This window comes from Candidatus Obscuribacterales bacterium (assembly GCA_019744775.1).
GTDB lineage: Bacteria > Cyanobacteriota > Vampirovibrionia > Obscuribacterales > Obscuribacteraceae > SBAT01.
On the sequence record JAIETZ010000007.1, the window covers coordinates 1 to 52903 of the forward strand.

Sequence of the window (52903 nt, forward strand, 5' to 3'; positions counted from 1 at the left end):
TTCATTCAACGTCAAGCCCCTATTTGACTTGACGTTATTTATTACCGTACAAGATGACAAAAGCAAATTGTATACACGTCACGACGTACCGAACGTCGCAAATACCCACATGGAGAACCACGCCCATGTCTACACTCAAAGAACTCATACGCCGCGCACTGCGCGCCCAAATAGATTACTTGTCTCTCTACCGCGCTGGTCACAAGACAGTCGGCTGTCGCATCACACACATGATCGGCATTCCCATGATTATGGCGTCGCTCATCGCCTTTACTCTCTATCTAATTCCGATATTGAAAGTATCAGCATTTATTGTAAAGTGCGCCTTCAGCCCAACAGGCATGCAACATTTCCACTTCTTCTTGCATGTCGCTCTGCCCAATATCCTCCAGAGTGTTGCCACCACGCCGAGCGCAGTAACGAATTTGATGGCAGGAATTGCCCTCTTCACTGTCGGTTGGTTTCTGCAATTCCTCGGGCACGTCGCCTTCGAGAAGAACAGCCCGCTGTTTCTCAACAATCCATTCAATCCCCTGAGCTACACCACAGCCGTGATATTCACCGCCCAAGAGTACGGACAACTTATCACGCGCCCATTCAAACGCAAAAAATAAGGAGAACATCCATGGACCAACAAAAACCCAGCCGTCCCAAGCGTCGTGTCATATCCCAGGAAGAACGTAACGAGTTCTTCCGCAAACTCAACGAAAGTGTTGAGCGGCTAAAAGCAGATCCCGAAGCCTGGGCTGCATATCAAGCCGAATGCAAACTCTTCGATAACGCCGTAGGTGACGGACTCGAAGCTATGTAGGGGCGCATTGCATGCGCCCTTTGAGAGCAAGGGTTTACTCCCTTGCTCTCTTGTTTCACAACCCATAAAATAAAGGAACACTATGATCAAAAACCACAAAAAGAAAAAGACCTTCACTCAACTGACCGCTCGCCGTCGCAAAACCAAGCGCTTCTTCCTCAAGCGCAACATCGACAAAGCAGCCCCAGCCCTCGGTGGTCTCTTTTTCACAAACGACTATCTCGACGGAAAAAATGGTCTCGTTGATCTCTTCTTCCTCGGCAGAGGCAACAAGACCTTCTACAACGTAACTCTCCAGACTACTCGCTGTGATTACAAAGACAAAGTCCACCACATTGCCCGCGACAACGCCGACAAACTCGTGCCTGTCGACTACGATGCAGTCTGGGACAGACTCGCCGGCAAGAAAGTGAAAGGCGTTGATCCCTATGGACCCCACGAAGCCTTCGGTGGTCTCCGTCGTCTCGACTGGATCGATGCCGAAAGCCGCGTCGTCGCTGACGCCGGTACTGTGCAAGTCTTCGAAGAAGTCTCTCTTCACTACGACTATCGCTACGGTATCGGCTTGCACGCAACCATCGATGTCCCTTACCTCACTGTCGATACCATCAATACTTTCATCCGTGCCTTCCTCGCCAACGGCGAGAAAGCCTACCGCATCGAAAAACCAATCAGCTACAAAGCTGCTGAACTCAACTGGGACTACGACGACAGCGTCGCCTCCCTTGTTGATCCACTGGAAAATCCGCCGGTAAATCAGACCAGCGACTGATCGAACAAAACCCAATCAAAAGGAGCGAGGGCGCAAACTTCCCCGCTCTTTTTGATCTGATCCACTCACTCGTAATTCCGGACTCACCTGAGGAATCAACATGGATGCAAATGACAAACCGCCATTAACAGTTGCGAAAGTAGCAGACGAACTCAACGTCAGCGAAAAGTACGTCGTTGGATTGCTCGACGACGGCAAACTTCCTTTTAGCGAGACGACTGACGGTCGTATTGTTGCTTATGCAGATCTTGTGGCGTACAAACAGCAACGAGAGCTCCGCCGACAAGCGGCAATGGACGAGTTAGTTGCACAGGCTCAGGAGCTAGGCTTGGGCTATTAACCAGCGATAGCCACTCTGAGTGAAGCGAAGAGTCTCACATGTTAAAGACGTGAGATTCTTCGCGCTGCTCAGAATGACGTTCCTCGGCGTTTGACGTGAGCCTCTTCGAAAGGGCGCATGCAATGCGCCCCTACAGATCGACTGCCACCAGATTTTCGGATTTTTTGATGCGCTCTACTAGCTAGTATCGTAGTCTACTACTAAAAAAAACTAGAAACTAGGCCGTCCGCGCTTCTAGTTTTTCATTACGTTGACTCAGTAGAGTCACTAGGTTGATCAACCTGCTCCTTGAGAGCGGCAAGTACTTTCAGGGCAGGGAAGATCACTTCCTTCATTTCGTCTAGTTCGTAGTTGCCGATCTCACGACGGTCGAAGCGGCGGCAAACATCTTCCCAGAGTTCAAATAGCTTCTTAGGGTCAGTAAGCTGACGAGCTCTCTGTTGGAACTCAAGCAAATCGAATCGTTCCATAGTGTTATACCTCCAATAAAAAATGGCGGTGCATACGGGACTCGAACCCGCGACCTCTCCGCTGACAACGGAGTGCTCTACACAATTGAGCTAATGCACCGTGAAAAAGCGGACTATTGGATTAGTAGATTTCCAATTAGTCCGCCAAAGAGGGTTGGTCCGGAAAACCAGACTAACCCTCGGTCGCCAGGAAGCGGGTCTGTTCCAACCTGCACTTAGGCGATTGTTGTTATGTCCAGAGATACTTGCGGATTCGAATGAGGCGGTGGAGCATCTTTTGATCCTCCTTCTCCCATTCGTCGTCTTGCTTACAAGACTCTTCGCAGTATCTGTCCCAGGCAGCAGCAATTTTGCCATCGGGGTCATTGATGGGTTTGTCTTGCGCGCATATCGGCGGGAATACGTCGTATTCGTAATTCGCTTCTACACGAGCGGGGCGGATGCGCACCCACCAGCAGTAGAGTTTGGCGATTTCTCGACGAGCTTTGCGATTCTGGCGGTTCCAGGTCCAGTCGATATGAGTGAAGGGCTTTTCGCCTTCGACGAAATCAACCAAGACTTGGAATGGTGCGTGCAATAGTGTGTTGCATCTGTCTACCCATTGACCGTCTGGTAGTGTTTTGATGTGGAGTCGGTTCCAGTTCTTTTTACCGCGCATGCGTTTCTCCGAAAGTGGAACAAATAAAAATTAGCCGGCAGTGAGATTCGAACTCACGTAACCCGAAGGTGCCACATTTGCAGTGTGGTGACTTTGACCACTTATCTATGCCGGCATGGCGACGCGTAGGGGATTTGAACCCCTGTTCTCTCCGGTGACAGCGGAGTGCTTTAGACCGCTAAACTAACGCGCCGTGGAGTGACTGAGGGGACTCGTACCTTCAACCTTCTCTGTGTAAAAGAGCTGCTCTACCAATTGAGCTAAAGGAGTATGGTGCCACCAGTCCGTATCGATCGGACGACCTCCGGGGTTTCAAGCCGGCGCTCTTACCAACTGAGCTATGGTGGCAAAATAAAATACGCGCCCCGTAGGAGTCGAACCTACACCGGCCGGATTTGGAGTCCGGAATGCTGACCAATTACAACAGGGACGCATATAGAAAGATGGAAGCAAGATCCACAAAGTCGAATCTTGCCTCACGGTGTTACATAGCCCTTAGCGCGAACCTTACACAACAACGCTTAGAGCTGTTCACAACATTCATCGAGTAACTAAAGATCTATTTCTCTCTTCTCCCTCTAACATTGCTCGCACTGCAAGCTAGATATGTTCTGAGGTGAGGTGTTGGATTTGTTTCTTTAGTTGTGTTCTCCGATGTTGTTGTGGGGGGTGGAAAAATGTGTACCCAAAACTAGCCAACTGGCAGATCCGAATGCAAGGCCTTGACAAAGAAAACCGAAAAAATCCTGAACATCAATACTGGTAAGGCTTTTGGGTGTTTTCAGTAGGTTAGCGCTAGTTAAGACAGCAAAAATTGGCAATAAGTGGTTCCCCCACTGAAGTCGTCAGTAGGCACACTTCGTAGCCCTAGTGCAGCTCATTACAACGTGGTGGCACCCGTGGTGGCGTGAATTTGTTAGACTCATAGACGCACCTTTGCGACTCACACTTGAAAAGTTTCGCGTCAGCAATGCCACCATGGGAATACACGACATGCGCAATTGGCTCGCCATCGACATTGGCAATACATATATAAAGAGTGCGATTATCGGCAACGATTCCTTGGGCACCGTCTCCCGCTATGCCACTGCTAGCGTAGAAGAAGCAGCGAAACAGATACTCGCCGACGGCGCTAGCGAACCTATCGCACTTGCGTCCGTCGTACCAGCAGCAACCGAGTGCATCAAGTCGTTAGCACTAGCGAAGCAGCGCGAAATATTTGAAGTCAAACCAAACACACAGAAACTACTTTCCAACATGCATCCGGAGATGGGAGCAGATCGTATAGCTAGCGCAGCAGCGGCGTGGAAAATCTACGGCAAAGGGCAACCAACAATTGTAATGACCTTTGGAACCGCGACAACTCTGCTGGCAATTTCCGCCGAAGGAAAAATCGAGGGCGGCTATATCGCCCCCGGACTAACAATGATGCTCGATGTCCTGCATCAGCGCACGGCACTCTTGCCACAACTTTCCATCACCGAAGTAACAACCGAACTCGGGCAAGACACGCAGACTCACATAACCAACGGCGTGCTACTTGGACACATCGGCATGATCCGTTCATGGCTGGATGAGGCCAAGAGATCACTTGGCGCACCGGCAGTAACAGTAGCAACTGGTGGTTGGGACAAAGAATTGCAAAACCGACTTCACCTGTTCGATCACGTCGACGACGATCTCACATTGAAAGGCATTCACGTCATCGCGGAAAACGCATAACCGCAAATGCGGACAACCCCACTTCGTTGTTTCATCACTTAAACATTAGACACTGCGCTAAGTGCGCGAGTCTCGTTCTTCGTGTAATTCCCATATAGATCTATTTTTCAACGAATTAATGACATAAGGTGGATCTAATATTCATTTCAAATCGAATTGAACAAAAAGGTTTCTATATAAGCGCAAAAGCATAACAGGCAACACAGGCAGCATTTCTCTTAGTGGCAACAAGCCCTGCGGAATGAGCCCGTGTTGCCTTTGTGCGCGCAGATACAGCCACAGCAATATCTAGAAAGGAGTTCACCACATGCACATACTCATGATTTGCGATCCACCCGTTTCTGCACCAGGACAAAATACCGGCGGCACGCACCAAGTCGTTGCACATCACAAATATGAACTCGAACAGATGGGTCACAAAGTCACAGTTCTCGACGGTCGCCTGTTAGGCTCCATTCCCGAAGGATCAATAGCTTACGACCACGTAAAGCAAACACTCGAAGGACTCCAACTCGGCGCTGACACTCGCATCCACATCGTCACACAAGGTCAACTCGGCTTTCTGAGTCGCCGGTATTGTGTCGAACACAGTCTTGCATTCACGACCGCATATCACACCCAGTACCCTGAATATCTACGTGATCGCCACGGCTTCCAATCAGAACCCATCTACGACTACATCCGCTGGTTCAACCGCGCATCCAGCGCCGTCGTCGTTCCCACTCCAAGTATGGCTCAGCGTCTCGTCGACGCAGGAATACCACAAGCTGTTCCTTGCCTCCACGGTGTTGATACCGAAAGATTCAAGCCCAGGGAAAATCGATTTCTTCAAGTCAAATCGCCGAAATTCCTATACGTCGGTCGAGTCATGATCGAGAAGAATGTCGAAGCTTTCCTTAAACTGGATCTGCCCGGAACCAAAATCGTGGTCGGAGACGGTGTCCTGCGCAAAGAACTCGAAGAGCGCTACCCGGAAGTCCATTTTGTCGGCGTCAAAAGCGGCGAAGAATTGGCGAAGTTTTACGCCGCGGCAGATGTCTTTGTATTTCCAAGCCTAACTGACACGTTTGGGTTGGTAATGCTCGAGGCATTGGCTGCCGGTGTTCCGGTCGCAGCTTTTCCTGTAACAGGACCAGTAGATGTAATCACAAGTGAAAAAGTAGGGTGCCTCGACGAAGATCTAGAAAAAGCCGTAATGACAGCAATGCATCTATCCCCCAAGGACTGCCGCGACTACGCCCTAGAAAATACCTGGGCAAAATCAGCGGAAAGATTCCTCAACTTCCAAGTACCCTGCGGCGAAAAGATGTTGCCCGATCCATCCGTCAAAGAAGAAATGCCATTGGGCTTTACCTATGACGTGCTGGAAGCGATGGTGGCAAAGATAGAAGCTCTCTTGTTCTTCTAAACACCTGTCCAAAACTCGTTCTCATAAGTTCACAGCCACAATCTCGCGTGAGGTTGTGGTTTTTCGTCTTTGTTTAAAAGGAGATTGTTCAATGACTAACGAAATCAGCAACACCGCCGTAAACGTCAGCATCAACGATAATCAAACACCAGAAGAACGCGCAGTAGCAGAAGCCGTTTTGAAAGCAGCACACGAAGCGGAGAAAAAAGTCCGCAAAGAACAATTGGCACACTGGGCTGAACAATTCGTCGCCCAGGTTGAGAAAAGCGTGTTCGATCCATGTGACGCCCCAAATCTGCAAGTAAATCTCCTGAGGGCTCGCGAAACGAGAGCACAGCTGGCAGCAGAAGGTGGATCAGAGCTGACCACAAAATTCGACCAAAAGGTGCTTTCACTGATCTATGAGATGATCAAAACCAACAATCACACACTCATCTACCCGGTGATTGATATCGTCAGATCAGCCTTGCCTGCACGGTTTAACGGCAATCAAAATGAGCTTACCGTTTACATCAAGCTTGCCCTCGTCGAATACGCATTGGCTCATGCCGTCCACGATGATGCAGCAAGAGAAGCCGCAGGCGAAAACAAAAACGCAGGCAACCAAAACTACGCCGTCGAACGCAAAATCGAAGACGCAGTGTATGGCCAAGCGTCTCCTGAAGAAGCAATCGATGCGGCACAACTCGAGGCAAACAGACAAGTCTGGTGTGCCATCCTCGGCAAATCAGAACATGCACTCTACCTAAAGACCGCCTGCGAAAATCTCGCTATGGCATTGCTCGCCAGCGACAGTCCTGCCAACCCACAGTTGCTCAAACTCCGCACACTGCTCGACAAAATCCGCCGCGGCGGCTAACGCCTCGACTTTTATCACAGATCGGCGGGATTCCTGCCGATCTGTGTGTTGGATGAAACATGGGCGTACTAACAACAAACTCACAAGGAGATAAATCTATGCACGACATTCCATCCACCGCTCTCGGCGTGGCACTGCTGGCACTGATCGTTTTCGGAAGAAGTTATAAGCACCATCTTGAACTCTTCCGAGGAGATTGGCTCCTAGGTACTTTCAGACTTTGGCCCCTTGTCGGACTTCTTCTGGCAGCCGGCAGTCAGTACTTTCTGTGCCAAGGGATCTCGGATCAGTCGCTGATTGCTGCTATCGATGGTATTGCGCTCTACGCCGCGTACCTTCAAATCTGCCGCAACTACTAAAAATAACTACACCCCCAAAAGGAGACTTAAAGATGGATAAGCGTTTGATGATCGTAACCGGCTCAGCCAATCCCGAACTCGCCAAAGAAATTGTCGGCCCTGCCGGTGTCTACCTGACCGAATGCATTTCAAAAACATTCGCCGACGGTGAACGATACGTTCAAATCAGCAAAACTGTGCGCGGGGCAGACGTATTCGTCATTCAGCCGACGTGCAATCCAGTCAACGAAAACCTCATGGAATTGCTCATCATGGTTGATGCACTCAAGCGGGCTTCCGCTGAGCGCATCACTTTGGTAATTCCCTACTTCGGGTACGCAAGACAGGACCGCAAAGCTGCCGGTCGCGAACCCATTACCTCGAAGCTTGTCGCCGACATGATTCACACTGCTGGTGCCGATCGAGTAGTGCTCGTCGATTTGCATGCCGAGCAAATTGTGGGATTCTTCCACAAAGACGTCAGAGTCGATCACCTGTATGCTAATTCCGTCCACCTCAAATTCATCAAGTCATTAGGGCTAGAAAATTTGGTCGTAGTTAGCCCTGATGTCGGCGGTGTCAAACGCGCGCGTGCTTTCGCCAAGAAATTAGACGATGCACCTCTCGCCATTATCGACAAGCGACGCAATCCGAACGAGCACAACAAAGCAGAGAGCCTTGCCGTCGTCGGCGACGTAAGCGGCAAGAACTGCCTCATCGTAGACGACATCATCGACACCGGCAACACGATTATCAAAGGAGCCGATCTCCTCAAGAAAAACGGCGCCAACAAGATATACGTCTGCTGCACACACCCTGTGTTGTCCAACAACGCAGCCGCTCGCATTCAGGAATCTTGCATTGAGATGTTAATCACAACCAACTCGATTCCTGAAGACCCGGCCAATACCTGCAACAAAATAGAACGACTCTCGTTAGCAGGTTTGCTGACTGATGCCATCAAGCGAATTCACAACGACAAGTCGGTGAGCGAATTATTCGAATAGTAGGGACGCAACTGTTTCAAGGAGACCAATATGACAAAAGAAATTCTCATTCCATTTCCAGTCCCTACATCAACTGTTATCGCTTATCACGAGCGCGATCCGTACAAAGTCTGGGTCATCGAGCAAGCAAAGAAACACCGAGGTCGACTGACATTGGTCGGTGGTCGTTGCGAGCTGCCGGGACAATCTCATGAGACGTGCATCACGGATGAATGGCAACAAGAAGCCGGCGGGAATGGACCAGATGGCATCGCCGCCGAACTTACATGCTTGCAGTACTTCCTCACAAAAAACGATCGCTTCGCCGATCCGCGAGAAACCACTCTCGGAAAATTGACGAGCGGCAAATGCCCCAAGAAGCTGTTCAACCAGCCCATACTTGGACTCTACGGTAGCCCGGATGCAATTTACTTGGGGCGCGTCATCGGTATTCCGTACCCTAATGACGGTGAGGCAAAGCAGTGTCTCTTGTTCGACGTCAGAGACCTTGTGATTACAGAGACTGCCGACCAAAGCAAATTCGGTGCCCAACACGATCTCTTGTTGGGACTCTATCGTCGCTTCGTGGATCGCAAGTTTCACGGAACGAACGAAATGTTGACTGACATGAACGAATTGCGCAGTTCACTTCTCAGCATTCAAGCATCTGGCTGGAAGTAAACGTCAACACCAAGAGAGAGACAATTGCAATTGTCTCTCTCTTTTTTTTAGCTTTTTGGCACTTTTTGAGCTTTAAAATCGGGTTGTTTATCCCGTCTGCTCAAGTTTATCTACCCTATGTTCAAGCCGGGTAATGCGTTCATCGGTTTGATCTGTGCGCTTGTTTAACGACCCAAAACCCTCGGCAAGAATAACTCTGACTGAGTCCACACGCTGGTTTGCCTGCTCCACTTGCCTTTCTAAACTGCCGAGGCGTCTGTTCGATTCCACCAGTTGCCCTTCTACATTAACTAGGCGTTGGTCAACGCTGTCCAGTTTGGTATTTGTTACATCAATCCTTGCCCCCAGTCCGGCTTCCACCATGCCCAGTTTGGCATTGGTCTCGTCAATTCGTCCGCCAAGCTTGTCCCCAAGCAGGTCGATACCATCTCTAATGGATTCCAGTAGTTTTATCTGTTCGGCGCTCATATTAAAAACTCTCCCGCTGAAGTTGTCCTACTGTATAGACGTTTGAACACCCCAAAAAGTTCAATGGATTTACTACGATTCTAGCAAATTAACCACTTGGCACCTTTCTTTTTACTCTCTACTACTACCGCCTATCGTAACTTCACACAATCATACTTTGCATGCGTGATCGGTTAGAATTTATCTTTGACACGAGACAGCGCCAGCGACTATACGCCGGCGGCAAATTTAGCGACATCGCCAGGAGAAGACATGGACCAGCAGCTTGACGAATCCAAAGTGGATCTTAAAGAGGCAAGTACAAAGAGACGCATGTGGAAGCCACACGAGCGCCAAAAGAATGTCTTCAAAGGCAATAGTCACTGGGAGCAAGCGAAGATAGGCGAAGTTGATGTTGCACGCTTGTCGGTTTTGCCGCAGGGCGCTGCGCTTATTCCTGATTCATTTGGTGTTATCGCTACTCCTAGTTGGAAAGAAGTCAAACAACCAACGTTGCCATTTGGTTTTGATTGGCAGCAGACACTAGCCGGTCGATTTGATTTTTACTTTGAACTCAAAAAAGGTCTGCGCTGTCTAGCACTAGGTGAAAGATTCTCCGGACTAAATGTACGCGGTGAAAAGCACACGCTAATTAGTACTGACAATCCACATCACGATGAGTCTATGGATTCGATGTATAAACCCATACCATTCCTGGTTGTGGGCAGTCAGAATAAGTTTTTTGCCATCTTCATTGATAGTTCTGCCCCCTCGCGTTTTGACCTTGATACAGAGCTAACAGAAGAGGGACGCATCGAGTTATTTACTCGCCGCGGCTTTCGAGTCTACATTCTCGGCGGCGGGACATTGCCACAGCTTGTGGAAGCATTCACAACTCTAACCGGACGGGCAAAGTTGCCACCGCTATGGTCACTGGGTCATCAGCAATGTCGCTGGAGTTATCCAAATGAAGAGACGGTGCGCGAATTGGCTCATGAATTCCGCCAGCGGAAAATCCCTTGCGATACTCTCGTGCTGGACATCGATTACATGGATGAGTATCGCGTATTCACGACGAGCAAGAAGGCTTTTCCAAATTTTGAAAAGATGATTGCCGACTTGAAGAAAGAGAATTTCAATGTCGTAACTATTGTTGATCCAGGTGTAAAAGTCGACGACAACTACAAGCACTTCGTCGACGGCAAGAAGAACAATTACTTCTGCAAGAACAAAGAAGGCGAGGTATTTCAAGGCAAAGTCTGGCCGGGGGATTCGGCATTTCCAGACTTTCTCAAAGATGAAACAAGAAAGTGGTGGGCGGACTCGCATAAGTTTTACACCGATGCAGGCATTGCCGGCATTTGGAATGACATGAATGAGCCGGCATTTTTCGGCATAACAAAAGTCTTGCCAGCGGACTTCTCCGAGATGCCAGAGCAACACGCTGACTTTTGCTTGCATGACGCACAAGACGGAAAAATTCAGCATCTTGAAGTACGCAATCTCTACGGCTTTTTGATGTCTCGTTCCACCCAAGAAGGACTGCTGGCGATTCGTCCTAACGAGCGACCATTTGTACTAACACGCTCCGGCAGCACAGGCATTCAGAGATACGCCGCTGTTTGGTTAGGCGATAACAAGTCATGGTACGAACATCTCGGAAAGAGCATTCCCATGCTTCTTAACGTGGGACTCTCCGGAATTCCATTTGCCGGAGTAGATATCGGCGGATTCTGGGATGACGCCTTGCCGGAGATAGTAATTCGCTGGTACGAACTCGGCATCTTCTATCCATTCTTCCGCAACCACTGCAGTCTATCGGGACGCGGACAAGAAGCTTACGCGTATGCCCCGAACGTCGAAGGCATCGCGCGCAAGTTAATCGAGACGCGTTACAGCTTGCTGCCATATATCCGCGGGCTCTTCTGGGAGCATATGCGTACAGGCGCGCCATTAATGCGTCCGCTCATGTGGCATTTCCCAACTGATGCTATTGCTTGTGATATCGACGACCAATTCATGTTCGGCAGCGACATCCTTGTCGCCCCCATCGTCGAACGCGCGCATGAATATCGCACCGTGTACTTCCCAGCGGGCACCTGGTATCACTTCGAGACCAACGAAAAATACGAAGGCGGACGCCCCTACGTCATCAACATGCCGCTTGGAACAGTCCCCGCTTTCGTCCGCGAAGGCGCCATATTGCCGATAGCCGACGTCATGCAACACACTGGCGAGTATTCGGCAACGCCTATCACCTTCAAAGTATTCGGCAAGAAAGCCGCCGGACGCTTCTTCGAAGACGACGGCATAACCTTCGACTACGAGACAGGCAAGTACAACGAATACGAGTTGACCTTTACCGACGGCAAATTCACCGCCAAATCGGTGCACAAGGAATACAAGCCTGGTAACAAGTATACGTATCAACTTGCCGGCGACAACAAGTCAACGCCAGTGACGCTCTAACCGCAACTTCATCGTCATTCTGAGCGAAGCGAAGAATCTCGTAGCTTAAGTAGCGAGATCCTTCGTCGCAGCTCCGGCAGCTCTGTAGGGGCGCATTGCATGCGCCCTCTTCCCCTTTTCCCACCAACATTAGACACTACGCGAGCCTCGCTAAATTAATGTCTACGTGTATTTCCCACTAATTTACTGTCTATTTGATCTTCTCTTTTAATAGTGTAGAAGCATATTTACAGAACTTCAGTTCTACCCAGGTCGTTTTAAAACCAGCAAAACGCAAGCATAGTTTCCATTCACGGCATTTTTAGTTGGCAGCAAGCCTTCTAGGAGTGTCGTTGGTTTTTGCGCGCGTTGTTTTGCTTTGGAAACGAGCCTTTATTTGAGTTTAGACGGAGGCATTGCTTACATGACCAACAAATTTCAGGCGCATCCGCTTCCGACTGACTGGAAGCCGACCACTCTCATGACAGCGCTTGCCGGTTCACAGGCGCACGGCACACAGCTTCAATCATCTGATGTTGATACAAGGACATTGTTTATCCAGCCAACCAGAGCAATCTTGTCTTTTGGTTATAAGTACAAACCAGACAAGTTAGAAAACACCGATGAAAATGCATGGGAGCTTCATCGGTATATCGAGCTGGCGTTGAAAAACGAACCATCGGTGATCGAGACATTTAAGACGCCGTTCCTGTCCATCACCGATGACGGACTTGCCATAAGAGAACTTTTTCCTCACTTCCTGAGCAAAAGGCGAATACTGCACTGCTATCGCGGGAATGCGCACAAGCAGAAGCATTTGGCTGTGCAAGCACAGAACCAAGACAGAAGAAGCAAGTGTGCAGCTCATTATCTGAGAATTCTTTTCAATGGTATTGAGTTGCTTCAATCCGGCGACTTTACCGTAAGGATTGTCGATAGCGAAATTGGCGATGCTGTTATGCGCGCCAAGAAAGGGCTGCTGAGTCTGGACGAGGTAACGACTCTAGGGCAAGACTTGGAGGCACGGCTAGAGACAGCATACCTAAATTCAACAATCGATGAGCAGTGGAATCTTGATCCAATCAACGAGCTACTTTTGTCCCTGAGACAAAAGTACTGGTAAGCGTTATTACATGTCTGCGGAGGGTAACTAGTGTCCATATTTTTGGTTTTCCATCAGGATAGTGAAGATTACTCCCCTCAATTGAAGGGAGTTTGTGAGAGTTGGGAGAAGACCCAGAAATTTCTTGAATGTGATGGGGAAGTTCTGGGTTGTTTTATGGAGAAATATCTCGGCGATCGCATCTATGCGGTCGTGAATGATAAGTTTGAGGGAAAAGTTGAATGGCCCAGCTTCCCCTGGATGGGCGTGAAGGAAATCCTGGTCAATGTAATGCACGAACCCAGACATCCCGGAGACGTGCGGGGGGAGAGGACTTACAAGGTTGTCCTCAGTGAGTTTTGGCAGCCGCCAGAATATGGCGTGCAGGATTTGTTGAAAAAATATGGGTCCAAGCATTCGCGCTAGGACTAACAAGAAACGCTTCGGACTTAAGCTCTGAAGCGTTTCTTTAAGACACCACAGGAGAAAAACATGAAAAGTATTTGTGTAAACATCAACAATTATGACAACGCCGAGGTGACTAAGGCCAAACTCGAACAAATTAAAGCACTACCCGGCGTTCAAAATGCCGATTGGTTCAAGCCCGAAGATCGCATAGGAGACAAAGCCTATCGCAATCGATTCAGAAATGTTGCTTGGGTTGACGTAGCCGACAACGCGGACCTGAGCAAAGTCGTTGAACTCATCAAAACCTCTGCCAAGGTTCAGTCAGCAGTAATAATTCAACCAAAAGAGTCATACAACTTCGAACGCAATGAGAAATCCAAAGAAGACTTGGTCTCACGCCTGAACAGGATAATTATTCAAGATCTCTACTCCTGCAAGCGAATGATGGACGCCAACTATCCAACTCCTCATATGTGGTCAGCGCGATCCTACCGAAAGCTGGACAAGACTCTCACCAAGCAAGTTGGCTGGTTCAACGTCAACCTCGTCATCATCGAGACTCGTCTCACGCGCAAAGACCCCGAATACACGCATCGCACCGCCAACTTCTCCAAAGTCGTCAAAGCACAGGCAGAAGAAATCGCCGGCGACTTGAGAAAAATAGTCAACTCCAGCTTCATTGGCTGTAGCACATACACCATTGAAGAAATCATGGAACTTCCTCAGGAATGGGATGTAGGACGTATGGGACGCAGCGATACTGAAGGCGTCCGCGAATTCAAGATCGAAACAAGAGTCATACTCATCCCGCACCGGTACGATTCGATTATCTAAAACACAATAAGCGGCTTTGAAATATCCCAAAGCTGCTGCACGAAAAGAAAAACCCAAAAGAGCAGGACGTCTGTCCTGCTCTTTTTTTCGTCCTCACAAAACTTCGGAGGTTACCTATGACACAAGTATTCGTTGGGCAACAAATTCAAGTCAAATTCGTGAAACACAGAGGTTCAATTCGCGCGGAGAATGTCAAATTCACAAAAATAGCTTTCATTTCAAAACGCTGGACCAGCACTTCCCACCCGAAGTCCGAACAGCCTCGCGCTAGAGAAGAATGGATTTGCCAGATTATTCACGATACGCTGCCCGACAACCCAAGAAAAGGCGTTCTTATCCTAGCCCCTCTCCGCAAATTGACAGAACAAATAGACTGGCAGGTAAGTGAGCAACCCAAGAACAAAGAGCAGCTCCTCGTTACTAAAACTGCTCATCTCGGTGAAAGAATTCTCTGCACACAAACATTCTCGCTCAGCGAAGAATCAGCTATTCCCCCTGGTTGCCCCCAGGCTACCGTCAATGTAATTCAAAGGAAGCTGGACGAGATTCGTTACACCAAGCTACGGTGTTCGTCTTCCATATCATCCGTAGACGGAAAACACTGTGTTGTGGTCTCACTCTTGCACCAAGGCGTCGGCATGCAATCCTTCAATTTGAAGTCCGAGAGTGAAGTGAATCCAACGTGGCCCAACAAACTGAAAGAGCAAGCCAAACGCTGTTTGTTCCTCATCAATTACCAAGAAGAACAAGCGAAGAAAAGGCTTGAGCAAGTTCAAGCTCGAAAGCAAAAGGCAGAACTAGCAGGCCATCGCGCTATAGAAGCGGAAGCAGAACAGAGACGCAAGCTTGAACTGAACTTTAAGGGAGGCAAGCCTGTGTCAGTAGTGAGTATGACTTCATTCAAGGTGACCTCAAGCATCGAACAACGAATACTCATTCTGTCAAACGGCAAAACGGTGCAAGTCGCGAATATAGCAGGAATTTTTCGACATGGGTACTTCGTGGATTACGTCAGAATTGATTTACCCTGTGTGCCGATCCTTTCCTGGGAACATGCCTTCCTGCTTACTGAAGGCTCGGTCGTCAGTTACGAATATCCGTTTCAGTGGGTCAATGGCAGCCTAACCAACGGACTGGTCGGCTTTCCCAAACTTCGCCCGGAAGGCGCTGAATGGAGAAACTATCCAATCAACGCAATTCCACAAGATTGTTGGGAGCTTTTTCTGGCAGGACTTGAAGGCAAGTTCGCTGCAGACATTTTGCCCTGGCACACGCAAGTAACAGCCGAAGCTAAGGAAAAGAAAAAGCGCGTGATTAAACTAACGCCTAGACAAAAGGCGTTACAGGCAATCGTGCGAAAACAGATGTGGAAAGGCAAAGAAGACGACTACGTCGTCATCGGCACCAACCTCATCTTCAGCTACGAGACAGCACACGGCTCGATGCTCTATCTCGTAGATAATCCCGGCGTTGGTGCAATTTATGTCTTCACTGATATACAGAAGGCAAGACAATTGGCAAGCAACGCCATCACAAGAACGAAAGCAATTGAGCGCGGCGACCACCGAATTCTTCACAACGAAGGCTGGGAAGAGAAGGTGGAAGCTTTGCTAAGCGGCACAGTCTCACTCGCCAATCGGCAGCGCTCAACGACTAAACGAGTCGCATCAGGTAGATAGTTCGACAGGGAAGAGACAAAGGGCGCATGCAATGCGCCCCTACGATACAGGAGACCTAAATGAATTACTCAGATCAGTTTTGGAAGTACACACAAGAGCCATGCGGCTCCTGTCCCCTGCAAGCAGAAGGCACGCTTATATCAGGCGAAAAATTCTATTTTCGCCTGGAATATTGCCACGCCGGCATTTTCATTGCCGACATGAAGGCACGCCATGGCTTGGACAATCCCATTTGGACATCCTCAGCGTCGGTGCCTACGGTCACAAGGAAAGTCCCATCCTCCTGGCACGACGAAAACTACGCAAAGGAAGACATCACGGAAGCCATCGAATCACTCTTGATGGACTACGTTCTGTCAGTCGAAGGAAAGGACTTTGACGAAAACGAAGTTGTCGATTTGGCGAAATGGCGCCGTCGGCAGCACATCAAAAAACAACTTGAACAAAACAGCCACCAATAGGAGGGTGCAAATGAACACAATTCTGCACATCGCAGCCAGCATGCTGGTGGCGTATGTACTTGTGTCGTTAATTGAGTACTTGGTGCATCGGTATCCCATGCACAGCCCTCGATTAGCGAAGCATTTCAAAAATAAGTACTTGGAAGGGGCGTACAAAAATCACGCGTCTCTTCACCACAATCACTACTACTCTGTCTTTGATCACGAGGAAGACGAATTCGGCAGGGAGGTCGGTATTCCTGTCGGCGTCCGCAACAGTGTGTTTGTCGTTGGTCCATTCATTCTGTTGAGCTGGTCCATCGATCCAATTACTGGGGCAGCCGTCTTATTTTTCACCGCGCTTCACAATGTGGCATGGACGACTATTCACCGGGCAATGCACGATAGGTCCGCTCAGCATTGGTGGACTCGCACCGCGCTATTCGGGTTCTACACGCGATACCATTTCTTACATCATCGCCAGCAAGGCAAAAACTACAATGCCTTTTATCCCATGTGGGATTGGCTTTTAGGCACCCTTGCACAAGAACGCGAAAGTGATCGACTAGAAATGGAAAAGTCGCAATGGAGAGTGCGATCTCCTAGAGAACAGAGCAGGTTCTAACTTGCTTTGACAGCAAAAGAGTGCGCGTTTTAATGCCCACTCTTTTGCTGTGTCGTAATAATCCTGTTGGCTGTGTTGTCTTTTTAAGTCAGATAATTAACTATAGAGCACAGTTGTTACAACCACGCAGGGTGACAATTCTAAGATGCGGTCTGTTACAGACTTTGCTGAACTCATACCCACAGAAGATCGATTACATTGACAAGCACGACATTTTGATGCCACTATCGTTATAACGAAACTATGGCGGAGATAGCAATTTATGGACAGAGCAAAGCAACCTCCCAACAATAAGCAAAAAGTGCTTCCATTTGGTTGCATGAGTGACTCAGTTGAAATTCGAGGAGACATAGTCGGGTCACTGGAAGAACAATGGGATGCGGAGTCATAGCATTAGCCTAAGGAAACGAATACCCAGGGCTATCTTGGCGGCAGCGGACAAACAAATCCTCACCTATTCGAAAACAGGTGCTGTCAGCGCGCTGGCTTGCTAAATTTACATGCACGTGACAGGGCGCATGCAATGCGCCCCTACAAATACCAGGACAGGGAGGCGACGCATTGGTTCGTCACGAAGCGAGACTAGATATACCCCACCTTCTTGTCACTTGTAGCAGGTGGCAAGATGCGGAGGCGACGCATTGGTTCGTCGCCTATCGAGCGGCTTGTTAAGTTGTACTGCTCCACGAGTTGGTGTTGCAGACGACGAATGTACGACCGGCGCGGGGCAAGTTCAATCGGCTCGAGTCTGTCAATGACTCGCATGATTGCTTGTCGCGCTTCCTCGAGTGCAACTTCGGATTCTTCCTGGATATCTGATTCCCAGTCGACCGAACCGTACTGCTCCGTGTCTAAGTGCAAAGCTTCGCGCAGCGCTTTTTGAATTTGCGGCGTGTTATTGCTCTTCACTATATAGACAGGGATGCTCCGCGCTTCGGCAAGTGAGTGAATCTTCGCACCGGCTCGCGCGTAACTGCGCAAGGCAAGTATCGCGTCAGCTTCGTCTATAGACTTCACCACGTTAACAGGCAACTGCAACGTCTTAACCACTCGCTCCAGCTGACCCTTACTTACAGCATAGGGATATATATTAAGATGCGTCTCTTCCGGCTGCGGTTCAAACTCCGGCTGGAAGACATGGTCCATCTGATGTTGACCTGTTGCCACAGGCGACACTTCGCGTTGAAGAACAGCAACTTGACCCGTGGACTCGTCGCGGCGACGAATTTCCGGATGAATCTTCCAGCCACGCAATAGCTGGTCGACGGATTCGGCCACGTTGCGATGAACAGCAAGCGTCTGTCTATCAAGTATCTCCACGCAGATTTCAAAAGTCGGTTGTTGCGCACGTTCCAAAACAGTCTTTTGCGTACCGCGGCGGCGAGCTTCATCGTCACCGAGAGTTACTGTTTGAATGCCACCAATTAGGTCAACCAAAGTTGGGTTCTTGAGCAAGTTTTCCAAAGCATTACCGTGAGCGGTGCCGATAAGCATGACGCCACGCTCGGCAATTGTGCGAGCTGCTGCCGCTTCTTGCTCAGTACCAATTTCGTCAATAATGATGGCTTCCGGCGTATGGTTTTCCACTGCCTCGATCATCACCGCGTGCTGGTGGTCCGGATGACTTACCTGCATACGACGAGCGCGCCCGATAGCCGGGTGCGGCACGTCACCGTCGCCGGCGATTTCGTTAGACGTATCGATAACGACAACACGCTTATTCAACTCATCGGCAAGCACACGCGCCATTTCGCGCAGTTTAGTTGTTTTGCCGACCCCTGGCGGTCCCAGGAAAAGAATAGACTTGCCGCCTTCGACTAAGTCACGAATGATGCTTATCGTCCCAGAAATTGCTCGACCAACCCGGCAAGTAAGACCAATTACTTTGCCTGAGCGGTTGCGCATGCAAGATATGCGGTGCAGAGTACGTTCGATACCTGCGCGGTTGTCTCCGGAAAATTGTCCAATGCGTTTTATCGCAAATTCAAGATCTAATTCACTTACTGGTTCATCCGACAAGATGACCGCGTGCCTATCGTGATAACGGGCTTCTGGTTTTCGCCCTAAATCCAATACGATTTCGACAAGTCCGTCGGTGTCTTTCTCAAGCTTCGCTTTAACTTTGTCCGGAAGCATGGACAGAAAAGAGGATAGGTCGTCTGCAGGTGGGATGTATTCCATGAAATCATCTCCGTGATTCGATCATAACTCTAAGGTTGATTTGGCGCGATAGCCGGTCAAAACTGAAGTCCTGGGCTTTTACTTAGCCGGACTTGGCACCTCTTTCTATTAATCTGTCGGTCAACTGGTAAATTTAAATTTGAAATTCAGACGGGCTCTGCCTTTACGGATGCAAGTATAACATGAGATTTTAGAAATCAAGCCCCGCCAACTAGGGTCAACACATACTCAAACCATATGCATCAACAATACTATCGCCGACAAAACAGGGATATTTTAAAGAGCTGGACGTATAACTAATTCGATTCCCTTAATAATTTCAACGACCCGCCTCGGAGAAATGGTGCCAATCTTTTCCTTGAGATGCGATCGATCGACAGTAAATATCTGCGAGACATTCACTACGCTTTCCTGCTTGAGTCCAGCCTCGCCCTTGTTCAACCGCACATTACCCGGAGCTTCGCCTAGACTCATATTTGTCGTTAGCGCACAAACGACTGCAGTCCTAATTTTGCTTCTGTTAAACATACCGTTTTGAACAACAACCACAGGACGACGAAACCCCGGCTCCGATCCAGTCGGTTTTGCCAGGTTCAGCCAAAACAGGTCGCCCTGTTCTATCACTCAAAAGTCTCCATGATGTCGATTTGATACTCAAACATTGCCTCTACAAAGTCATCTTTGCCCTTCTTGTCTCCGTAGACTTTATTGAGTTTTGCAGTAACCAACTCTTCCCGGTAACGCTTCACGAATTGACGAGCAGCCAGTTCAAAGGCTCGACTGCGTGAAATCGACAAGCGACCGGCGACATCATCCATTGCTTCAAAAACGGATTCATCAATTGAAATTGCTGTTTTAAATTGCGGCATATTCGAATAAGTCCTTTGTTATACCCTTAGTATAACATATCGTTATACCCCCGACAATATTAGATTAGCTGGTGCGCTAGCTCCGCCTATGGGGATAGCATCAAGCAAATCCGCCAACTACCTGAAATTGAACTTCTCTATTTATTAGGGTGAGATGACTCTCGCACTCACACAAATCATCTCTAACTTAACGCCAAGACAAGCACCGCACTAGAAACGCATTTTCCCTAAAGCTCTTTTTCGAGCTTTAGCCGAATGTCGCGTGCGTACAACCATCAACAAGGAGACAACACTATGTCAAATCAATTTCCACCAACCGCCGGCGAATGGTACCAAGGACTTCCCAGCTGGAAGAAAGGTCTGTTCAATTTCCTCGCGAGAACCGTCGGTGACATGCGCGCCATGGAGTGGTGCGGTTATCACAAATACAAACAGCAAAGAGGTTAGAAAGTGCCACACCCTTTAACCAAGCTGACGATATTCGCCGGCTTCTCCGTCCTGGCAATTCTTGCCGCGCATGGATTAATCTGCGGTGAATATAGCATCGCTCTTGGATGTGCGTTAGTCGCAACGTGGCTAGTAACCACCAGCCTTATTGTTTCAAACAAATGGCTGAGCGCCACCTATCAAAGGCGGCTTACCAGCGTCACATTCATTGTCGCTAGTTTTTTAGCCCTCATCACATGCGGTAGCATGCAATACGAGGAAATAAGTCGCACACACAAGACGTGCGCGGTCCAACTTCAGCTGACCGAGTCTGGACAGTTGAAATCTTTCATCGACAACAAATAGGAGAAAAAATATGCCAAAAGCAAGAAGACTATCCAAACAACGCAAAGAAGAATTATTGAAAGACTACGGCAACGTCGACAATTCCGCCCAATTGATCGAAGTTGCAATTCAGTCATATTACGGAGACCACGCCACGGCAAGACTTGCCAAAGATAACCACGCCGTAATCGTCACCGGACTGAAAGCAAAAGAACTCCAATACATCCGCAGTATCTTTTCCGGCATCGTCGTGCAGGCAGGAAAGCCCAAGGACACACCAGAGCCGCCAACGTTGCGCGCCAAAGGAAAGCTCGAAGAATTGCGCAAAAACGTCGAGCTTTGCATTCTCGAAAGCATCGCCTGCTTCAACGAAGACTGGGTAGTGATGTCCTGGCGACAACCACGCTGCGAAAAAGCCTATGTCCACATCACAGTCAGCCGAGATGAAGGTGATGCCGAAGACGAAGGCAGCCCCGCCTACGTTCAAGAATGGATCGACACGATAAACGCCCTGTTCAGATCGAACAAAGTGAAGAGGCAATAACACCTCACGATGTTGTAGGGGCGCATTGCATGCGCCCTTGTTCTACCAACACAAGGAAAAGAACGATGAAACAACAAGTGATAATCTGTCACGAAAACTACTATGTAGTGAGCAATTCAATTACCGACTACGCGCCTGCCAAAGACGCGATTCTTGTAATTGATCGAACAACCTATCGGGTAACTGGCGAACCGGCTGTTTTCCTAAGAAGCAAGCCCGATGAAGACCTATTGAAAGATGCCGCTGTATTTGTTGCACAACTATGCAAGGATGACCCCGACTACCTCCGATTGCTAACTGCAGACAAGTTGCGAACCACCGACTGGCAAGATCAATTGACGTGCACCCCGGATCGCGTCGTAGTTGTTGCTGTGAAGCAAGCCGTCCCACAAAATTTATTCTATGAAGTGGAGGCTAAACTCCAGGAAAAATTGAAAAAGAAACAATAGGCAGAGGAACGCTGAGGGCGATCAATCGATAGATTAATTGCCCTCAGTTGTCCGAAGCACAACCAGTCTCACGGAGAAACCGGACTGCTTTTTCCGTCCCCCAATCTACTATTTTACATAGCGGGTTAAACTCAAATCTAAACAAAGGGATTATTCAACGCAACTCCCATAGGAGCAAAGTCGCTCACGTTGCGAGTAACAACAGTCATGCGATGCGTTAGCGCAGTGGCTGCTATCAACGCATCGCGATCTCCGCGTGGTTGCGGCACGTGCAATTTCGCAAATTGCTGCGCAACGGCTATGTCGATCGGCAAAATGCGATTGGAAAAGACCGGCAGCACATAGTCATTTAGCCAATCACGAAACATTTGCCCTTGTGCATGATCACGACGCTCGACCAACAACGTACCAACTTCGAGTTCGAGGATAGTGATGACGGAAAGATAGAGACTATTTGCTGAGACAGTAGAAGCCCATGCCAGCACTCCGCTGTTAGCCTTACCGGACTTCGCCTTTCTGAGCTCGGACACGACATTGGTATCAAGGAGATACATTAGGTTAAGTCAGCAGGACGAAAGAAAGGCCCGTCCATACGTGGCGGTTCAAACTCTACATTCTCTATGCCGGGCATTGCCAGCAACTCAACAATGTTGCCTTTCTTACCGGTGAGTTTTTCATAGTCTTCGATGCTCAATAAAACATGTGCAGGACGTCCGCGATCAGTAATGAACACCGGACCCTTTTGGGCCAGCTTTTTTGCTCCACTGGAGTCTTGATTAAACTCGCGACTAGACATGCTTGTAATAGACATCGAGACCTTCCAATGTAGATATGTTACTACATTTTTATACTGGTTGTCAATTAGCCCAGATTAGCAGTCAGCTCTTTCGCATCAGCAAGTGCCCGATCGACGATGTGGCTATGCCGCAATTGCTTGTCCAATTTTTTCCACTCTTCCGGGACATCGAAGATTCCCCAGTTGGAATTGATCGGCTGGAAATTTTTTGGATTGGCGTTTGTGATGTATCGAAGTAATGCACCGATCATCATGTTGGGAGAAATTGTAATCGGCTCTTCGCCATTAAAAAGGCGGGCGGCATTTCTTGCGGCAATTAATCCGGTGGCGATCGATTCGGTATAACCTTCCGTGCCGGTTAGTTGTCCGGCGAAGAATATGGTCGGCTTGTTTTTCAATTGAAGAGTCGGCTGCAAAACGACGGGACTATTTAAGTAAGTGTTGCGGTGCATCACTCCGAGTCGGACAAACTCCGCTTTTTCCAATCCGGGAATTAGGCGGAAGACTCTTTGCTGTTCGCCCCATTTAAGGTTGGTCTGAAAGCCTACGATATTAAACAAGTCGGCGGCGGCATTGTCTTGTCGAAGTTGGACAACCGCAAAATGTTTCTCGCCGGTTCGCGGGTCTTGTAGTCCGACCGGTTTCATCGGACCAAATCGCAGGGTCTTGTGTCCGCGGGAAGCAATTACTTCGACTGGCAAACACGACTCGAAATACTTCGTGTCCTTTTCGAAGTCCTTTAATTCAACCTTCTCGGCAGTGGTTAATGCTTCCCAGAAAATCTGGTACTCGTCTTTACTCATCGGGCAATTAAGGTATTCGCCGTCGCCTTTGTTATATCGACTTTGAGCGAAGACTTTGTCGAAGTTAATGGAATCGCGAGTAAGAATTGGGGACGCCGCGTCGAAGAAATGGAGTTGTTCGTGACCTGTCACTTGCGAGATGGATTTGGCGAGAGACTCTGTAGTTAATGGACCGGTGGCGACAATGGTAATACCTTGCTCCGGCAACTCGGGCAACTCTTCTCTGTGGGCGGTCACATTTGGGTGTTCCATGACTGCTTTAGTCACCGCGTCGCCGAAACCTTCGCGGTCGATCGCTAAAGCTTGTCCGGCAGGAACTCGATGTGTCCAGGCGAGTTCGATAAGTTTTGAACCGAGAATCTTCAGCTCTTCTTTGAGTAAAGCCGAGGCGCTTTTGGGATCGAATGAGCCAAGGCTATTTGAGCATACGAGTTCAGCCAACTTGTCCGTGTGATGTGCCGGCGTCATACGCTTCGGGCGCATCTCATAGAAGTGGACTTTTATACCGAGATTGGCCAACTGCCAGGCAGCTTCACTACCGGCTAGCCCGCCCCCGATAACGGTAACGTGCGGTGTCTTTTCCATGCGCATAGCTTAGCATGCGACGTTTTTTACCCCGGTGTGAACACACGTGTTCACATTTTCGCGGGTTCAGTCTCGGGGACTCGGATGACGTCGGGGAATAGGAGAAAGTGCTTGTTGAAGCTCAAGACTTTGGCTATCTGGTAGCGGCGCATTAGGGCAACCGACATTGCCGTGGTTAAGGAAAGCAATTGGTCCGAGTACTTCCTATGAATAACAAAGGCATTTTGCCGGTCTTCGTTTTGGATGTCCAGGACGGTACAAGCCGACTGATCGACCAGGCTTTGAATAGCTCGGGTGGCGAGAGCCTGGGATTTTCCATGGTAGACCAGCCACTTATGCGTCTCGGCTATAACCAGGTCCGAAGTCACTAACGGCTCCTCAATGGAAGCCACGAATTCCCGGGCTGCCTCCGAGTAGGGCGAAGCGGCATCGGCATCGAACAGGGCAATCCAGGCGATAGTGTCCACAAAAATCATGGCTTCTTATACTGCTGGTCTTCTATATTAGAAAGCTGGCGATCCAATACATCCGGTTTGTAAGTCGACTTATAGCCAACTGTACCCATAAGGGCCGACAAGGCAGATTTCTGCTTTTGGGTAAGGTCATCAACTGACTGGTCAGTTATCTCAAATAGATCATCCAACGAACAATGAAGGGCTCGGCTCAACTTAGCTAGGGTATCCAACTCAATCCGCTTCAACTTTCCCGACTCCAAATTCGAGATAGTTGCCGGCGTAAGTCCAGCAACCTTCGCTAGCTGCGATTGGCTCATTTTGCCACTTCGCGCCCTTAGCTCAGGTGTTCTCAAGCGTATGCGAAAACTTGTCATGAGAGAATCATTCGTTCTTTACAGCCCGTTTTTAGCATAAGTCTAGAAGCTATATTCGTCAAGTTAGTAGTTATATTTTTATAGTTAGCTATATCACTCTTGTCATGAATATATTCGGACACCGCGAGCGGCGCATAACTTTTTCGCGACGTTTATGCGACACAAATTGCTTAGAGGCTCGCGCAGCTAGCGGAGCAATTTGGTCGCCACCCTTGCTTTCTCTAGGCTCTTCTTTCTAGGGTTAGTTACTCATTGATCTTCTATTCAACAAAAGGCTTTCTCTAAACCAAACCGCAATCACTCATTGCACTTTCAGCATTTTCAGTCGGCAGCAAGCCTTCCGGGAAATGCTGTTGTCTTACGTACTTACTAAAAGGAGTCCCATCATGAACGACGAAAACAATCCATACCAGACAAGTCTCGGAAGCAAAATAACCCAGCGCTTGATCAACGGACTAAGCCGAGTTCTTCTACAGGAAAATTCCGTAGGCAGAGCTGTTTCAATCACCCGCGCAGATCTCATAACAGGCAAGACGTCACTTCGAGTCTCTCTGTATCTGCCGAAGATAATTGAAATCACCTACGTGCAAGAAAAAACCAATTGGTTAAATACTCTACCTCCTGAAACTCTCAGAGCCCAGGTTCTGGAATACATCCGGGATGGAATTGCCGATGTTCTCAGCCAGGCTAAGATTCAATCCGAAGTCGTGTACGTTCGCTACAAGGACCAAGAGTCCGTAGCGCAGTTCGAAGTAGTTTTGGATGATCTGGCAATCGTGGAAAAGGAATTCCTGCCACGAGTTATCGAAATCGAATACGCCTAATTCCATTAAACCGTTCTGCCCCCAGGACGGTTTTCTTTTCGGAAGTTATACTATCGTTTATAGTTATTCACAATCAAAAGAGAGAGCGCAGAGAATCACATTAGCAATTCTCCGGGCTCACTCTTCGGGTCGGTTACTGCGCAAGCTTGTTTCCGATTTCGGCTGCCACTTCAATCAAGCTGAGCGCGTAGAGTGTTGACTCAATTGGTCGGGTCTGTTCGGCTACTTCCTTAGAAACAGCAGTCCAGACGGAAGTCACATCGACATCGCCACAAGTGTAGACGCGCTCAGTTACGTCCTTAACACCTTCCATTTCCGCCCACTTACTGAGAGGCTTGGCGTTTTCCCCTGGCGACAGCGCAAGCGGGGGCTCGACGATAGCTTTTGCCGATATGAGCAAATGGTCGACGAAACTCATGAGATAGAGGTTGTCCACCGTAGCGCAAAGAGCATGGTATTTCTCCTGCAACCCGGTCACGGAAGGCTCAGCCTTTTGATGATTTCCTTGAAGCAGTTTTGCACTGATTAAGGTCTCTTTGTTGAGCGCCGCATGGAACATCGCAATGGCTTCATCAAGAGTGGAGAACGACTTCTCATAGAGGTATAACCCTAGAGGCGATGCTACTACCTCAGTCTTCTTTCTCTTCAACTCCTTAAACTCGCGTTTAACGTTCATGAGCGCCTGGCGCTCTGTCGTGTCCGAGAGTTTGGCTCTATCAGAGATAGGTGCTCGCGGTGAAAACTGCTCCAATCCTCCAAGTAATCTCAAAAGCATGTTCAGCTGCTGTCCTAGCAATACACACTGGGCCGCGTGAATGATTTCGGACCAGTTTTTTGTTTTATCTCGCCCGGCAAGAAGCTTGACCTGCAAATCGGCTGCATAGCCAATGCGAATGCTTAGCTCCCACAATTTCCTTGCGTTTTCTTGCAAGGGACTATTTTCTGTCATTATGTTTGTCCTCAAAAAAGAGGAGAGACGAAGCCGTCTCTCCTCGGTGTAAAACTTATTTCCAGCTATTTGACCAGGCAGGGAATGACCAAGTCCAGGTCGCCCTTAGGTCCGACAATCGTGAGCTTGACGCTACCTTCGCCGGAATGGAAAGCAGTGGCACCTCGCGTGAGAACGCCGTTGTCCGCACGGGATGTTCTCTCGTTAACGCCTTTTCCGGAAAAACTAAAGAGTCCATCAGGCAGCGTGATGCGTTTCACTTTGCGCTCGTCGTAGACCAGCTCAAGATCGTCCATCTTATTCAATACAATCTTTTCGGGAGCATCTTCCTCGGAGAGGTTAATGCTGAGGGTTCGTGACGATCCGCCAGTTGTTGATTCATATTTCATTGGGTTTCCTCCGTAGTCTCTTCAACTATTTCCTTTTTTGATCTCTAAAATGATCCCGACAACCGCAGCGAAAGCAACCATTCCCAAAACTGTCCAAAACAGAGGGTAATTAATTTCACCAACTCTTTTCACGGCATCGTCCTTTGCTTGTTCCAAACCAGCGATAGCGACAGCATATTGCGGATTCCCGCCGTGATCAGATTGCCTGGCGGCTTGTATTTTGGCTTCTTCGGCAGACTTCGCTGCAGCTTGTTTCTGGGTTTCCGCAGCTTCGGCAGCAGCTTTTTCCTGAGCCTTTTTCTGAGCAGCAGCTTCTCGTTGTTTAGCTGCTTCTGCTTCAAATTGATCCTCCACGTCCAGCAATACTGAACGAACATAAAGTTGCGGGCAGTTGCGATCAACCAGGCAATCCGTACTTGATTTTAGAAACTGATCAGCCTTGTCGCTGTTGGTCATCAACGGAATAGTTACCGAACTACCATACCAAGCCCAACTTCGACTCATCCCTGCCTGATTTCCTGCCAAGGTAACGACAATCGCATTGGACTCCTGAACCTCGCGCCTGGTCCACTCGCGCCACAATAGTCCCGCGTATACACCAATCGACGATTGCATCTTGTTGCCATCGCTCTCGTAGGAGTTCAGACAAACAAGATAGACATCCTTTTTGTATTTTTGGGAAATCGCCGCGAGGCGAGACTCCACTTCTGCAAAGAAAGCATCGCCCATACTCTCACCAGCACAGCCTTTTTGAACGTAGACATGCTGCTTAGGAGTGGGTTTGGGAAAGTAATCCATTTCGTAGGACATCGCCGGCAAAATTGTCGACGCAAAAAACAAAACAAGCGCGACTATTGAGGTCACGCATTTGAGTGTTGAGAACATAGCTTTCGCTCCTGTTGTCTGTGTGCCTGAAATAAATGTGATGCCAGAAAAAAAAGGGTAGTAAACCAAGTCGGCCCGGAGGGCCGAACCGACTTGGACATTCGTTGTTACGGACCCAGCTACGGTCCGGCACTGGAATCAGCCGACTGCTCAGTGGCAGTCTCGACAGCTTCTTCCTTTGTTTTGCTGAGACTTGGTTTGACTACAGGAGTCGTGCCTTGTCCAGGCCGTTTTCTCCTGTAGCTGGTCATGGGTTTCCCCGTGTCCAAGCCGCAGTTGCAGTTCGCATCCTTACAACGAATGTTATTACCATCAGCCATGATATTTCCTCCTTATGAGCTAGGGGGCTGACCCAGGCAGCAAAGCCTGCCTGGTAAACCGCAGATGTCTTGCGACAGGGCTGCATCGTCAGGTAATCCAGCCTATTTGTCTAAAATTTCCGAGACAAACAGACTGTTTGTCAGACACTTAACCACTTGTGGCGGTAAGCGCCCGACCAAGACTTCTTCGAGCACTGCGAGCTTGAATTTGCTCTGCAATGCTTCGCGAAACTGTTGAGCAGTTTTGCTAGTGCCATTGTCTTTGAGACGAATTTGCACAACGCATTTCTTTGATGCTCTAACAGTTTCAATAATTTTCTGGCTACATTTACGTTCTAACAGCGCATGCGCCCCACAGCCCGGGGGACACAATAATTTGCACTTGCCTCCCGGGCAGTTCAGGTTTTTCATGATGACCTCACGTGACGACGTGCTTCTCCGACTCTTCAAGGAAGAGCGACGCATTGATTGGAATGAAGACTAGTTGCGGTGTTTGTTGCCTAGTTGGAGAGATAGAGAATTAGGGATATAGACATACCGTATTAATAACTAGATGGAATTTCCAAATCAATTTCGCGGAATTTATACGTAATTTCCGCACGCAAGACGACAAGATCGTCTTCGCGAGGCTAGCGCGAGACATAGTGGCCGTCAGTCCGGTATGAGGCGAAAACTCTTAGCGTGACTCGGTCGATAAATTGAAAAATCCCGTTTATCCAAAGTAAAAATGGTGTCTATCTTTAACTTCTCAGCAGCTAGGCAAATTTCACAATCAGCGAAATCCATAGGCAAATCCGCGTATTTTTTCAGCAACTCCTGAGCACCCAGTAAATCTTGCGAGTCAAACGACACAATCTGACAGCCGAGCAACGAAAGACTATTGAACACAGAATCAACACTATGTTTGCCTTGCGGCAACAACCACAGTGCTTCGGCCAGCACGGAAGCTACTGTGTACACAGCAACGCTGCCGGAAAGCTTTTTCATCGTACGGACGCAAATCTCGTGGCGATTATCATCTTCATTCGCCAGAGCAACAAGCGGCCCCGCATCAAGAATTATCGCGCGCGGCTCTTTCACGGACTCGCCTCCGTAATAATTCCTTGTCCGTCGAGAGATTGCGTATTCCAGTCCGAATCGGCTTCCAGCCACCTGCCATCAACTTGTCGTAGAGCGATCCTTCGGGCTGCTGCATAAGAGAGCGACAATAAGTCTCCAGTGCCTCGCGAATAATTCGAGAACGCTTTTTGCCGGTTTTTAAAACCGCTTTGTTGAGAAGCACATTTAGTTCGGCAGTAAGTCTGATGGATGTGTTCATTACAGGTGCCATAGTCGCATTTGTACTACATAATTGTACCACTTTTCAATTCCTCGGTTGATTGCCTTTACTAACTAATACGTTTGAGACGCGAAAAAGTTCAAGCCAAGTGATTAATTCGCCAAAGATTAGACGAAGCGCTAGCTGTCAGAGTCTCTAATGTTCCATCAGGCTGCTCTGTAGGGGCGCATTGCATGCGCCCTGTCCGAAGCGTGTTAAAGCCGTGAGATTGTTCGGGCTGCCGCTCTCAGAACGACATTCGTAAACGCCAAACATTAGACGGAGTGCGAGCTTCGCGATATCTTAACGCCCGCTAATGGTGGGAATTCTACGGGAAATTGAATTGTTATAGATCAAAGAATTTGTAATGGTATCAGTTACATCCAATTCTCATTCTCAATTAAACAAACGCCTCAAACGTAGTTTCCATCTCTTTCCCAAAGCATTTCATCTGGTAATTACACCAGGTGATATTTCACGCGCGCAGAACTTCCCACAGGAGCAAAAAATGTATTTGACACAAGAGAACGTGCAGACCATGTTGGACGTCTTCGCAGCATCGCATGGAATAACACCACCCTGGATTCAAATCAGCTGGTCTGAACCACGGCAAGAAAATGGACTCCTCAACTGGGAGGTTTACACCGCCGAGGGTCCTCTCAACCAGCGCTTCGTCAATTGGCACAAGCAGCACGAGGACTACTGGAAGCCGAAGGCACACGTGCCTCTGAAACTTGTCAGCGTGCTTTTCGACGCATACGCCGGACGCAATAAGGTGCTCAGCTGGTAGTGATACCAAAGAGGGCCGACCCACACACCACCTACGTACAACCACGTGTCCATGCGGGCTCGCGATATGTTAAGCACCCCTAATTTTCGTAAGCTTACGTAGACCCGCATGGTGACTGGGTTTGATAATTTTGCCCCATAAGCTACCCCATAAATCACTTGTTTTCAGGCGAAATGAAAGCTGCAAATTCAAGTAGAAATTGAACTTTACGGTACAACAGTATTGGAATTTCAATGCATTAAGCATTCCCATTAATATGCATTTCGTAGTTTCCTAAATAACTATTGTGTCTTGAAGTTCAAAAAATATAGGGTAACGGACACATAAATACATTTCTCAAATACAACGAGTACAACCCAGCTATCTAGCAACCTGATTTCAATTCAAAGCTTTTATACCCGACGCCTTATGGTGTCGGTTTTTTACGTTTATCCAATCTACATACAGGAGTGACAAACATGCAAACTCAAGCACAACCCGAAGCTCTCAATCCAACAGTTCAATCATGGAAAAACATGTTTGTGCAAACCACGTGCGCCATTTTGCAGTGGGTTACCCTACTTGCCCAAGAAGACCGCTTCGTTGATGCTAATGGTCAGCCGCCGCTTCCACTCTTAACCAAAGAGCAACTCTTGAATGCAGCGAATACACTCGTGCACATGCCAGCCTCAGGTCCGGAAACGTTTAACGCAATGGCAGGCGAAGATTGTCCGGATATTCCGTGGCAGAGAGTCATACTCGGCGAAGGAGACTTGTCCATTGTCGGAGCTGCCCACGGAACCAACTTTCATTGGACTTTCGAATTCCTGCTCGGCGTGAAGGAAAGCAAAGAAGCTCAATACGAATGCTTCCTAGAAGCAGCAAACCAACTGCTCGAGAAAATCTATCGCATGGGCTCGACTACAAAAATCAACGAGGCGTGGTCCCAGTACCTCCAGCAGACTAACTGCGTCGAGTACAAGGCGATGGAGTTCTAAGCCGACCGGAAATCAGCTTTCACAACTAAAACGACCTGAAGCAACCGTGCCTCAGGTCGTTGTTTCACAACGCCCCAGGAGGTGAGTTCATGGAAATCGAGAAATTCGTCAATGACCAACTTAAAGCGCAAGGCTGGCATGTTTGGTATCAGCTTGAGGACATCTGCAAGCCACAAGGCTTGGAAGTCGAAGAACTGACACAAGGCATGTCAAAGCTCTCCGGACTTTCGGCAAGCGTGGTTCGAAATCTGACGCGCAATCAAAAATTGCCTGGTGCCGTTTTCGACTTGATGAAAATGGCTGTGACAATCAAACGCAATGTGAAGCTGGAGGTCTACCCAATCGACGATAACGACAAGCGTCTTATTGGTTCGAAGGTTCTGAAATCCTTTGGCAAATCACAGATCAGCCAGGACATTGCCGCCTTCTTGCAAGGCATTCGGACAAAGGCCGAAGACGAACACACAATGAAAGCGCAAGTATCCAGTCTCGAACAGGCGAACCATGAACAGACCTTCCGCGGTGTCATGCGTGCGCTTGCCAATCTCGGCTACAAACTTCGCGTCAAATTGGAACCTCGCTAGAACTAACCGGAAAGTGAGACTCAAGCAACCCGACACCATGAGGCGTCGGGTTTTTACGTGCGCATTAAACCAGACACCACACAAAGGAGACTCTCATGGAGATTGAAGTTCCAACCGCAAACGCAACAACGCTTGTCACCTCTTATCTCACGAAGCTGAAAGAATTTGCTCAACTCAGCGAATGTAGAGACGTGACGATTGGTGATAGCCCAGTCAATCCCACTCTTACGAATAAGCTCGATGCTCTTTCTGACGCAGAATTCCTAGATCTTGTGCAAGGTATCGTGGATGGTAAAGTTCACAAGATCGATCTCAATGGTGACGAGCTTTTCCTCTTCGCTTTCACACACAGCCAGAATGGTCGTACCGAATTTCACCTTACGGTTAGCGGACGATTGCACGACTCACAATACGGACGCTTAATCCCATATGCAAACGCCCTATTAAGCACCCTCGCGACTCAGCTTCAGACAGTCTAGCCACTTCTGGTTACTCTACCCGTCCAAAACTCAAATCCCCGGAAATAAAGGAGACCAGCACGTGACCAAGTATGGAACAATCGAATCGGAATACCAAGGCGACTCATGCGGAGGCTGCGATGAGCATGATTACGTCGTCTGCCACATTGAAAGTGAGTTCGAATCGGAAGACGAACTTCGCGAGTACTATTCAAGACGAGGATACACGCTTGTCGAACTCAAAGAGGATTCAGCCAACGAGGAACATTCCGAGGAAGAAATTGAAATGCTTAGCCACTTGGAGCAGCCCGCCAAATTCTTGACTGCGGTCCTCGAAAGCTCTGGAAACAAGCGGTCGGAGTCTCTAGTTGCTTTCGGATAATACCGACCTTATCAATCATCAAGAAGCAAAACAAGATTTTCCAGCAAGCAGTGGCACCAACCACTGCTTGCTTCATCGCGAGCGAACTCGGTAATCCCGAGGAGACAGTTTCTGACTGCAGGGATGCAGCTTGTGGTTGAGCAACACCCACCCTCGCGAGCAATTTGAAAAACAGATATGCACTTCAATTATTGAAAAAGGAGTCTCAAATATGCAGATAAAACCAGCAGGATACAACATCCTCGAAGGTATTACTTACAAAATCGCCAAAGGTATTTCAAGCAAGATGCTCTTCTGGGATAGAGAAGTAGCGATAACTGCACTCGTTCAACTAAAAGTTGTTGAATCAGCATGCTTGGAAGCCCGGGATTTCGAATACATTGAATCAGCAATCGAACTGGGGCGCTTACTCGAAGCAGCCGGGATCAAAGAGCCGCTCGGAATCTTCTATGCGAATCTCAGGGCGCTCGTACATAACCTCAACTACGGCGCCAACCCCGACAGCACGAAAGATGAAATCACAAATCGAAAAAAGGTTTTGGAAAAAACCAAGAAATACAGCTAGCTGACTGTTAACTCAACGAGAAGCAGTCTTTCCACTAATGGCAGCATTTTCGGATGCTGCCTTCCGACGCAGGCACTCCAGTGAGGGGGATCAGGGATGATTCCTGACGGGGCAGCACCGTCCCTGCGGCCATTTTAAGTATTTCGAATTACCTACACAAGACAAAGGAGAGTCACTATGAGAATAGTCGTTTCAACCGCCAATGCATCCACTCTCGTCAGCTCCTTCCTCACTAAGCTGCAAGAGCTCGCACAACTCGATGAGTGCAAAGGCGTGATGATTGGAGACAAACCAGTCAACCCGCCACCGACGAAAAAACTCGATGCGCTCAGCGACGCACAAATCTTGTCCCTTGTGCAAGGGATTATCGAAGGTAAAGTTCAGAAGTTCGATCTCAATGGTGACGCTCTGTTCTTGTTTGCTTCGGCATTCAGCTACAACGGTCGCACCGAACTCCAGCTCGCCGTGCGCGGACGATTCAGAGACATTCACTACGGGCTCTTCATCCCGTACGCCCAAGAGCATCTGCAATACCTTGCCGGACAACTACAGGCTGCGTAGCAGACCCATTCACTACAACCAACAAAAGGAGGACTCATGGCATTCAACATCAAATTGCCCGACAATTCCCGCCGTGGACCAAGCGAAACCAATCGCCACAAGTTCCGCAAGCAGGTGCTCGATGTCTTCGGCAATCAGACGTCAAACGGAGAATTCCCCGTCCACGTCGATTCCAAAGGGAAAGTATCAAGCATCGCATTGGCCAACACAGTGACGATATTGATGTTCGGAATGGACGAGCATGGCTGGCCATACGTGAGAGTAACCGGCAATCAAGACGGCTGGGAACTCAATGGAAAGCAAGTTCAAGTCGGAGCACACAGACTCAACTACTTGAACATCAGCCCCAACGGTCGCCCCGATTACCTCACCAACACACAGCTTGATGCTAAGTTCTACTTCCAGCAGAAAGGAGTTAAAAGCACCGAGTACTTCTTCGTCTGCTGGCAATCCGCATCATGCGAAGCACCGGTGAATCCGCTGTTCATCAGGTAACTCAATCCATAGTTCAGCACTAGTCAGAACCCGGCACCGCGAGGCGTCGGGTTCTGACTTTAATTCCCAACAAACAAAAGCGAGGCATTATTAATGAGCACATACAAAGACGAAACCGCTATGGCAACTTACATTGCAGGCTGGGGAACTTCAGCTTGGGTCGCTGGCTTGGTTAAACCAGTCACAGGTAATCCCAATATCAAGATTCAGTCCCACTACAGCCAGCCGAGTGATTACCGTCCACAAACATCGCCAGCCGGCTACGACCCGCGTCGTGTCCCAGTTGCCGAAGTCTATGGCGATCCAGGCTGGGGCGAGTAGCAGCTTCTCATCACTGGAGGTTACCTCAATAATGATTGCACTTATTTGTGCCCTCATCGCAGCAAGTTGCGGTCACCCCTATGTGGCCGCTTTCCTCGCTGCGTTCACATCCTTCGCCACCAACGACCAACTCGCACACTGCTGGCGGTGGGTGCACTCACTAAATGGCGAAGTCAACAAGCTCAACACCAAAATCACCGAAGAGCAAAACCTGCGCAAATCGCTTGAGCGCAAGGTGTCAGTTCAACAATCAAAAATTACATCCCTACAGACCGAACTGTCGACAGTGCGAGCAAAAAACAAAAACGCCCGCACACTCAAGCTCAGCTTGAGCAGCTTTCAGTAATACAGCACTACCACCCATTGACCCAGCTACGGAGGATCACATGAAAAGACAGAAGTATACGTACTCACCCAAACAACTCGACGCACAACAATTCGAAACTGCCGCAAAGGAAGCGAAATTTCACCGCGACCTTTTGGACCGAGTGCTTGCGCAGTATCCAAGAAGGGACGGTTTCACCAAGACCGTCCGCGGCGCGATACAGCGAGAAATCTTCTTCTACGCAGAGGTTTGGGCTTTGAATGTACACAAGCTAAATCTCGGGTGGGCTAGCGATTTCGTCGCAATGCTTGAGAAAGAAGTGTTGGCACGAACAAACAACGGCAAGGCAAGCTGGAGCCGGATAGAGAAAGTGTCCGAGTCCGTAGCTCGGGAATACATCTTCGCTCCACTGTTCGAACTGCTCAGCACAAACGCAATTGAGACAGGGACGCAACAACACTGCTCGTTCACCATTGACGATGACCGTGTCACACCTGCGTACTGGCTCTACTCACACGAAGACCGCTGCCTTCAAGGAGACTTTTTCCAGAAGCCTCTGTTGCAGGTAGACATCAGCAGTCACGCCGCATTCGCCGAGTCTGTCGCAAAACTCACTCGTAGATAAGCGAATGGATCATTCAACCAAAGAAAACGAAACCCTGAAAAGACAAGGAGGTCTTGATGTTGCAATTGCTGAACGCCTCTGCTCCTTCGACTGCTCAATTCTCTACCGAAGAAGAGCGGTACTTCACCAACACGCTGCAATCAACACATATCAACCGATGGGAGTTGCATGCCGAAATCCTCGACATGGAGCAAGAGCTTCTGGAATACCAGCACGACTACTGGGAGGACTTCAGATCGAACTGGTCTGGTCTTGACGAAGCGCAACAGCGTTTGACCGATCACAAACAACCCTACAACCGCCGCTTCCGCAAGTTGAAAAACAAGAGGTTTTTGCCATTGCGCCGCTATGGCAACAGCTTCGACGGATGGGAAAAGAGTCGCAATGACAGCCCGAATATGTTCAAGACGTACCGGGATGTAATTGACTCGTTGCGGAAGCAGGAGTTGACCGAACCATTGCGCGTTCTGCAACACAGCACTCTGAAAGCGGCCAAGGACGACTTGCGAGCACTTGGCTATATCTTCAACTGGAGAAAAACAATGGACATACATCTTGCTGAAAACAACAAGTATCAGCACGCTCTGTGTGAACCAGAAACAGACTTCTGGGCTTACGGTGAAAATCCATACGGCAAGCACGGCATCGAGCCGAGCTGGCGCAAGATTGTCACTCACGAGCCTGGCTCGTACCCTCTCATGCAACGTGAGCGTACCGAGCAACGCAAGCCCATCGGTCTCGAAAAACACTTTGTGTACGACTGGAAAACCGGCACGTACGCGCTACCCACGCCATCAAAGCCGACCGCCAAGAGCAGCCGTATCACGGTTCAAGCTCGCGGCGGCGGTGGTGGTGGCATCAGAACAATGCACAACTACAAGGAGTACAGAAATCATGGCTAAGCAAAAGTCCTACGAGACTCGCCAACAGAGAAAGCAAAAGGGCATGAAGATTTCGAAGAAGCAACTTCGCCAACAGGAAAAAGGAATCGACCGTGATCTCAGAATTGAGCAAGGTTACGACCCAGCTTTTGTAGGCGGCGGTGCTCATGGCGGTACCGTGGAGGCTCAAAATAGTCGTGCACGCAAGAAGTCCCGCAAGGACCTCAACAAGTACCGCAACGTGAACACCCGCGACTTGGAAGACTAACCAAGTAGCACAAGAAGCAGCGTGGCAACATGCTGCTTCTTTCTATCGCGCTAGAACTACCAGGATAAAACCTGTTACACACAGGAGGTGGAAGCATGACTGGAGTTTACAACGGAATTCAAAACCTAAGTTCGAAAGATTTGCTCGCAAAAGTCGGCGCTCTTGAGTTGATGAAAGCGGATCTTGAGTCACGCGGGCTGACTGATGCTGCGTCGGAGACTGAGTGGTTGATCAAGCGATTGAATTCAATCAACTCAGAACTAAACACACTAGACGCAGGATTGGATAATCTACGCAACGTCTGGCGCCCGCTCGATTTACTGCATGACGACAATGCAGTCAACGAGGCGAACAAAGCTTACGTCGCCGAGAAGAACAAAGCCGGACTCGAAGGCTAACACAACCTAGCCACACACCAGCCCAGCAGCAGCAATGTTGCTGGGCGCATCGCAATGCTCAGTAGAGGGTTCTTCGGAGCCGGAGGTTCACTACCACCCATGCGTCACTTCTCAAGACTGGTCCCCATGGAGGATATGAATTATGCAAAACAACAATCAACAACCTAACAAACAGAAGAGCATGTTTCGCAATCCGGAAGACGAAGAACTCCTCTGCCAAGTCCTGAAGGCATTTGTCGAAGAGTGGGGTCCTGAACATGTTTACGTAAGCGTGCCTACACACTGGAAAGAGCATGGCACGACGAATCTCGGACGTGTTTCCCTCTCCTTTGAGACCAAAGACTCAGTCGTTATTTACGTCATCCACGAAGAGTATGGTGTCACCATCGAATACAAAATCACACTCGCGCTCGTTTAGAGCAGAGCAAGGAGCAGCACATATGGACAATAGAGACTACGCACAACGCGTGCGCGACCGATTGACAGACATCTTCGACAAAAGAGCCACATTCCAAACGCAATATCACTTCGGCGCCACAGCCGCCGAACTCGATAAAACGTCAGTTCTCTTGCTTCTGCTTCTCACACAGCGAGTCAATTACCTCACTTGCGAAAACATTGAGCGAGTCAGAGGTATATACGACCTCCACGACTATGTACCATACGAAAAATTGCGCACAGAAGCAGGCAAGCAAACAATCGAAGACTTGTTGGCAGAGCACACCACCCAGCTTGACGGCATCCTCTTGCAATTGGATGCCCGGGGCGATGTGTTGTTTACCGCCGTCCATCCGACCCAACGCAGTCGCGTCATAAAAGCCCGCGACGTTCTCATCGGAATGGACGACACGCTCGCGCAATACATTCGCAAAGGCGGACAAGCAGAAGCACTCACACCCAAGTGTCACATTTACGGAGGTTAAAGATGTTCGAACCATCGTTTCAGTTCATTGTGATTTTCAATTCGCTTCTGCCCGTAGCCGTTTTCTTCGGAATACTGCTTCTGGAAAAGCTTGGCTTTGACGTTACCTAAAAGGAGATTCTCGATGACAACCGTATTAACAGCAATCCTCTTCCTTACAGCATTCCAGAAAATCGAGGGCGTCAACTTCAAGGGTGGCTTCTTCTGGGCATTCATCATCTCCTTCTGCAGTCTGTTTATGACGTGGCTGCACTGGACGTATCAAATACTCAAGCTCCTCATCCTCACAGTGTGCACATTCGGCATCTACCTCATCTTCTTTGTCAAAGGCATCTTAAAAATCGGGCTTGCCAAATACATGTCCGACCTTTTCACACGGCCGATGCGATTCGTTGCTGAGCAGTTTCCCGACCGACTCAGCTTTGACTCCGAGGAAGCATTGCAACAACTCACAGCCTGCATCTTCGGGCTCACATTCCTCGTTCCGTTCACTCTGGGTTAGTCCTTTTACAATCTCAAGGAGTCACACATGAATAGCACTTTCAAATTGGATTACAACGAAATCCTCAAAGATTTCACAGACTATTGCGACACCAGGGATGAAGAAACAAAGGTGAGTCTTTTGCTCGCCTACTCCCTCGCACATCTTGCACACGAAGGACACACTCGCAAAGCTGAGCCGGGTAACGCCATACAGCCGTACGTCATCCACCCGATGCGCGTGATGTTGATCCTGGCTGAAGAAGTTGGCATAACCGAACCAGCAATACTAACAGCGGCACTCTTGCACGACGTCATTGAAGATGGCGAAGGTCGAGTGACGCTGGAAATGATTCGAAAACACTTCGGCGTAGCTGCTGACCACGTCAAAGCTGTCACCAAACAACCGGAAATGACTGAGACAGACCATCAGCAGTACTACGACTTGATCATCAACGGTTCTCCGGAACCTCGCTTGGTCAAGTTTGCCGATCGCGCCGACAATCTCCGCAATGCGCTTGAGTTAAAGGACAAGAAATTCCAGCGTAAACAGTTGGAAGAAACCCGGAAATACTTTCAGTTGTCCAGAAATCCATCGCCGTACAACGGCTACGAAATCACTCTCTATATGGAGATCGCACGCCTCTGCGAACAGCTAAAGGCGCGCCTTGCATAGCAACAAGTTTCATCGTCACACCCACATCAGGAGAACAATCGCCTTATGACAAACATCAGCGACAACCAGACCTTGCTCGCCCGCTTCTACGGAAGACTCCAAGCCGACTGGCTTAAAAAGGAAAGCCCGGATCAATCGTTCGAAGTCCAGATGAGTGAACATGGTGTGAGAGTCGTAAACACTGCCTCAGGCAAGACGGAATACTCCAATTCCATCTACACCTGTGCGCAACTAGCGACACCAATACGCAACCGTGTCGTGTACGAGGTCGCGGAGGCAATGAAGAAAATTGCCCTCGCCCGCCAAGCAGCAAGTCAGAACGGCCGCCTCAACCAGCGTTGGACTGAGTTCGCCGCATCGGCGTCGCCCATTCCTTCCAATGACGAAATCGTCCATTTCGTCAACATCCTCAAGAAGGAAGGTGCGTTATCCAAAACCGGCATCGACGAAATCGCTCGTTTCATTACGGCATTCGCCATCGTGCAGGAGGACAACAACGCTCAAGAATCTGCCGCGTTTATCGACGCATTGCTCGAGCGATTCGTTGCTGCCAAACAGCAAAAGAAGCTCAGCTTTGCTGCGGTAGAAGCGGCGCAAAAAGCAAATCGGCAAAAGGCTAAGCCGCTAGCCGATAAGTTCAAGCCTGTTACCGGCAAGACGGAACCAACGCTTCCACTTGCCGAAGCCCAGAAAGCACACGAAAAGACAACTCATCTTTTCGACGCGCTCAACTGGCTCGCAACAGAGCTCGAACTTGTTGCTGACACCACAGGTGCAGCCGGCACACTCTACACAGGGTGTGTCCGGCGCTTCTAGTGCGTTCCGTAACCAGGTTACTTCGTTAGACCCTCAGTAAATACCCAGAAAAACGGCCGTCTATGACGGCCGTTTTTCTATTGGAGGAAATCGATGGGAATTAGATTTTGTACCGAAGAGCATTACATCACCAGAGACAATGTAAATCCAAATCAGCTTGACGAAGCTACATTGCGCAAGTTCTTGAAACTTGCACATCACTGCTTCGACACGTTGCGGCGAAACATCTCAACGGAGATGTCACATTGCCGAGGTACAGAAGCGCACACACAACTGCAGACACTCTTCTATCTCGCTCAAAAAGGATACACCGTGCTGAAGAAGAGATCCTCGCGCCTGAAAACAGCCAACCAACTCTTCAGCTTCGCCGAAGAATCAGAGAGCGTGCTCCGGTACATAACATCAACAGCGTTAGCTCTCGAATACTCGACAAAGACAGATGAGTTCACAGCGGACATTCATCACACGACAACGTGTCTGAACAACCACTGCAAACTCACGCTCAGTGCGATGGGCTGCTCGCTCAGTTCAAAACTCGCATCCACCGTTCACTAGCAACTAGGAGGATTCACCATATGTCAGACAACAACAAGAAAGATAGTCACTGCTATGACAATTCACTGGACGACTGGCGAAGCCACTCAGTTGCAGCACTCGAAAAGAAGTGCCCCGACTGGACGGACTTAGAAATGCCAATCGTCAAACAATTCAAGCATCAGCTTGAAGCAACAAACCAAGCAATCGATGACGCACATGCCGACGTTCGAACTAACGCCCCTGGTTCAGTCGACGAGCGGATCGCAGGCTGGATCAGGTTTTACAGCCTGACCGACTACGGTCCCGCATACAGCAATGTGTATCGCCGCACTCGTAAACAACTCAACCGCTCAATCCAACAAACAAAGGAGAATTCCATGACTACCGAAATCAGAAATATCGAACGTGATGGTGTCGGCGCTGAAGCAATCGACCTCACCTGGACTCTGGTCGAAAGCCAGACTGCAGTCAACGAGACCGTCGAACAAGGTGCCGTGATTTTCGAATTTCCGGAATTGTCAGCAGCCGAGAACTTCACCGAAGCGGTCATTGCCTACATCGAGCGCTGCACCGAACACGAAGCAAGTTGTGTCGATTCCGAAGAATTCGGTACCGACACCAGCTACGAATGGTCAATCATTCGCTCGGAAATGCCGACACTGACTCCAGTGTACTTGCCGACGATCGAACTCCGTATGTCCGGCACTGGACTGCAAGTCGAAGGACTCGTAGTCACGGACAAAAACGGTCTTCCCCTCGGCGTGAAAGTGACCGAATGCGACGACGACGAACTCGTCGGCACGTTCATTCGCATCTAACTTGTCCTTTGTCAGACTGACCATCCCACTTTGTCATTCTGAGGCGCTAGCCGAAGAATCTGCCGCGACGGTCCAGTACCCCGCGGCAGATTCGTTTTCCCACTTTTGAAACGAGGTCAACACCACGAATGAGAAAACCAATTCCGTTTTTCGTCTTCGCATCAATGTGCATCGCCTACGTAGTCAGCTTCATCTACAACCTCATCTACTGCAAGCCAAACGGCGTAGTTGAAACACTCGGCGCATTCCTCACATCGGCTTTCCTCGCACTCTACACGCTGCCACTCATCTGGGTCGGCACCGTCGTAGTCATGCTTCCGCTTATTGTCGCCGGCTATCTCTACTTCAAAGATACCGGCATCCCGACGATACGCGAAGTATGGGTTTTCGTCTGGCAAGTCCGCGATGACTCCAACACAGTCGATGCCGAAGCGATCGAAGCATCCAGTCCACCACTCATCGCCGGCAGCCGCAAACGCGAACTGCCCGCACCAATCACCAAGGAGAAACAATGCACAACAGAAAAGAGCAAGAACCTCCCTATATCGCAGAAGAAGTCCCCTTTGCTGCTGCCCTTACGAAAGTTGCTTCCTTCTTGCAAGTCGACGCCTTCGACTTCGCTAACAGTATCGGAGGAGTCGACGAAACAGAAGTAAAAAGCTGGATGCAATACGACGACAAGCAGTTTCGCCCGACAGAGAAACCAACTCTCCGCGAAACACTCACTGCCAAACGCCGCTTCCACGAACCGCTGCTTTACAGACGAATTCTCATCTCGAAGCTGAATTCGCTGCACGCACTCTTGTTAGAGCACTTCAACGGCTCCGAAGCCGAAGTGAGCCGTTTTTTGGACGCACCCTGGTTAGGCGGAGAGATGTCCTGGCGCGAGATGTCCCATCAAAGACGCGGACTGGCAACTGCCTGCGCCGCACTCGAAGACTGGCTCCACAACAAAGAATCCCAATCTCACACGACCGAGAAAGAGAGGTAATAAATGACACTCAGAATACATGTTGAGTCCGCAACCATCAGCGATGAAGGCATCAACATAAACGCTCTCAACTTCAGAATCATGAGAGAAGTTGGCACGCACCTCGACGAAGCAGCACGTCTTCTCATTCCCAAAGACGAAAGAGAATCACTGCTTTTGAGAGACGTACACATCAACAGCCGCACGCTCGATTTGTTGACATACGACGTCGACAAAGACCCCGAACTCGGCTGGTTAAAACGCCCAAGACAAAAAGCTCTCCTGCAAGCACTCTGGCAAGTCTACAAGCGAATCAGCTATTGCAAGCACTCACCCGACGACGGCTTCGAACTTCTCTTCGATCGCGACGAGCATGTGATTGCACCGGAAATCTTGCAACAAGGCGAAGACGTCCTGCGAAGACGAGCAATTGCACTGCTCGAAATCCGCGAACCGGAAATCCGGTTCGACATGCAAGACCTGCGCAAGCAGCTCTCCAAAAATCAAAAAGACTGGGTCCACATTTTAACTGGAGAATAACGAATGGAACAACGGCACGCATACGATATTGTCTGTGATTACTTCTGCATGAACATGGACGAACTCGGAGAAATCATCAAAGAAGATCCCGATGTTATAAAGTCCTGGTTCACCCAACCGCTGCCGTTCGGCGGCCACTATTTCTTGCTGGAAAATAGTCCTGTGCATAACGCATTCGACAAATACCAGCAATTGTTGATGGTCGCCGGATACATTCAAGCACTCAAAGACGTGATCAAGTGTGACAAAACAGTATGGCTGATTCTCAACAGACAGCGTTCTAAGCTCAAGGGCAATTCTTTTGCCTCAATAGCCAAAAGCGCACCAAATCCATTGCCTGAAGACAACGGATTACAAGACATGCTCGACAAATTGCAATCATGGTGCGTGCGCAAGGGCATTGAAATAAAGCTCCCGCGCTGAGCACCACGAATCCAACACACAAACCGCAAAACCCCAGGCACCGTGTCTGGGGTTTTTCATACAAACAAGGAGAACGAAATGACTAAACACAACGAACGCACACCATACGCGCACAACTCTCGGGAGTACAACCAAAACAACAAAGACCCACGCAAGAAGGGCAACGGCGCTCCAAGAACTCTCAGCCAAGCAGACCGAGAAAACGTCGACAACGCCGTAAAGCTTGTACAAGAAGCATTCGCCCAAGCCGGCAAAAACACGACAGTAATTGACGTACGAGTCGGCAAGTTCAAGGCCCGACACATCGGTGTCCGCCCGGTAGATAGCGAAGGCAATCTCGGCTTTGGATTCTTCGGATTCGAATCGGATTGGCTCACCACCTACAAAAAGGCGGTAGCTATTTCGACCGACAAAGATGTCCAAGTCGCGGCAATCATCGAAAGCCGAAACTTCCAGAGTGTCCTGAACGCCTAGCCCGTCATTCTGAGCCCTCTGCGTCTGTCATTCTGACGAGCGAAGCGAGGAAGAATCTCACGTGTTGAAGCCGTGAGATTCTTCCACAGGGCGCACGCAATGCGCGTACACATACACGGCTGCTTTGTAGGGGCGCATTGCATGCGCCCGTCCTACCTTCCCACACCCACAAAGGAGAATCAATGAGCGAAGAATCGCGTATCAAACTACCGAATTTCCTTGACGCTCTCATGTCCGACACGGTTTTCCGTCCGGAAGTACTAGAACTCTTACTTGCCCGACTCGAAGACAACGGAGATTCGGACACCGCCGGCGCACTCTTGCAAATCCAACTAGACAACAGCGAAGCGCTTGAATACATTGCAACTCGTCACTACAACGAGCTGCACGGATTGAAAGCGTTAGCAGGCAGACAAGTCATCGAAGCCGAAGTCGCACTGAAATACGCGCAAACCAACTATGCGCGCGCCAAGGTGCAACAACAGCAAGGTCAAGTTGGAGTAGAAGCCTTCGCTCGCAAACAGCTAGCTGAAGCAGAAAGCAAGTACGCACAGGCAAAAGACTACGAGACCGAAGTACTCAACAAAGAGTCCCAAGTCATCGCCACCAAAAGATCCGAACCAATTCGTCAAGCATACCTACGTTCACAACTGGCCAAGCTTCAAACCAAACAGGAGGTTCAATGTACGTAATTCTAACCATGCTCTTCTGCTCAATCTTCGCTCTCGTTGCATCCTATCTCATAGTTTGGATTGCCTTCAAAGCTGAAACACCCAAAAGAGACACAAAGGAGAATTCACCAATGTCCAAGACAAGCACTGCACCTGCATCAACCACAGAGCTAAAAGTCGGAGTACACACTGCGCAAGTAACCATTCAGCACGGCGACGTACAGGACATTGTCATCGAGACCAACAACCCTGATGAATTTGACATATGCCAAAACGGAGACTGCCTTACCGTCAAGGAAAAGGATTCCTCTGGCGGCTGCATATCAAATGTCTATCAGTCCAATCTCGGGGGTAGAAACACAATCAGCGTCAACGGGAAGACCTACACCGGCAACAGTGTGAGCATCGTCAACGGTAAAGTCTTCATAGACGGTAAGCCGGCAGAAGATGATAAATCATCTGCACCAAAAGATCGCAACCGACTGCAAATCACTGTTCCAAACAACTATTCCGGCGAGTTGCGGCTTGATGGTTCTGGTATATCGTGCATAGAGCTCGACGCCTGGGTAGGTCCACGATTGAAGTTACATTCGAGTGGAACAGCTGAACTAGTAGTCGGAGCCGTTAGCGTTGATGAGCTTAAGTGCGATCTATCCGGAGTAACGAACATCAACCTAAACAAAGGTGATTGCCCAAGAGCGGATATATCAACTTCGGGAAGATCGACATTTGTCGCTACCTATCTCGACACCGCCACGCTGGATATTGACTGTTCCGGCATATCAGCGGTTGCCATCGGGTCCGGAAGCGCCACAAAGCGAACCTCAGCGCAGGCTTCAGGCAACTCCAAAATCACTTGCAGAGGAAACTACAACAACGTCTCGAAAGACAAAAGTGGTCTCGCTGAAATTCGAATTAGCTAATCCCCGGAAGCGGTATGCCCAAGCAAATCCGCACGCAAGGCTTTCGGTCTCGTGACTGAAAGCGTCGAAACAACTTCTTAGGAGAAGTACATATGAAGAAAAACATCGTAGCAATCGCCATCGCAACAAGCATGACCACAGGCGTCGGCGCCGCCATCGCCAGCCCAATCATGATGCCGAGCGTACCGGCTGTGCCTGTTACCGTGCATGCACCAGTGGTGGCAAAACCGGCAGGTGTGTCGATGCAGACCAAATTGCTCAACAGCTACAGAAGCGTCCGCGCTTTCTGGCTTAGCCGCGCAATCGTCAGGTAGTCGTTGACACCGGGGCGGACTCATCATCCGCCCTTCCCTCCGGCGGGCAGCCTCAAAGAAGCTGCCCGCTTCTTTATTAGGTGAAAACATGAAAGCCAAGAAACCAGACAAGATTGCAAACAGAGACCGCATCACCGAAGCGATTCACTTCGCAACCAACAAGCATAAAGATCAGCCTCGCAAAGACAAAGTAGGCACGCCCTACATCGTCCATCCCGTCGCTGTAATGAGCCTGCTCACTTCAATCGGTGGAATTACCGACACTGATACTCTCGTCGCCGCCGTGTTGCACGACACAATCGAAGACACCGGCACAAAAGGTCAGGAAATTGAAGACGCTTTCGGCATCGAAGTCCTCGCCTACGTGCTTGAGTGCACCGACGACAAGTCTCTAAAGAAACAGAAGCGCAAGAAATTGCAAATTCTGAATGCTCCACACAAATCAACCGGCGCAAAGCTAATTAAGATAGCCGACAAGATAAGCAATGTCGCCGACTTGATTAGCAATAAACCAAAAGGCTGGAGCATAAAACGAGTCAACCGCTATTTGGACTGGGCAGTAGCCGTGGTCGCAGGTCTGCGCGGAATCAATCAACCGCTGGACGACTTGTTCGACCAAACCGTCGCTCGCGCCCGCGCCAAATATCACACACCACAAAAAGGATGAAATCCAATGTCCAAAGACGACAAACACAAACGAAAGAAGCGACAAAAGCAAATTCGCGATCTTCTCGTCAACTTCGGCAACAGGTATAACAACCCTAAACCCGCTGACTGTGGACGCCTCATCGAAAACATGATGCGCAAAGTCAAAGGCATGACTCCGGTGCTGCTTGAAGAGCTCATCACTCTTCAACGACCCAAAGAACTCGAAGCGTTGATCGGCAAAGGCGATTATCCATCCGATAAACTCCTGCCGAAAGACTACTTCTACGGCGAGCCCTCAGACGATGAAATCGAAGAATGGTTAGACGGTATTCGTATCGAAGAAGTGATTGGCGATAAAACCAAAGTCAATGCACTCCTCAGAGACGAAGATTTGGAACCGCTTATCTACGCAATCGCGTACGTACTTGCAGGACAGGAGGTAGCTGCACAAACACCCGCATTCAACAATCGCAAACGCCCAGAAGCTCGCGCTAAGTAATAGGGGCGCTCAAGCAAAGTTGTTCATCACTGTCGATCCAAAGGGACCAGTCTTGGGCAACTTTGCAGCGCCGACGCGCAGCCCAAGAGAAATCAGACATCACGAAATAGAGAAGACCAAGAAGGAGCTAACTATGACAATTATTGCATTTGCATTCGCCTTCGTTTCCCTCGTAATCATGTGCGCAGCATTCCTCGAGCGCATGGGTCGCGAGCAAACAAAAACCAGCAACACCGACGAAGTCCTCACATCCGAACAACAATTCCACGCACTGGTCGAGAAAGTCAATTCACTCATCGGTATCGGCGTCTTCGGAGTTGCTCGCGACACGTGTCTCAAAGCATTGGAAGCTCTTTCAGCTGCTCGCCTCAACAAGAAGTCTGATAGCGATGCGCTCTTTGAAGATCTGAAGAAGCTGACTGCCTACATTCACGAGCTGGACTATGAAGCTGAAGTGTTGCCGCTTTATCGCGAAGTGAAAGCCAACTTGAAAAACACTTTCACCGGCAAGCACAAAATCACCTGGCTTGCCAAGACCCAACTCAAACAATTGGAGTTGTCAGCCAACATAGAGCAAAGCTGGCTCGGAAGAAACATCAACGAGCTTCTGCCCATGCTCATGGGAGAAGCCGCCTACGATCAATGCCGGCAAATAGCCGAATGGTCGAAAGAGATGTGCTCAATCCCCGAACCCTGCTACGCCGTCCGCCAAGTCGCCGCCCGCCGGTGACGCCGCGGCTTTGTTACAGCCGTCGCCTTTGTCATTCTGAGCGAAGCGAAGAATCTCACGCATTTAACACGTGAGATTCTTCGTCGCAGCTGCGCTGCTCCTCAGAATGACGTTCATTTACGGCCCACCCACTCACCCACAAGGAGACACACATGAAACTAACGCTGGAACCACTTCGCAAACACAAAGCTACATTCAACCTGAAGCTGTCCTTTGACGACTCCGACAAGATCGAGCAGCAAGACTCAGACACAGACATCCCGGACATGGCTGTATACGAACGCCTTGCCACAGCGCGCAAACGAGTTGACGCTTTCATAACAAGAAACGGTCTTTGCGTCGACTCCGACAACACCACGGTCAGTGGTGTCGACATGATTGTCTATCACGATGTCGATCCACAGATGCTAGAAAACCTGCTTGAACCAAGACCACTAGTTCTCGACGAACTAGATCTTCAAAACTTCGACGGATACACACACTAAAAAGGAGGCCCGCGAATGCATTCGCACCAGGAGTCGCAAACTCCAGATCAGCTGTTCTTCTTCAACATGTACGTAAAGTCGCGCAGATACAACGATGAGTTTAGGGTATACAACCAAGCCTTGTTAAAAGAATTTGCCACAAACGCACTGTCATCACTGTTCAATACTTTCGTCACATTAGCTGAAGAAGCCAACTCAAAATCAATTGAACGACTCTCGACATATGGACACTTATTCCTCGAAAGATACATCGAGCCGACACTCCAACAAACGGACGACGAACTAAATCTTCTCACGGGACTAAATGTTCAATATGAATATCGAGACACCTGCCACAGTGAAGAGTGGGATTTGCAGACGTTCAAAACAATTAAAACCAGCATCGCTAAGGTGTCTGTCGGTATCAAAGCCAACAGCAGCGTCAACGATGCGACATCCCACTCACCAGACAACAGTCTCACTTTCGATGAGCTTCACCAGCTAATCAAAGAAATGTGGACAAATCATACCGAACTCTTGCTGCTTGCCGAGCGACTTTCTGCCAGGTCCGCCTGTCTAGAAAAGTGGCGCCGCAAGCGCGAAACCAATCCGTAATCACAATCATCAACCTACAAAGGAAGAATATCCAATGAAAATTAACGTTCAAGACCAATACGCATCGATCCGCACTCAAGTCATCAGCGCCCTGCTTCCCAATGGATTCAAGGTGACGGACTACAAAGTCGAACAGTCTGACAACAAGGTAAGTCTCACAATTGACATGCTCGATTCGTCACTCCACTCAATGCGTAAGGTAACGGTAGTAATCACTGACGCGCACAACGAGACGTCGCTCGGCTACACGCGCACTTTCGGTATCTCATATAACGGAGCCGAAAGCGTCGAAAATGTCGACAGCAGCGAACATCATTCGAAGCAAATCAAGGGTGTACTCAAGCACGAATTGAATCCAAGTGAAAGATGTAGATATTCCGCAGCTCAGTTTATCGTTTCAAGACCAGGGCTCGAATACCTAGACACCGTCCGTCAAGACATCCAACACTATTGCGCAAGGTTGGATACTCTCGCTAAAGCCAAACAACTTCTCGAGAGCGCCAAAAGCATCTTAAAGGCGGACAAGGATCAACACGGCACTCTGCTTGCGGCAAACACTCGCGAACAAATAACCACCTGGATCGCAAAATACCGCAAACTTGCAGAGGACAAACTAGCAAGCTGGGTCGCCAAAGGTGACAAGCTTCAAAAGAAGCCACTCGCCGACCTTCGCGCACAAGCAGTAGCTGTTTCTCTTCAAGCAGCTGCCGCACCAGTGCCGAGAGCATCGGAACAACAGCTTCACGCTCTAGCCAACAGGTTCGCTGCTATGCACGTGCGAGCCAGCTAGTCACAACGTCAATCGACGTCGATATCTCATTCGGCTCCCAGCATTCGGGCTGGGAGCCTCTTTGTATCAACCAGGAGAAATCTAACATGGACAACTTCGAAAAGCGCACAGACTCTCTTCTCAACCGTTTTGACAATCGAATTTTCATCGATGACACGCGTGAAGAAGAGGGCGACTTTGCCTTTGATGAACTCGTGAAGTTTCTGAATATGTACCCTCAGAACATCGATGTTCTCGAAAAGCTTTTCACACTGCTGACGCGCAATTGCCCGGCCGGCAGCAAACGCACGCTTGTACTGGACTCGTGGGGCGGAAATCCACACGAGCCGGAAGCAACAAATGTCCGCTATATCGGACACGAAGACTTTGTTCGAGAAGGTGTACTGACCATTGAAGTACGCCTTCCGGTCAAAGACCAACGCATCGCCGACAACGCACTCGGCATCGTGGAAGACTTCGCCAACAAGACAGAACTAAACGCCATCATCGCAGTACAAATCACACAGTAGCGACAACTAAAGGAGCTAAATGACAAGACAATTTCGAACTGAAAAAACTCTTGCGGTAATAGACATGGCACCGGCGCACAGTCGTTATTTGCCACTGAGCACCAAAGTCATGCTATTCCACAACATGCTCATGCAAATTGAGCAAGCGATAAGTGACGGACAACCGGTAATTGTTCAAGACTTTCCCGACTCATCGGTAGCGGACGAACTCAGCTGCACTCATGACTTTGTCGTGAGTGCGTTGAGCGGCTACGCCGACAAATGCTTTATCAAAAAGCATCAAAACGATGGCTCGCAAGAAATTCTCGAAGCATGCCGGGACCAAGGCTATCCAACCAAGCACATTCAACTATGCGGATTGTTCACCAATCGCTGCATACGCGATACAGCCGTTGGACTAGCCAAACAACAACCAGACGGCATCATCGAAGTCATGCGCACTGCCTGCGCATCAACAGATCCAGCGGACGAACTTCGACAGTGCTTTTGGAATCGCTTTTCAGAACCGAACATCACGATAACTCCAGCGCCGACCATCATCCCCTGGTCGGCGCACCAAGATGACGAACAACTCTACTTCAGTGTCAAAGCCCGCGACCACATGCGCCGCGACTACGACGCGTACATTTCACTCTAAACACAAGGAGAACATAAATGACCACACATGAAACAGGTCATGAATCACAACCGCCGACACCGGCGCAGCAACCACAACCTAGGGTTTCAAACCTAATAACTGATATAGCGCTCTTTGTCGAGCACGTTCTTTTCACAGGACGTTGGACATTGGCACTATTCAACATGGGATTACTGGCCGGCTTGGTTTCCTACACCGGCAAATTCTTGTGCGAAGCATTTGAACTCTGCGCATTGCTCCCAAACATTGCGCACACTCACGAGACGGAAATATTGATCAAAGTATTGAATTTGGTTGATATGGCAATGGTCGCCAATTTGATCGTCATGGTCGGAATTGGAAATCATTTGATCTTCATCCGTCGAATGGATCAATTTGATCCCAAGGTCAAACCTCAGTGGGCTGAAGGCATCAGTCCAAGCACAATGAAAATCAAACTATCGATGAGTTTGGTCACCATCTCCAGCGTCTTCTTGCTGAAATCGTTTTTCGAAATCGGTCAAGTCGGCTGGGAAGTGTTAGCCAAACAAGTCGGCATCCATCTGGTCTTCATCATCTCCACGATGGCAATGGCATGGGTATACGCCAAATCCCACTCCGTCGACCACGGTCCCTCGTCTCCGGACCATCACGCCCACTCTACAGATAACAGCGTTCAACAGTCGTCACACGTTACCGAGGAAAAAACACATGCGTAAACAAATACTCACCGCGTTGCTAACTCTCTCAATCATCTCGTCATTGACCGCATGCACCACCGGCGAGTATCGCAGACACCACAAGAAGAAACGCCCGACAGTAAACGTGACCATCTATCACGTCCCCAATGGCGACAGCTATTACCGCGACAGCTCCGGTGACTGGTGGATCTACCAAATGATGAACAACTCATCGTCATCCTCGACAAGCTCATCAGCTACTTCGACCACATCGTCGAGCACAAGCAGCTCGAGATCATCTTCTGTATCCAGCAGCAGCTCTTCCTCAACTCTCTCAGGCGGCACATGGTCCAAAGCCAGCAAGCCACCAACCGAAGAAGAGCAGGAGCAAGCCGAGCAAGAACAGCAAGAGATGGAAGTCGACGAAACCGGCAATCCCAGCCCCGAAGAAGCCAACGAAGCAACCACAGAAGAAGCTGCCGACGCAGCCGACGGCGCATCAGACTCATCCGACGCCGGTGACTCCAGCTCCGACGCTGGCGGCGCTGATGCAGGTGATGCCGGCGGCGGCGATTCCGGTGGCGGCGACTGCGGCGGTGGAGACGGCGGCGGCGGCGACTAACCCCCGTTTGTCATCTCAATCGTAACAACGACTTTTCGAACTGTAGGGGCGCATTGCATGCGCCCTTTTTACCCAAGTTCTCAATCTAACCCCCAACACGCCGGTGAATTTCTTCACCGGCGTGTCTTTTCACACAAAAGGAGCACATCAATGAACATTCTCCAACTTCGCTACGACATCCGAATCGCCAAACATGTGCTCCTCGTCGTCGACATGCAACCTGTTTGGGCAACTTCCAACAACAAGGATTTGCAGGAGCGCATCGCGATGCTCATCAATTGGTCAATGCATCACGGTTGCCCAATCATCTTTCTGGAATATCGCCATTCCGACAACGAGCCGACTGAGCGCAACACACAAGAATGTTTGCTCAAGTTAGTGCGTGACTACGATCTCTACAGCAGAGTGCCAAAGCGCCAATCGCGTGGATCGGATGAAACCATTCTACGCTGCATCGAAGCCGGCTATCCAACCAACAACTTTATTGTTGCCGGAGTCGACGCTGATGCCTGCGTAATCAACACCGTCACAGGACTTGCACGCATGCGACCGAATGCACGCATCCAGGTCGTCCGCGACGCTTGCCGCGCATCCAACGAAATAACAAATAACGACGAGTCGTTCTGGAAGAGATTTGTCTTCAAGAATGTCTCTCTCTGTCAATTGCAAGAGTGCGCACCGTCCTCACCAACCAGCCTATAAGGAGCCAATCAATGAAAACTGTTTCCGCTCAAGAAATGAAAGACCGACTAGGCATTGACATCGAACAGGAACGTCGGGAAAACATGACGCTCAATAGGCTGTGCTCTTTCCTTCATCGCGTAGCAATCGCCGGCGTCCATCCCAACAACATCGGTCTCGATGGACGCGTGGCGACTCAATCCCTCATCGAGCAGGGATTTGCACATCCCGAAGTCATCGCCAAACACTTCATCAAACGCGACGGAGAATATCCACTCGACGGCGCACATCTAAAACTCTACGGCGGCTTCTTCT

General features: G+C 49.4%; 81 protein-coding genes and 5 tRNA genes (1 of these 86 cut by a window edge). 63 read left to right on the forward strand and 23 right to left on the reverse strand.

Annotated features, from left to right (window positions below):
* The first annotated feature begins 125 nt into the window (after positions 1-125).
* The 4 genes from K2Y22_13950 to K2Y22_13965 all read left to right on the forward strand — a co-directional run bounded on the left by K2Y22_13950 (position 126) and on the right by K2Y22_13965 (position 1923).
* The gene (locus K2Y22_13950; GenBank protein MBX9879560.1) at positions 126-614 is read left to right on the forward strand and encodes a DUF962 domain-containing protein; all 489 of its coding nucleotides are present in this window, start codon (positions 126-128) and stop codon (positions 612-614) included.
* 11 nt (positions 615-625) lie between these two features.
* Positions 626-811: a hypothetical protein gene (locus K2Y22_13955; protein ID MBX9879561.1), complete on the forward strand. Its 186-nt coding sequence runs from the start codon at positions 626-628 to the stop codon at positions 809-811.
* 82 nt (positions 812-893) lie between these two features.
* Positions 894-1583, forward strand: a complete 690-nt coding sequence (locus K2Y22_13960) for a hypothetical protein (GenBank protein ID MBX9879562.1) — start codon at positions 894-896, stop codon at positions 1581-1583.
* A gap of 100 nt (positions 1584-1683) precedes the next feature.
* The gene (locus tag K2Y22_13965; GenBank protein ID MBX9879563.1) at positions 1684-1923 is read left to right on the forward strand and encodes a helix-turn-helix domain-containing protein; all 240 of its coding nucleotides are present in this window, start codon (positions 1684-1686) and stop codon (positions 1921-1923) included.
* A gap of 245 nt (positions 1924-2168) precedes the next feature.
* Here the strand turns inward: K2Y22_13965 and K2Y22_13970 are convergent, their stop codons facing one another.
* The 7 genes from K2Y22_13970 to K2Y22_14000 form a co-directional block, all read right to left on the reverse strand.
* Positions 2169-2393, reverse strand: a complete 225-nt coding sequence (locus K2Y22_13970; GenBank protein ID MBX9879564.1) for a hypothetical protein — start codon at positions 2391-2393, stop codon at positions 2169-2171.
* A gap of 23 nt (positions 2394-2416) precedes the next feature.
* A tRNA-Asp gene (locus K2Y22_13975) sits at positions 2417-2493 on the reverse strand.
* A 129-nt stretch (positions 2494-2622) separates the two neighbouring features.
* Positions 2623-3051: a hypothetical protein gene (locus tag K2Y22_13980; protein ID MBX9879565.1), complete on the reverse strand. Its 429-nt coding sequence runs from the start codon at positions 3049-3051 to the stop codon at positions 2623-2625.
* Positions 3052-3083: 32 nt separating this feature from the next.
* A tRNA-Cys gene (locus tag K2Y22_13985) sits at positions 3084-3166 on the reverse strand.
* Position 3167: 1 nt separating this feature from the next.
* Positions 3168-3244, reverse strand: a tRNA-Asp gene (locus K2Y22_13990).
* A gap of 78 nt (positions 3245-3322) precedes the next feature.
* A tRNA-Phe gene (locus tag K2Y22_13995) sits at positions 3323-3399 on the reverse strand.
* An 11-nt stretch (positions 3400-3410) separates the two neighbouring features.
* Positions 3411-3484 (reverse strand) — tRNA-Trp (locus K2Y22_14000).
* 437 nt (positions 3485-3921) lie between these two features.
* Between K2Y22_14000 and K2Y22_14005 the strand changes: the two genes are divergently transcribed.
* The 6 genes from K2Y22_14005 to K2Y22_14030 all read left to right on the forward strand — a co-directional run bounded on the left by K2Y22_14005 (position 3922) and on the right by K2Y22_14030 (position 9045).
* Entirely contained in the window at positions 3922-4773 is an 852-nt protein-coding gene (locus K2Y22_14005; GenBank protein ID MBX9879566.1) for a type III pantothenate kinase, read from the forward strand.
* 307 nt (positions 4774-5080) lie between these two features.
* Entirely contained in the window at positions 5081-6181 is a 1101-nt protein-coding gene (locus K2Y22_14010) for a glycosyltransferase family 1 protein (protein ID MBX9879567.1), read from the forward strand.
* 91 nt (positions 6182-6272) lie between these two features.
* Positions 6273-7040: a hypothetical protein gene (locus K2Y22_14015; protein MBX9879568.1), complete on the forward strand. Its 768-nt coding sequence runs from the start codon at positions 6273-6275 to the stop codon at positions 7038-7040.
* A 98-nt stretch (positions 7041-7138) separates the two neighbouring features.
* The gene (locus tag K2Y22_14020; protein MBX9879569.1) at positions 7139-7399 is read left to right on the forward strand and encodes a hypothetical protein; all 261 of its coding nucleotides are present in this window, start codon (positions 7139-7141) and stop codon (positions 7397-7399) included.
* Between the two features lie 47 nt (positions 7400-7446).
* Entirely contained in the window at positions 7447-8385 is a 939-nt protein-coding gene (locus K2Y22_14025; protein MBX9879570.1) for a ribose-phosphate pyrophosphokinase, read from the forward strand.
* 30 nt (positions 8386-8415) lie between these two features.
* On the forward strand, positions 8416-9045 hold the full coding sequence (locus K2Y22_14030; GenBank protein ID MBX9879571.1) for a hypothetical protein: 630 nt from the start codon (positions 8416-8418) through the stop codon (positions 9043-9045).
* Positions 9046-9132: 87 nt separating this feature from the next.
* On the opposite strand, the gene K2Y22_14035 is transcribed toward K2Y22_14030, so the two are convergent.
* The gene (locus K2Y22_14035) at positions 9133-9513 is read right to left on the reverse strand and encodes a hypothetical protein (GenBank protein ID MBX9879572.1); all 381 of its coding nucleotides are present in this window, start codon (positions 9511-9513) and stop codon (positions 9133-9135) included.
* A 252-nt stretch (positions 9514-9765) separates the two neighbouring features.
* Between K2Y22_14035 and K2Y22_14040 the strand changes: the two genes are divergently transcribed.
* From K2Y22_14040 to K2Y22_14070, 7 genes are all read left to right on the forward strand, one after another.
* The gene (locus K2Y22_14040) at positions 9766-11961 is read left to right on the forward strand and encodes a DUF5110 domain-containing protein (GenBank protein ID MBX9879573.1); all 2196 of its coding nucleotides are present in this window, start codon (positions 9766-9768) and stop codon (positions 11959-11961) included.
* Between the two features lie 403 nt (positions 11962-12364).
* Positions 12365-13063 carry a nucleotidyltransferase domain-containing protein gene (locus K2Y22_14045; protein MBX9879574.1) on the forward strand — a complete coding sequence of 233 codons (699 nt, stop codon included), beginning with the start codon at positions 12365-12367 and terminating at the stop codon, positions 13061-13063.
* Between the two features lie 30 nt (positions 13064-13093).
* Entirely contained in the window at positions 13094-13468 is a 375-nt protein-coding gene (locus K2Y22_14050) for a hypothetical protein (GenBank protein ID MBX9879575.1), read from the forward strand.
* A 66-nt stretch (positions 13469-13534) separates the two neighbouring features.
* Positions 13535-14284, forward strand: coding sequence for a hypothetical protein (locus K2Y22_14055; GenBank protein ID MBX9879576.1), 750 nt, complete (start codon positions 13535-13537; stop codon positions 14282-14284).
* Positions 14285-14400: 116 nt separating this feature from the next.
* The gene (locus K2Y22_14060; GenBank protein ID MBX9879577.1) at positions 14401-15963 is read left to right on the forward strand and encodes a hypothetical protein; all 1563 of its coding nucleotides are present in this window, start codon (positions 14401-14403) and stop codon (positions 15961-15963) included.
* A 59-nt stretch (positions 15964-16022) separates the two neighbouring features.
* Entirely contained in the window at positions 16023-16424 is a 402-nt protein-coding gene (locus tag K2Y22_14065; protein ID MBX9879578.1) for a hypothetical protein, read from the forward strand.
* Positions 16425-16434: 10 nt separating this feature from the next.
* A complete protein-coding gene (locus tag K2Y22_14070; protein MBX9879579.1) occupies positions 16435-17028 on the forward strand; it encodes a sterol desaturase family protein in 594 nt (197 codons plus the stop codon).
* Between the two features lie 582 nt (positions 17029-17610).
* Here the strand turns inward: K2Y22_14070 and K2Y22_14075 are convergent.
* From K2Y22_14075 to K2Y22_14085, 3 genes are all read right to left on the reverse strand, one after another.
* The gene (locus tag K2Y22_14075; protein MBX9879580.1) at positions 17611-19209 is read right to left on the reverse strand and encodes an AAA family ATPase; all 1599 of its coding nucleotides are present in this window, start codon (positions 19207-19209) and stop codon (positions 17611-17613) included.
* A gap of 276 nt (positions 19210-19485) precedes the next feature.
* Positions 19486-19833: a type II toxin-antitoxin system PemK/MazF family toxin gene (locus K2Y22_14080; protein ID MBX9879581.1), complete on the reverse strand. Its 348-nt coding sequence runs from the start codon at positions 19831-19833 to the stop codon at positions 19486-19488.
* Positions 19830-20078, reverse strand: coding sequence for a hypothetical protein (locus K2Y22_14085; GenBank protein ID MBX9879582.1), 249 nt, complete (start codon positions 20076-20078; stop codon positions 19830-19832). The genes K2Y22_14080 and K2Y22_14085 overlap by 4 nt, the downstream gene beginning before the upstream one ends.
* Before the next feature lie 294 nt (positions 20079-20372).
* Here K2Y22_14085 and K2Y22_14090 point away from each other — a divergent pair, with 294 nt between their 5' ends.
* The 4 genes from K2Y22_14090 (at position 20373) to K2Y22_14105 (ending at position 21842) form a co-directional block, all read left to right on the forward strand.
* Positions 20373-20525 (forward strand): hypothetical protein, encoded by a 153-nt coding sequence (locus tag K2Y22_14090; GenBank protein ID MBX9879583.1) that lies wholly within the window; start codon positions 20373-20375, stop codon positions 20523-20525.
* A 3-nt stretch (positions 20526-20528) separates the two neighbouring features.
* Positions 20529-20870 carry a hypothetical protein gene (locus tag K2Y22_14095; GenBank protein ID MBX9879584.1) on the forward strand — a complete coding sequence of 114 codons (342 nt, stop codon included), beginning with the start codon at positions 20529-20531 and terminating at the stop codon, positions 20868-20870.
* A gap of 10 nt (positions 20871-20880) precedes the next feature.
* Positions 20881-21393, forward strand: a complete 513-nt coding sequence (locus K2Y22_14100; GenBank protein ID MBX9879585.1) for a hypothetical protein — start codon at positions 20881-20883, stop codon at positions 21391-21393.
* A gap of 65 nt (positions 21394-21458) precedes the next feature.
* Positions 21459-21842 (forward strand): hypothetical protein, encoded by a 384-nt coding sequence (locus K2Y22_14105; GenBank protein MBX9879586.1) that lies wholly within the window; start codon positions 21459-21461, stop codon positions 21840-21842.
* A 137-nt stretch (positions 21843-21979) separates the two neighbouring features.
* Here K2Y22_14105 and K2Y22_14110 read toward each other — a convergent pair whose 3' ends face one another.
* Genes K2Y22_14110 through K2Y22_14130 form a run of 5 tightly spaced genes read right to left on the reverse strand, consistent with a single transcriptional unit; the run spans position 21980 to position 24798 of the window.
* The gene (locus K2Y22_14110; protein MBX9879587.1) at positions 21980-22372 is read right to left on the reverse strand and encodes a type II toxin-antitoxin system VapC family toxin; all 393 of its coding nucleotides are present in this window, start codon (positions 22370-22372) and stop codon (positions 21980-21982) included.
* A gap of 23 nt (positions 22373-22395) precedes the next feature.
* Entirely contained in the window at positions 22396-22653 is a 258-nt protein-coding gene (locus K2Y22_14115; protein ID MBX9879588.1) for a type II toxin-antitoxin system Phd/YefM family antitoxin, read from the reverse strand.
* A 50-nt stretch (positions 22654-22703) separates the two neighbouring features.
* A complete protein-coding gene (gene trmFO, locus K2Y22_14120) occupies positions 22704-24026 on the reverse strand; it encodes a methylenetetrahydrofolate--tRNA-(uracil(54)-C(5))-methyltransferase (FADH(2)-oxidizing) TrmFO (GenBank protein MBX9879589.1) in 1323 nt (440 codons plus the stop codon).
* A 50-nt stretch (positions 24027-24076) separates the two neighbouring features.
* Positions 24077-24502 carry a PIN domain-containing protein gene (locus K2Y22_14125; protein ID MBX9879590.1) on the reverse strand — a complete coding sequence of 142 codons (426 nt, stop codon included), beginning with the start codon at positions 24500-24502 and terminating at the stop codon, positions 24077-24079.
* Complete coding sequence (locus K2Y22_14130) at positions 24499-24798, reverse strand: helix-turn-helix transcriptional regulator (GenBank protein MBX9879591.1); 300 nt, start codon at positions 24796-24798, stop codon at positions 24499-24501. The genes K2Y22_14125 and K2Y22_14130 overlap by 4 nt, the downstream gene beginning before the upstream one ends.
* A 443-nt stretch (positions 24799-25241) precedes the next feature.
* Here K2Y22_14130 and K2Y22_14135 point away from each other — a divergent pair, with 443 nt between their 5' ends.
* Positions 25242-25679, forward strand: coding sequence for a hypothetical protein (locus K2Y22_14135; GenBank protein ID MBX9879592.1), 438 nt, complete (start codon positions 25242-25244; stop codon positions 25677-25679).
* 133 nt (positions 25680-25812) lie between these two features.
* On the opposite strand, the gene K2Y22_14140 is transcribed toward K2Y22_14135, so the two are convergent.
* From K2Y22_14140 to K2Y22_14170, 7 genes are all read right to left on the reverse strand, one after another.
* Positions 25813-26610, reverse strand: coding sequence for a hypothetical protein (locus tag K2Y22_14140; GenBank protein ID MBX9879593.1), 798 nt, complete (start codon positions 26608-26610; stop codon positions 25813-25815).
* A gap of 83 nt (positions 26611-26693) precedes the next feature.
* Positions 26694-27017 (reverse strand): hypothetical protein, encoded by a 324-nt coding sequence (locus K2Y22_14145; protein MBX9879594.1) that lies wholly within the window; start codon positions 27015-27017, stop codon positions 26694-26696.
* 21 nt (positions 27018-27038) lie between these two features.
* The gene (locus K2Y22_14150; GenBank protein MBX9879595.1) at positions 27039-27815 is read right to left on the reverse strand and encodes a hypothetical protein; all 777 of its coding nucleotides are present in this window, start codon (positions 27813-27815) and stop codon (positions 27039-27041) included.
* A gap of 206 nt (positions 27816-28021) precedes the next feature.
* Positions 28022-28222: a hypothetical protein gene (locus K2Y22_14155; GenBank protein MBX9879596.1), complete on the reverse strand. Its 201-nt coding sequence runs from the start codon at positions 28220-28222 to the stop codon at positions 28022-28024.
* Positions 28223-28324: 102 nt separating this feature from the next.
* Entirely contained in the window at positions 28325-28501 is a 177-nt protein-coding gene (locus K2Y22_14160; GenBank protein ID MBX9879597.1) for a hypothetical protein, read from the reverse strand.
* Positions 28502-28873: 372 nt separating this feature from the next.
* Positions 28874-29302 (reverse strand): PIN domain-containing protein, encoded by a 429-nt coding sequence (locus K2Y22_14165; protein ID MBX9879598.1) that lies wholly within the window; start codon positions 29300-29302, stop codon positions 28874-28876.
* Positions 29274-29582, reverse strand: coding sequence for a hypothetical protein (locus tag K2Y22_14170; GenBank protein MBX9879599.1), 309 nt, complete (start codon positions 29580-29582; stop codon positions 29274-29276). The genes K2Y22_14165 and K2Y22_14170 overlap by 29 nt, the downstream gene beginning before the upstream one ends.
* A gap of 325 nt (positions 29583-29907) precedes the next feature.
* Between K2Y22_14170 and K2Y22_14175 the strand changes: the two genes are divergently transcribed.
* The 41 genes from K2Y22_14175 to K2Y22_14375 form a co-directional block, all read left to right on the forward strand.
* Positions 29908-30330, forward strand: a complete 423-nt coding sequence (locus K2Y22_14175; GenBank protein MBX9879600.1) for a hypothetical protein — start codon at positions 29908-29910, stop codon at positions 30328-30330.
* Positions 30331-30788: 458 nt separating this feature from the next.
* Positions 30789-31307: a hypothetical protein gene (locus tag K2Y22_14180; protein MBX9879601.1), complete on the forward strand. Its 519-nt coding sequence runs from the start codon at positions 30789-30791 to the stop codon at positions 31305-31307.
* 89 nt (positions 31308-31396) lie between these two features.
* Positions 31397-31891 (forward strand): hypothetical protein, encoded by a 495-nt coding sequence (locus K2Y22_14185; protein ID MBX9879602.1) that lies wholly within the window; start codon positions 31397-31399, stop codon positions 31889-31891.
* Positions 31892-31986: 95 nt separating this feature from the next.
* Positions 31987-32370 carry a hypothetical protein gene (locus K2Y22_14190; GenBank protein ID MBX9879603.1) on the forward strand — a complete coding sequence of 128 codons (384 nt, stop codon included), beginning with the start codon at positions 31987-31989 and terminating at the stop codon, positions 32368-32370.
* 61 nt (positions 32371-32431) lie between these two features.
* Positions 32432-32731 (forward strand): hypothetical protein, encoded by a 300-nt coding sequence (locus K2Y22_14195; GenBank protein ID MBX9879604.1) that lies wholly within the window; start codon positions 32432-32434, stop codon positions 32729-32731.
* Between the two features lie 211 nt (positions 32732-32942).
* On the forward strand, positions 32943-33296 hold the full coding sequence (locus tag K2Y22_14200; protein ID MBX9879605.1) for a hypothetical protein: 354 nt from the start codon (positions 32943-32945) through the stop codon (positions 33294-33296).
* A 177-nt stretch (positions 33297-33473) separates the two neighbouring features.
* A complete protein-coding gene (locus K2Y22_14205; GenBank protein ID MBX9879606.1) occupies positions 33474-33857 on the forward strand; it encodes a hypothetical protein in 384 nt (127 codons plus the stop codon).
* Between the two features lie 36 nt (positions 33858-33893).
* On the forward strand, positions 33894-34352 hold the full coding sequence (locus K2Y22_14210; protein MBX9879607.1) for a hypothetical protein: 459 nt from the start codon (positions 33894-33896) through the stop codon (positions 34350-34352).
* A 93-nt stretch (positions 34353-34445) separates the two neighbouring features.
* Positions 34446-34673: a hypothetical protein gene (locus K2Y22_14215; protein ID MBX9879608.1), complete on the forward strand. Its 228-nt coding sequence runs from the start codon at positions 34446-34448 to the stop codon at positions 34671-34673.
* Between the two features lie 31 nt (positions 34674-34704).
* The gene (locus K2Y22_14220) at positions 34705-35019 is read left to right on the forward strand and encodes a hypothetical protein (GenBank protein MBX9879609.1); all 315 of its coding nucleotides are present in this window, start codon (positions 34705-34707) and stop codon (positions 35017-35019) included.
* A 40-nt stretch (positions 35020-35059) separates the two neighbouring features.
* Positions 35060-35623: a hypothetical protein gene (locus K2Y22_14225; protein MBX9879610.1), complete on the forward strand. Its 564-nt coding sequence runs from the start codon at positions 35060-35062 to the stop codon at positions 35621-35623.
* Between the two features lie 56 nt (positions 35624-35679).
* Entirely contained in the window at positions 35680-36525 is an 846-nt protein-coding gene (locus tag K2Y22_14230) for a hypothetical protein (protein ID MBX9879611.1), read from the forward strand.
* Entirely contained in the window at positions 36518-36772 is a 255-nt protein-coding gene (locus K2Y22_14235; GenBank protein MBX9879612.1) for a hypothetical protein, read from the forward strand. Before K2Y22_14230 ends, K2Y22_14235 begins: the two co-directional genes overlap by 8 nt.
* Positions 36773-36867: 95 nt before the next feature.
* Positions 36868-37170, forward strand: coding sequence for a hypothetical protein (locus K2Y22_14240; GenBank protein ID MBX9879613.1), 303 nt, complete (start codon positions 36868-36870; stop codon positions 37168-37170).
* 142 nt (positions 37171-37312) lie between these two features.
* The gene (locus K2Y22_14245) at positions 37313-37588 is read left to right on the forward strand and encodes a hypothetical protein (GenBank protein ID MBX9879614.1); all 276 of its coding nucleotides are present in this window, start codon (positions 37313-37315) and stop codon (positions 37586-37588) included.
* 22 nt (positions 37589-37610) lie between these two features.
* Positions 37611-38093, forward strand: a complete 483-nt coding sequence (locus K2Y22_14250) for a hypothetical protein (protein MBX9879615.1) — start codon at positions 37611-37613, stop codon at positions 38091-38093.
* 123 nt (positions 38094-38216) lie between these two features.
* The gene (locus K2Y22_14255) at positions 38217-38594 is read left to right on the forward strand and encodes a hypothetical protein (protein MBX9879616.1); all 378 of its coding nucleotides are present in this window, start codon (positions 38217-38219) and stop codon (positions 38592-38594) included.
* A 27-nt stretch (positions 38595-38621) separates the two neighbouring features.
* Positions 38622-39248 carry an HD domain-containing protein gene (locus tag K2Y22_14260; protein MBX9879617.1) on the forward strand — a complete coding sequence of 209 codons (627 nt, stop codon included), beginning with the start codon at positions 38622-38624 and terminating at the stop codon, positions 39246-39248.
* 45 nt (positions 39249-39293) lie between these two features.
* The gene (locus K2Y22_14265) at positions 39294-40064 is read left to right on the forward strand and encodes a hypothetical protein (protein MBX9879618.1); all 771 of its coding nucleotides are present in this window, start codon (positions 39294-39296) and stop codon (positions 40062-40064) included.
* Positions 40065-40157: 93 nt separating this feature from the next.
* Complete coding sequence (locus K2Y22_14270; GenBank protein MBX9879619.1) at positions 40158-40619, forward strand: hypothetical protein; 462 nt, start codon at positions 40158-40160, stop codon at positions 40617-40619.
* Between the two features lie 20 nt (positions 40620-40639).
* Positions 40640-41419, forward strand: coding sequence for a hypothetical protein (locus K2Y22_14275; protein ID MBX9879620.1), 780 nt, complete (start codon positions 40640-40642; stop codon positions 41417-41419).
* Positions 41420-41547: 128 nt separating this feature from the next.
* Entirely contained in the window at positions 41548-42075 is a 528-nt protein-coding gene (locus K2Y22_14280; GenBank protein ID MBX9879621.1) for a hypothetical protein, read from the forward strand.
* 8 nt (positions 42076-42083) lie between these two features.
* Complete coding sequence (locus K2Y22_14285; GenBank protein MBX9879622.1) at positions 42084-42410, forward strand: hypothetical protein; 327 nt, start codon at positions 42084-42086, stop codon at positions 42408-42410.
* A gap of 3 nt (positions 42411-42413) precedes the next feature.
* Entirely contained in the window at positions 42414-42929 is a 516-nt protein-coding gene (locus K2Y22_14290; GenBank protein ID MBX9879623.1) for a hypothetical protein, read from the forward strand.
* Between the two features lie 3 nt (positions 42930-42932).
* Positions 42933-43352: a hypothetical protein gene (locus K2Y22_14295; protein MBX9879624.1), complete on the forward strand. Its 420-nt coding sequence runs from the start codon at positions 42933-42935 to the stop codon at positions 43350-43352.
* 78 nt (positions 43353-43430) lie between these two features.
* Complete coding sequence (locus tag K2Y22_14300) at positions 43431-43826, forward strand: hypothetical protein (GenBank protein MBX9879625.1); 396 nt, start codon at positions 43431-43433, stop codon at positions 43824-43826.
* Between the two features lie 182 nt (positions 43827-44008).
* A complete protein-coding gene (locus K2Y22_14305) occupies positions 44009-44518 on the forward strand; it encodes a hypothetical protein (protein ID MBX9879626.1) in 510 nt (169 codons plus the stop codon).
* A complete protein-coding gene (locus K2Y22_14310) occupies positions 44509-45420 on the forward strand; it encodes a DUF2807 domain-containing protein (GenBank protein MBX9879627.1) in 912 nt (303 codons plus the stop codon). Before K2Y22_14305 ends, K2Y22_14310 begins: the two co-directional genes overlap by 10 nt.
* 92 nt (positions 45421-45512) lie before the next feature.
* Entirely contained in the window at positions 45513-45734 is a 222-nt protein-coding gene (locus tag K2Y22_14315) for a hypothetical protein (protein MBX9879628.1), read from the forward strand.
* Positions 45735-45822: 88 nt separating this feature from the next.
* Entirely contained in the window at positions 45823-46401 is a 579-nt protein-coding gene (locus K2Y22_14320; GenBank protein MBX9879629.1) for an HD domain-containing protein, read from the forward strand.
* Between the two features lie 6 nt (positions 46402-46407).
* The gene (locus K2Y22_14325) at positions 46408-46881 is read left to right on the forward strand and encodes a hypothetical protein (GenBank protein ID MBX9879630.1); all 474 of its coding nucleotides are present in this window, start codon (positions 46408-46410) and stop codon (positions 46879-46881) included.
* Positions 46882-47014: 133 nt separating this feature from the next.
* Positions 47015-47611: a hypothetical protein gene (locus K2Y22_14330; GenBank protein ID MBX9879631.1), complete on the forward strand. Its 597-nt coding sequence runs from the start codon at positions 47015-47017 to the stop codon at positions 47609-47611.
* Between the two features lie 152 nt (positions 47612-47763).
* A complete protein-coding gene (locus tag K2Y22_14335) occupies positions 47764-48096 on the forward strand; it encodes a hypothetical protein (GenBank protein ID MBX9879632.1) in 333 nt (110 codons plus the stop codon).
* Positions 48097-48111: 15 nt separating this feature from the next.
* The gene (locus tag K2Y22_14340; protein MBX9879633.1) at positions 48112-48690 is read left to right on the forward strand and encodes a hypothetical protein; all 579 of its coding nucleotides are present in this window, start codon (positions 48112-48114) and stop codon (positions 48688-48690) included.
* Between the two features lie 34 nt (positions 48691-48724).
* Complete coding sequence (locus K2Y22_14345; GenBank protein MBX9879634.1) at positions 48725-49480, forward strand: hypothetical protein; 756 nt, start codon at positions 48725-48727, stop codon at positions 49478-49480.
* Positions 49481-49566: 86 nt separating this feature from the next.
* A complete protein-coding gene (locus tag K2Y22_14350; protein ID MBX9879635.1) occupies positions 49567-49989 on the forward strand; it encodes a hypothetical protein in 423 nt (140 codons plus the stop codon).
* Between the two features lie 19 nt (positions 49990-50008).
* Complete coding sequence (locus tag K2Y22_14355; protein MBX9879636.1) at positions 50009-50626, forward strand: hypothetical protein; 618 nt, start codon at positions 50009-50011, stop codon at positions 50624-50626.
* A 17-nt stretch (positions 50627-50643) separates the two neighbouring features.
* Positions 50644-51324, forward strand: a complete 681-nt coding sequence (locus K2Y22_14360) for a YqhA family protein (protein ID MBX9879637.1) — start codon at positions 50644-50646, stop codon at positions 51322-51324.
* Positions 51317-51907 carry a hypothetical protein gene (locus tag K2Y22_14365; protein MBX9879638.1) on the forward strand — a complete coding sequence of 197 codons (591 nt, stop codon included), beginning with the start codon at positions 51317-51319 and terminating at the stop codon, positions 51905-51907. Before K2Y22_14360 ends, K2Y22_14365 begins: the two co-directional genes overlap by 8 nt.
* 150 nt (positions 51908-52057) lie before the next feature.
* Entirely contained in the window at positions 52058-52609 is a 552-nt protein-coding gene (locus K2Y22_14370; GenBank protein ID MBX9879639.1) for a cysteine hydrolase, read from the forward strand.
* An 11-nt stretch (positions 52610-52620) separates the two neighbouring features.
* A protein-coding gene (locus K2Y22_14375; GenBank protein MBX9879640.1) for a hypothetical protein crosses the window boundary here: on the forward strand, positions 52621-52903 show its 5' portion. The gene runs 137 nt beyond the window's last position; the window shows 283 of its 420 coding nt (coding positions 1-283); the start codon lies at positions 52621-52623; the stop codon falls past the right edge of the window.

Excerpts from the sequence above, each read along its gene's own strand:
- K2Y22_14070 (MBX9879579.1), top strand. The coding sequence starts at position 16,435 with ATGAACACAATTCTGCACATCGCAGCCAGCATGCTGGTGGCGTATGTA.
- K2Y22_13950 (MBX9879560.1), top strand. The coding sequence starts at position 126 with ATGTCTACACTCAAAGAACTCATACGCCGCGCACTGCGCGCCCAAATA.
- K2Y22_13965 (MBX9879563.1), top strand. The coding sequence starts at position 1,684 with ATGGATGCAAATGACAAACCGCCATTAACAGTTGCGAAAGTAGCAGAC.
- K2Y22_14010 (MBX9879567.1), top strand. The coding sequence starts at position 5,081 with ATGCACATACTCATGATTTGCGATCCACCCGTTTCTGCACCAGGACAA.
- K2Y22_14220 (MBX9879609.1), top strand. The coding sequence starts at position 34,705 with ATGATTGCACTTATTTGTGCCCTCATCGCAGCAAGTTGCGGTCACCCC.
- K2Y22_14200 (MBX9879605.1), top strand. The coding sequence starts at position 32,943 with ATGCAGATAAAACCAGCAGGATACAACATCCTCGAAGGTATTACTTAC.
- K2Y22_14035 (MBX9879572.1), bottom strand. The coding sequence starts at position 9,513 with ATGAGCGCCGAACAGATAAAACTACTGGAATCCATTAGAGATGGTATC.
- K2Y22_14205 (MBX9879606.1), top strand. The coding sequence starts at position 33,474 with ATGAGAATAGTCGTTTCAACCGCCAATGCATCCACTCTCGTCAGCTCC.
- K2Y22_13970 (MBX9879564.1), bottom strand. The coding sequence starts at position 2,393 with ATGGAACGATTCGATTTGCTTGAGTTCCAACAGAGAGCTCGTCAGCTT.
- K2Y22_14150 (MBX9879595.1), bottom strand. The coding sequence starts at position 27,815 with ATGGATTACTTTCCCAAACCCACTCCTAAGCAGCATGTCTACGTTCAA.
- K2Y22_14065 (MBX9879578.1), top strand. The coding sequence starts at position 16,023 with ATGAATTACTCAGATCAGTTTTGGAAGTACACACAAGAGCCATGCGGC.
- K2Y22_14020 (MBX9879569.1), top strand. The coding sequence starts at position 7,139 with ATGCACGACATTCCATCCACCGCTCTCGGCGTGGCACTGCTGGCACTG.
- K2Y22_14365 (MBX9879638.1), top strand. The coding sequence starts at position 51,317 with ATGCGTAAACAAATACTCACCGCGTTGCTAACTCTCTCAATCATCTCG.
- K2Y22_14135 (MBX9879592.1), top strand. The coding sequence starts at position 25,242 with ATGAACGACGAAAACAATCCATACCAGACAAGTCTCGGAAGCAAAATA.
- K2Y22_13980 (MBX9879565.1), bottom strand. The coding sequence starts at position 3,051 with ATGCGCGGTAAAAAGAACTGGAACCGACTCCACATCAAAACACTACCA.
- K2Y22_14185 (MBX9879602.1), top strand. The coding sequence starts at position 31,397 with ATGGAAATCGAGAAATTCGTCAATGACCAACTTAAAGCGCAAGGCTGG.
- K2Y22_13955 (MBX9879561.1), top strand. The coding sequence starts at position 626 with ATGGACCAACAAAAACCCAGCCGTCCCAAGCGTCGTGTCATATCCCAG.
- K2Y22_14250 (MBX9879615.1), top strand. The coding sequence starts at position 37,611 with ATGGACAATAGAGACTACGCACAACGCGTGCGCGACCGATTGACAGAC.
- K2Y22_13960 (MBX9879562.1), top strand. The coding sequence starts at position 894 with ATGATCAAAAACCACAAAAAGAAAAAGACCTTCACTCAACTGACCGCT.
- K2Y22_14310 (MBX9879627.1), top strand. The coding sequence starts at position 44,509 with ATGTACGTAATTCTAACCATGCTCTTCTGCTCAATCTTCGCTCTCGTT.
- K2Y22_14260 (MBX9879617.1), top strand. The coding sequence starts at position 38,622 with ATGAATAGCACTTTCAAATTGGATTACAACGAAATCCTCAAAGATTTC.
- K2Y22_14345 (MBX9879634.1), top strand. The coding sequence starts at position 48,725 with ATGAAAATTAACGTTCAAGACCAATACGCATCGATCCGCACTCAAGTC.
- K2Y22_14210 (MBX9879607.1), top strand. The coding sequence starts at position 33,894 with ATGGCATTCAACATCAAATTGCCCGACAATTCCCGCCGTGGACCAAGC.
- K2Y22_14340 (MBX9879633.1), top strand. The coding sequence starts at position 48,112 with ATGCATTCGCACCAGGAGTCGCAAACTCCAGATCAGCTGTTCTTCTTC.
- K2Y22_14075 (MBX9879580.1), bottom strand. The coding sequence starts at position 19,209 with ATGGAATACATCCCACCTGCAGACGACCTATCCTCTTTTCTGTCCATG.
- K2Y22_14030 (MBX9879571.1), top strand. The coding sequence starts at position 8,416 with ATGACAAAAGAAATTCTCATTCCATTTCCAGTCCCTACATCAACTGTT.
- K2Y22_14025 (MBX9879570.1), top strand. The coding sequence starts at position 7,447 with ATGATCGTAACCGGCTCAGCCAATCCCGAACTCGCCAAAGAAATTGTC.
- K2Y22_14275 (MBX9879620.1), top strand. The coding sequence starts at position 40,640 with ATGTCAGACAACAACAAGAAAGATAGTCACTGCTATGACAATTCACTG.
- K2Y22_14225 (MBX9879610.1), top strand. The coding sequence starts at position 35,060 with ATGAAAAGACAGAAGTATACGTACTCACCCAAACAACTCGACGCACAA.
- K2Y22_14055 (MBX9879576.1), top strand. The coding sequence starts at position 13,535 with ATGAAAAGTATTTGTGTAAACATCAACAATTATGACAACGCCGAGGTG.
- K2Y22_14190 (MBX9879603.1), top strand. The coding sequence starts at position 31,987 with ATGGAGATTGAAGTTCCAACCGCAAACGCAACAACGCTTGTCACCTCT.
- K2Y22_14360 (MBX9879637.1), top strand. The coding sequence starts at position 50,644 with ATGACCACACATGAAACAGGTCATGAATCACAACCGCCGACACCGGCG.
- K2Y22_14230 (MBX9879611.1), top strand. The coding sequence starts at position 35,680 with ATGTTGCAATTGCTGAACGCCTCTGCTCCTTCGACTGCTCAATTCTCT.
- K2Y22_14335 (MBX9879632.1), top strand. The coding sequence starts at position 47,764 with ATGAAACTAACGCTGGAACCACTTCGCAAACACAAAGCTACATTCAAC.
- K2Y22_14090 (MBX9879583.1), top strand. The coding sequence starts at position 20,373 with ATGTCAAATCAATTTCCACCAACCGCCGGCGAATGGTACCAAGGACTT.
- K2Y22_14255 (MBX9879616.1), top strand. The coding sequence starts at position 38,217 with ATGACAACCGTATTAACAGCAATCCTCTTCCTTACAGCATTCCAGAAA.
- K2Y22_14355 (MBX9879636.1), top strand. The coding sequence starts at position 50,009 with ATGACAAGACAATTTCGAACTGAAAAAACTCTTGCGGTAATAGACATG.
- K2Y22_14280 (MBX9879621.1), top strand. The coding sequence starts at position 41,548 with ATGAGAAAACCAATTCCGTTTTTCGTCTTCGCATCAATGTGCATCGCC.
- K2Y22_14100 (MBX9879585.1), top strand. The coding sequence starts at position 20,881 with ATGCCAAAAGCAAGAAGACTATCCAAACAACGCAAAGAAGAATTATTG.
- K2Y22_14155 (MBX9879596.1), bottom strand. The coding sequence starts at position 28,222 with ATGGCTGATGGTAATAACATTCGTTGTAAGGATGCGAACTGCAACTGC.
- K2Y22_14105 (MBX9879586.1), top strand. The coding sequence starts at position 21,459 with ATGAAACAACAAGTGATAATCTGTCACGAAAACTACTATGTAGTGAGC.
- K2Y22_14215 (MBX9879608.1), top strand. The coding sequence starts at position 34,446 with ATGAGCACATACAAAGACGAAACCGCTATGGCAACTTACATTGCAGGC.
- K2Y22_14270 (MBX9879619.1), top strand. The coding sequence starts at position 40,158 with ATGGGAATTAGATTTTGTACCGAAGAGCATTACATCACCAGAGACAAT.
- K2Y22_14060 (MBX9879577.1), top strand. The coding sequence starts at position 14,401 with ATGACACAAGTATTCGTTGGGCAACAAATTCAAGTCAAATTCGTGAAA.
- K2Y22_14085 (MBX9879582.1), bottom strand. The coding sequence starts at position 20,078 with ATGCCGCAATTTAAAACAGCAATTTCAATTGATGAATCCGTTTTTGAA.
- K2Y22_14245 (MBX9879614.1), top strand. The coding sequence starts at position 37,313 with ATGCAAAACAACAATCAACAACCTAACAAACAGAAGAGCATGTTTCGC.
- K2Y22_14115 (MBX9879588.1), bottom strand. The coding sequence starts at position 22,653 with ATGTCTATTACAAGCATGTCTAGTCGCGAGTTTAATCAAGACTCCAGT.
- trmFO (MBX9879589.1), bottom strand. The coding sequence starts at position 24,026 with ATGGAAAAGACACCGCACGTTACCGTTATCGGGGGCGGGCTAGCCGGT.
- K2Y22_14370 (MBX9879639.1), top strand. The coding sequence starts at position 52,058 with ATGAACATTCTCCAACTTCGCTACGACATCCGAATCGCCAAACATGTG.
- K2Y22_14145 (MBX9879594.1), bottom strand. The coding sequence starts at position 27,017 with ATGAAATATGAATCAACAACTGGCGGATCGTCACGAACCCTCAGCATT.
- K2Y22_14300 (MBX9879625.1), top strand. The coding sequence starts at position 43,431 with ATGACTAAACACAACGAACGCACACCATACGCGCACAACTCTCGGGAG.
- K2Y22_14350 (MBX9879635.1), top strand. The coding sequence starts at position 49,567 with ATGGACAACTTCGAAAAGCGCACAGACTCTCTTCTCAACCGTTTTGAC.
- K2Y22_14285 (MBX9879622.1), top strand. The coding sequence starts at position 42,084 with ATGCAATACGACGACAAGCAGTTTCGCCCGACAGAGAAACCAACTCTC.
- K2Y22_14180 (MBX9879601.1), top strand. The coding sequence starts at position 30,789 with ATGCAAACTCAAGCACAACCCGAAGCTCTCAATCCAACAGTTCAATCA.
- K2Y22_14290 (MBX9879623.1), top strand. The coding sequence starts at position 42,414 with ATGACACTCAGAATACATGTTGAGTCCGCAACCATCAGCGATGAAGGC.
- K2Y22_14125 (MBX9879590.1), bottom strand. The coding sequence starts at position 24,502 with ATGATTTTTGTGGACACTATCGCCTGGATTGCCCTGTTCGATGCCGAT.
- K2Y22_14320 (MBX9879629.1), top strand. The coding sequence starts at position 45,823 with ATGAAAGCCAAGAAACCAGACAAGATTGCAAACAGAGACCGCATCACC.
- K2Y22_14045 (MBX9879574.1), top strand. The coding sequence starts at position 12,365 with ATGACCAACAAATTTCAGGCGCATCCGCTTCCGACTGACTGGAAGCCG.
- K2Y22_14265 (MBX9879618.1), top strand. The coding sequence starts at position 39,294 with ATGACAAACATCAGCGACAACCAGACCTTGCTCGCCCGCTTCTACGGA.
- K2Y22_14235 (MBX9879612.1), top strand. The coding sequence starts at position 36,518 with ATGGCTAAGCAAAAGTCCTACGAGACTCGCCAACAGAGAAAGCAAAAG.
- K2Y22_14325 (MBX9879630.1), top strand. The coding sequence starts at position 46,408 with ATGTCCAAAGACGACAAACACAAACGAAAGAAGCGACAAAAGCAAATT.
- K2Y22_14175 (MBX9879600.1), top strand. The coding sequence starts at position 29,908 with ATGGTATCAGTTACATCCAATTCTCATTCTCAATTAAACAAACGCCTC.
- K2Y22_14130 (MBX9879591.1), bottom strand. The coding sequence starts at position 24,798 with ATGAGCCAATCGCAGCTAGCGAAGGTTGCTGGACTTACGCCGGCAACT.
- K2Y22_14240 (MBX9879613.1), top strand. The coding sequence starts at position 36,868 with ATGACTGGAGTTTACAACGGAATTCAAAACCTAAGTTCGAAAGATTTG.
- K2Y22_14315 (MBX9879628.1), top strand. The coding sequence starts at position 45,513 with ATGAAGAAAAACATCGTAGCAATCGCCATCGCAACAAGCATGACCACA.
- K2Y22_14330 (MBX9879631.1), top strand. The coding sequence starts at position 47,015 with ATGACAATTATTGCATTTGCATTCGCCTTCGTTTCCCTCGTAATCATG.
- K2Y22_14305 (MBX9879626.1), top strand. The coding sequence starts at position 44,009 with ATGAGCGAAGAATCGCGTATCAAACTACCGAATTTCCTTGACGCTCTC.
- K2Y22_14295 (MBX9879624.1), top strand. The coding sequence starts at position 42,933 with ATGGAACAACGGCACGCATACGATATTGTCTGTGATTACTTCTGCATG.
- K2Y22_14015 (MBX9879568.1), top strand. The coding sequence starts at position 6,273 with ATGACTAACGAAATCAGCAACACCGCCGTAAACGTCAGCATCAACGAT.
- K2Y22_14040 (MBX9879573.1), top strand. The coding sequence starts at position 9,766 with ATGGACCAGCAGCTTGACGAATCCAAAGTGGATCTTAAAGAGGCAAGT.